The organism is Streptomyces sp. A 4/2, assembly GCF_940670765.1.
Taxonomy (GTDB): Bacteria; Actinomycetota; Actinomycetes; order Streptomycetales; family Streptomycetaceae; genus Streptomyces.
On sequence record NZ_CALNVW010000021.1, the window covers coordinates 1 to 57,671 of the forward strand.

Below are 57,671 nucleotides of genomic sequence, written 5' to 3' on the forward strand. Positions count from 1 at the left end.
CGTATGCGGCAATGCGGCTACCCCGGCGTCCTCTGAGTCAGCGCGGAGGGATCGTGCGAGAGCGGCCTTCGGTTCGGATGCCGAGGGCAAGACGGTAGAGCTCCGGGAGCTGGTAGCGGCCGTCGGGGGTTTTTGACAGGGCCCCCCAGTCCTGAAGCTCGCGGACAGCCCTGTGAGTAAGTCCCACGTCTCCGGCAAAGAAGGGGGACTGTTCGTCGACGGCATGGTTTGCCAGAGTGCGCAGGAGGTCCCAGACGTGGGGGAACCGGTACTGGAGTTCCTCGATCTTGAGCGCGCCGCAATCGGCCAGGGCCTGACGCATAGCCGACGGGATAAGTACCCGGTCACTCCACCGTCCGTCGTCGGCAGACGTGACTGCGGCCGCGTGCAGGAAGCGGATGACGTCGCGCGGCTGGACGCGTTCATGGGCATCAGCGAGGGCGGAGGCGAACCAGCGGTCGGTCCAAGCCTCGCGGGAGCCGTCCGAACCCATCCTCAAGCCCCAGAGCGGCAGGAGACAGCGGGTGGTTTCCTCCTCCCCCAGGTCGGCGATGGGCCACTCCGGGGCCTGTACGGCGTCGGAGCGAACCGAGAGCCACAGGGCGAGCTTCAGGGCGTCCTCGGTGGTCCAGTGCAATTCGAACGGGGGCCTGCGGCGCAACGTTCTGCCGTCCCGGTTGACTGGCCCCTTCAAGGCGCGTTCCATTGGTGCCCCCGGACGGGTGAAAATCACGAGCCCCAACGATTGCTTCCGAAGCCTGCGCAAGGACTGGGGAACAAGGCCCACCAGACTGCTGAAGGCAACGGACACCCAGGCTCCGTCATGTTGGTCCAGCCACTCCTCCAGGCCGTCGATGAGGAAAAGCGCCTCATGCCGGAGCAGGTACTCCATCGTTTCGGCTTCGTCAGGGGCACCGGCCGCCATCGCGAGGCACGTCAGCCAGCGCTCCTGCCAGAAGGCCATGCTCTCGGCGGATGGATGTCGGGAGGATGACTCGATGAATGTGAGGATCCGGTCGCGACGCTCCGGCCCGGCGGGCCTCTGCTCCCGAGGGCTTTCCTCCCACAAGCCCTCCGCCTCGACGGGGCCTGGATCCGCATACCAGATGGTGTCCGGAGCGTCCGGCGCGGCGAGTACCGGAACGATTCGTGCGGACTGTCGGACGGTTACCCCGGCTGTCCAGGCGAAGGCGTCCCAGGTTCGCGCCGCGCACATCCTGGCAAAGGTGAATGTCTTGCCCGTGCCGGCCTCGCCCGTTACCACGGTGATCGGCAGGTCGGTTCGGTGGGCGGCGATGAACCTGCGGGTGGGTTCAATGGTGAAGAAGTCGCTGTCGGGGCCCGCGTCGAACGGCTGCCGCTTGAGTAGGGCGCCGGTGAACTCAGCCAGGGCGGACCGCCGGCGCCCGAGGACCTCCGGGTTCTCGTCGGGGCGGTGTGGCACCAGCATCGCACTCGGCGCGAACTCCGCGACCAGGCGAGGCAGCCCGCAACGGCGCATCACGTCTACGACCGCGTCCCAGCTGTCGGGAAGCGCGAGCAGTTCCTCGCGAAACGGGCTTAGCACGGGCTCGGTCAGTACCTGCTCGTCCACCGCAAGGTGGTCTTCGTCATGTTCGGCCGTCCCGTCGTCCACGGGCAGGACGATGGCCAGGGAGAGGGCGTTGCTAAGAAGGGTTTTGGCCTCGTCCGCATGGCCGTCGTGCATGTCCAATCTGTACTGGGTCACGATCGCGCCGGGCGCGGGATCCATGCCGACCAGAGCGGGGGCGTGCGTTCCCACCCGGTGAATCATGGCCTCGGTACCGCGCAGCGACTGGCTGCTGATGGTGGAGACGAAGACCCGGGTGACCCTGGGGTCCAGCAGGAGGGGGCCCGACAGCTCGGACGCGCCCGCCCGCAGGTCCAAAACGATGACGTCGGCCTCCGCAGCGACGGCGAGCGCGGCGAGAGACTCGCTGAGGAAGTAGGGCGAACGGTCCTCGGTCAGCAGGTCCGAGGGGCCGATCCGAGGCGGGCCGAGCATGGTGCGCCGACTTGAGGGAAGGATCGTCACCCGGCCGTTTCCCGCGTGACGGGACACCTCCTGGTTGGGCAGGTAGGCAGCGGCGATCTGTACCGCGTCGGTTGGCTCGCCGTCCGTGGAGGAGTGGAGAAGCGCCAGTACGTCGTCGTATGCGATGTCGCAGCGGCCGCCCTGCGCCTGGTACATCCAGGTGATACCCGGCGCTTCTAGGTCCGCATCGATGAGGAGCACGTGCTGCCCGCGGGAAGCCAGCAGGTCGGCGAGCGCCACCGCGTGCAAGGTGCGGCCCACACCTCCCTTGAAGGAGTGGAAGGCGATGATCTGCCGGTCACCGGGATAGACGGAGGACGCGGGACGCGGCAGCGGTTCGCTCAGCTCCGAGGTGATACGGCGCTCGTTGAGCCTTGGACGGCGGGCGACCTGAGGCGCGTCCGCGGTTTCGGTCAGGCGTACCGGGAGGGAGCGAGGGGTGTGGGACTCGGGACGGTCCAGAAGGAGTTCCAGGCTCTCCTCGCCGTCCACAGCGGACTCAATGCCGAACTGGTCGTCCAGGAACTCCCGGACCTCGCCTACGGAGGTGCCGGGACGCACGGACAGTTCGAGAGCGTCCCACCAGGCGTCGGCCTCAAGTAGCCAGTACGGCCACTCGCCTCCGACGGCTGCCTCCGTCAGGCGGGAGTCGATGTCGACCCAAGTGAACAGCTTGTCGGCCACGCTGCTCAGCATCCTCTCCTGGCGTCCCGCACCAGTTGTCTCAGCGTTTCGAGCGCTGCTTTCTGATCACCGTCGTTCAGTTTCGCACCATAGCGCCATGCCTCATGGAGCTGATGGCTTTCAATCCAGCCGCCAATCTTGTGGCGGCGGCAGCGAAGCGGGTCTGGGCGGGTCACGGGGTCGCGCAGGTTGAGTTCCTTCGCCAACCTGCGGAGGTCGTGGCTCCGCAAGTCGGCGGGGAGCTGAGCGGTGGACATGTAGTGCGAACGCCTTCGCATGACCTCGGCCTTCAGCGCGCACTCGGCGGCATAGAAGTACAAAAGTCCGCAGACTGCCGGGTCCCCAACGCTCTCTGCGGCCTGTGCCTGCTTCAAGAGCCTGTCCCGGCTGGTGCTGAGCTCGCCGGCCCCCACATCGACCATCTCGCCAGGGTAATGGCGGTGGGCGCACGGAGAGGGCAAGTTGAAGGAGAACGGTTCGTGAGAACGGGGTCTGGAAAACCTGAAGGCGTGGTCCGTGCCCACGGGGCACTACGTTGGCCCGCGGCCGACCTCGCTGCAGGCCACCGCCGTCAGCGATCTGGCAGGTGGCGCGCAGGACCTCGTTCCGCCGCTCCTGCTGGGACATCCCGTCTGGCGCGCCCAGCACATCGCTCCCAGGACGGCTGTGCGGACGGGAAGGATAGCTGGACCGCATGTGCCATCTAGGGCGCGGCCGATGGTCCCAGACTCCCGTTCACTTGAATCCCCGAAGGTGGAACCGGAAGTCTCGTCAGAAGGTCGCCCTGCCACCGAGTGCCTTGCTGGGTCCGGCAGCCAGGACAAGAGCCTGACTCCATCACGGACCCCTGGGACGCCATTTATGGCATTCTGCCGGTCATGTTCGCTGTGCTGCGAGATCGAGTCGTTGCTCACCAACGGAGGAAGGCTGATGCAACGATCCGTCGACTCCGGGAAGATGCCGCGGCCCTTGGTATCGGCCCAGTCCCGAGTCCGCTGAGGTTGGCTCTGAGGGCTCGGTACCAATCGGGCCCACTCTTTTTCCTGATCATGGCGCCCGTTGCCGCGTTCACCTTTGTGGTCACTGGGCGGCTTGTGCACCATACTGCGGTGATCGTCTATCCGGCCTACGGTCAGCCGCGACCCACAAGTGATCCGGGCGCGCCCTTGACGGCAGCAGATGCCATCAGTGCTTTTTCTATCACTCTGACCGTGGTGCTGACCCTGGTTCTCGTGCGTCGCGTAGCAGCAACCCTCGGGTCGCTCTATGGCGTGAAGGCGGGAACGTACCTACGCCTTTCGGTATGGACGAAACTGATCCACAAGTGCGCTGATGTCGTCCGGGCGCCACGTCTTCGCGACGAGCACTACTGGCCGAGCGTTGGTCAAGCTGTGGCTCGCGTCTACGGTGCGCGGGCCATGAGAGGGACGGTCGGCTTCACGTACTGGCGTCGCCGTAAGGCGTTGCGGGAACACGCCTACCGGGTGGCTGATGTGCTGCGGTCAGCCGAGATCCAACTCGATGCTGACCCCAAACAGGGTGCGCGAGAGATAGCACGGTTGGCCTTGGTGATTAGTACCCGTTATGCAGAGGGGCGGGTTGGTGCCCTTCTCGACCCGAGTGACATGGGGACGCAGCCTGCATCTCGACGCTTTGAAGCGGTTCGGCTGGGCGTGGTCGTGCTTGGCGCGGCTGGAATCGTGCTGGCTACTTCCGCCTTGGGGCTGCCAGCGCAACTCGCTGTCCCGGCATCCGTGCTGGTAGTCGCAGCGGTCTACCGGAGTGCTGCGCTCCCGGTTCTGGGCGCACTGTCATTTCTCTACCCGCTTCTGATAGCCGGGAAGTGATGACCGATTTAATTCTCGGAGGAATTCGCCGTGCACATCCGGTAAATCGTTGGCTTTGCGACTTGTCCCTGACGGGGGCGGCGCGCCGAGACGATTTTTCACTCTTGGTCCGACGAGTCGCTCTGGCTGTCTTACCAGAGGCCGTCCTGTTCTGCCGGCGAAGACGTAGGGGGATCATCCCGAGGTGGGAGCACGAGAGTTTTTCCCGTGACGCGCGTAGTGTCCGTGGCTACAGCGTTGGCGTCCCGCAGCTGGCGGACAGACCTGATCACCTGAGCTGGGCGATAAACGGTTTCCAGGAGGGCGAATCGCTGGAGTTCCGCGATAGTCACACCCTCTGGTGAATCGATCACATGGTCGCGGAGGATTCGGCGCAGCGCGGCAGTGTCTGGATCCCAATCCAAGTCTAGCTGCTGCTGGTTGGGATCCTTCGGGTCGCGGTAGCGGACGCCATGGTTGGGATCGACGTTCCACATGGCGTCCTTCATTTTTTCCAAGCCCTTGTCGTTCTTGGTGCCGAAGATCAGATAAAGACGTCTTCCCCCTTCGTCCACCATCTCGAAATAGAGTGTGTGCGTGAAGCCAGCACGTTGAAGACAGCCACGGTACTGGTCGCGGAGAAAAGTGAATTTTTCCGTGGAGGGCTGTTTGAAGACGGCTTGCCAATCCTGTCCGCCAAAGGCAATATCACCCTGCTGGCGCCGCCCCTCATGCTTCGCGGCGAAGCGCATCAGGAAGCCAGGAACGAAGGTGACCATGACCTCCACCCTGTCGTGCGCGGCGAGGTCCTTCAGGAGTGAGTAGGGGATGTCGGGCCCGCCGTAGCTGTCCAGGAGGACAAAGAGGGGTTGGTCTAACGCGCCTGATGTACGCAGTCGCTCCAGAAGCGCGGGGTGGAATTCGCCTTCGTCAATGTGAATGTTGAGCCGCTGGTTGACGTGCTCGGTCTGTCGTGCCTGTGCTCGCGCCATCTGACGCCGTAGCTCCTGGACGCGACGCGCGTCCTTCTCCATGAGGAACATGCGGAGGTGTTTCGGGTGTCGGAGCAGGGCGTCGGCGAAGACGCCGTGTGCGATCACTGGTGAACCAGGCTCACCCGCTTTGTAGACACCTGGGCCGGCGAAGCCTTCGGCGTACGTGGCCATCTCGTGTCGAGACAGAAGGATCGGTGCCCACGCGTCCAGGTACTTTTTGAGCAGGTCGTGCTTGGCGGCAGTATGCGGATCGCGCAGCCACGTCACTTCCTTTGGCACAGCCATGCCAGCCCCCGCTTCCCCGACGAAACGTTGCGGGGAGAGGGTGACACACGGTTGCCGTGCGTCACTAGAGGGTGGAGTGAAGATGAAGGAACTTGGCCATTATTGGACGGCTGCCACTTGGCGGCGTGGCGGCATCTGATCCCACTTCGCCCCGTCGAGCTCACGGCCTCCGGCCTTCGGGGACCTGCCGCCCCATTGCTTGAAGAAGAACGGCACGCCGGCTCCCAGGCATGCGTCGCGAAGGGCCTCTACCCATTCCTGTTCGAGCGGCCTGTGGTTCGCGCCGGACTCGCCTCCAGCGATCACCCAGCCGATGCCTTCAAGATCTATACTTGGCAGGGGACCGAGTAGGGGTTCGCAGGACAGGAACCGCACGGCGGCGGGCACGCACCGAAGATCATCAATGCGATTGACGTGTGCCTCGCTTTCGACAGAAACCCCCATCCATAGATTGGCGGGCCACTCAAGGTCCTCCGCTACACGGCGAAGCCGTAGCGCTCGTTTGGTGAGTAACTGGTAGGTGTGCTGTGGAGTCTCTGCGATGACCTGGAAGACGTCGTGCACGAAGCTGATCGGCACCTTCGCGTGGAACAGGTCACTCATTGAGTTTACGAAAACCATCCGTGGTGCCTTCCACTGTCGAGGCACGTCGAGAGCTGAGCGGTGCACGGTGAGGCCGAAGCCGGGGCCAGAGGTTCTCGGATCGCCATCGGCCTGATACTTGGCCGCCCCCATGGCCTTCAGACGCCGTGAAAGCGTCAGCGCATAGCAGTTGTCGCAGCCTGATGAGACCTGATCGCAGCCCGTTGTTGGATTCCAGGTCGCTTCTGTCCACTCGATTGAGCTTCGGTCACCCATCGTCGCACCTCCTATGGCACGCGACGAGGCGCCTTGGCGCTCGTCGCGCGCTCTGACTTGGTTGCCTAACGACCGTAGTGCCGAGCTGGCACGCGACCATCGCCATCATTCATCTCGAACGTATGTTCCGTACAGGGGGTTCAGAGGTTCATCTGTCCCGGAGATCAGTCCAGTTGGACCCCTGACGGCTACGACGTCTAATACTCCAGCCGCATTTCTTCATTAGCGCTGGTCAGCGGCCTGGGTGTGGAGATTGTAGCGGGGTGGGTTGGGGTGCGGGGCGGTCTTGGTGGACCGTCCCGCGAACGTGCGACCTGGTTCCTGTCGAGTAGCCCTCGCGGCCGTTTTCGCTCTCGAGGGCCTCCAACGGCAGAAGCTCGCTTATGGCGGGGAGGCGCCGCCGCGACAGGCGAGGAGCTTCTGGACCAGTGCTGCAGCGTGCAACCCCGCATCTGCTGCGGCCTTGCGCAGTGCTACGACCACGATCCCGGCGGCCGTTCCGACACCGACGGCGCCCGGCGTACCGGCGGGCAGGCGGTCTCAACGTATGCGCCCCGCCATCTCACTTGAAGGCAAGCCCACGGAAGGCGTTGCGGATGTCCGTCAGGGGCTGTCGGTCGCGGGTGTAGTAGAGCTTGTTGGTCAGGAGCACTGCCCAACGTTGCTGACGAGGTGAGATCCACATACCGGTGCCCGTGAACCCGTAGTGGACCCAGACTGCTTGGGCGGGAGCAGTACCGGGCGCGGGGTGCCAGAACAGACCGCGTACGGGCTGCAGCTCGCCCGTCTGGATGGTCAGCGATTCCCCGGTCCAGGCGGAGCCGAAGCCTGCCCGGCTGGGCGTGTTGCTGGGGTCGAGCATGTAGCGCAGGAATGCGCCGAGATCGTCCATGACGGTGAAGGCGCCGGCGATCCCGCACACTCCGCCCAGGAGCCGTGCGGAGAAGTCGTGGGCGATGCCCTTGAGGTGGGTATCGGTCTCCGGGTCGAGTTCGGTCGGGGCGCATCGTGAGGCGGTCTCGGGGGGCAGCGGCCCGAAGCGGGTCGTATGCATGCCCAGTGGCTGCCACGTCCGCTGTGTCGCGAGCTCGTCGAGGCGCTGGCCGGCGAGATGCTCGGCGAGGTATCCGAGGATGAGGGCGGCTCGATCGGTGTATTCGACAGCCTCGCCGGGTGGACGGTGCAGGGCTTCGTGGAGGACTCCGTCGCGGACGTCTTGTGGGTCCGTGCCGTAGAGGTTCTTGAGCTGGGCTCGCAGCGGAACGCCGGCTGTATGGGTCAGCAGCTGGCGGGCGGTGACGCCCCCGAGCGGGTGGCCGTCGACTTCGGACCAGAAGGTGGTGAGTGGGATGTCGAGATCGAGTTTGCCTTCCTCCCAGAGGGCGCCGATCGAGGCCCACACCGCGAGGATTTTCGTCAGGCTGGCGGCGTCGAAAATGGTGTCGGGCCGCATCGGCGTACCGGGGTCCTCGGGGTCGAGCACTCCGGTCGAGCCGGAGGCGTGGATGCCGGCAGCGTCACCGACGGCCCATACGGCGCCTGGGTAGACCTTGTCGCGGGCGCCTTCGCTCAGGAGCTGTTCGATGCTGTCGGTGCGGTACGTCATGGTCTCCCTGTTCGCCGTGTGCATCCCGCCGGGTCAGCGTAGTGACGTGGGTGGGTCCGGTGGGCGATCGGCGTGGCGGCATCGTCTGGTGTGTGACGTTCATGTGAGCCGGCTGCCCAGCTCCGTCAGGGCTTGAGCGGTCGTCGAGAGTGGGTAGCGGGCGGCGTTCGCGTAGCCCGCCTGTCGGAGAGCGGGTAGTAGTCCCGGTGTGGTCCGCAGCCGGTTCAGGTCGCGGGCGAGTGCGGTGGACTGCGTGAAGTCGGTGGCCACTCCGGACCCTGCGAGGACCTCGGTGAGGCCGGGCACGGGCTGGTACAGAACAGGCAGGCCACAGGCTTGGGCCTCCAGCGCGACCAGGCCCATGGCCTCCAGGGTGGTGGATGGCAGGACAAGTACGTCGTGCTCGGTGAAGGCTTTCCACAGCTGTGGACGGTGGAGCCAGCCGAGATAGCGGGCCCGCACACCGGCCCGCTGGAGCAGCGGGGTCAAGGCGCGGAACTGGGCTCTGGGGGCGGCGACGCTCAGCTCGACGCCCGGAATGGGCGCCAGGCCGATGATGAGGCGCTCGACGCCCTTCTCGGATGTCAGCCGTCCTGCGTACAGGACTCGCAGATGGCTGGTTGACGTGCGGGCGGGCCGGACCGGTGGATCAGTGAGCAGATGGTCGGGGATGCCCCACGGGATGTGGACGACCTTGCGGCGGTCTGTTTGTGGGGCGAGCTTGAGCAGGTGATCGGCCATGGCGCCGGTGGAGACCACGATTGCGTCGGCGGCCCTCGCTGTCTCGCGCAGCACTTGGAGTTGGTCGCGGTGGGCTTCGGCAAACAGCAGGTCGGTGCCGTGGGCCATCGCGATCCTCGGGTGTGCCGGCAGGGCCCGGAGTAGCGCGGGGGTGGCGCCGAACGCCAGATGTTGCAGGTGCAGAACGCCGATCTGTGCCGGATCGATCGCGGTCACCAGGGCCTGGCGCAGGGCTGCGGCGTAGCGACTGAAGCCGGCACCTTCCAGACACTTCCCGGACACGGACAGCAGGTCGAGGCCCGATGGGAGGCGGGGCCTGGGGCCCGGGGGTGCCAGCATGAAGGCCCGTGCGGGAATGAGGGGCTCGTCGCCGGTATAGAGATCGAGGAAGAGTTCGACGCTGCCGCCGGGGCTACCCGCAGGAAGGTCGAGGCAGGTAGCAGCCAGCGGGCCCGCGGTCGAGCGAACGACGGACTTCACAAAGCTCCTTGAGGGATCTCTTCGTACAGGCGGGAGATGTCGATGCCGTTCGTCGCCGCGTACTTGGCTCGTTGTTGCTGGTAACTGGACGGGCTGCCGACGGTGGTGAGGAAGACGAGCTTCCCGAAGGTCATCCCCGGGTAGACGCGGGCGGGCTTGGCGACACGGATCTCCAAGGTCCAGCGGATCGCGTGGCCCTGGTGGCCGAGCGGAGCGGAGACGTGGACCCAGATGCCGAGGGCGCCGATGGTGCGGTCCCCGTTGAGTAGCTGTGCGTACGTTTCCGAGCCGGTCTTCTCCAAGGTGACGCCGAGGTAGAGCACTCCGGGCCGCAGGACCAAACCGGAGATGGGGATGGGGTGTTCGGTGAAGGCAGTGATGGCGGCGGCGTCCAGGTCGCCATCACAGATGCGGATCGTGTCGCCCAGCCGCCAGTCGTAGGCGTTGGGTGAGATCCGCTCGGGCTCATAGGGGGAGATGGTGATCTCTCCCGTGCTGACGGCAGCGGCGATGGCTGAGCCCGTAAGAATCACGAGGCGACCGCCTGGATGGGCGCGGTGTCCTGCCAGTAGCGGGAGGACTGGGGGCCGGCGGCACCCTGGTACTTGCCGCGGTACAGGTCGACGTCGCCGGTGGAGACGAAGAACATGATCTGCCCGATCTTCATGCCCGCGTACACCCGTAGCGGGCGGATGGGCGAGAGCATCAAGGTCCACTGTCCGTGGAAGCCGATGTCGCCGATCGGTGCGGTGATCTCGACGAACAGGCCGAGGCGTCCGACCGAGGAGCGGCCGAAGAGCAGTGGGACGAAGATGTCCGAGCCGACCTCCTCCACGGTGTGGCCGAGGTACAGCTCGCCGGGCTGCAGGACGTATCCGTCGTCGCCGATCAGGATCGAGCGCGTGGGATTGGTCTGGTGGGCGTCGATCACCTTGGCGGCATACGTCAGCAAGGTCGGACCGAGGCGGACGTTGTAGCTGTTGGGGTTCGTCTGGTCCGGGGTGAAGGGAGTGATCCGTAAGCGTCCGTTGGCCACGGCGGCCTTGATCTCAGGTCCGGTGAGGATCATTACTGGCCTCCTTCTTGGGAGTCGGCGGAGCTGGGGAGCGAGGTGGTCAGGACATGGCTTACGGCTTGGCGAAGGCGTATGCCTGCTTGATGAGTTCGCCCGCCGAGGTAGCTGTCGGCGAGGTAGTCGGTGGTCAGCACGGTTCGGATCGCCGGGGGAAGCGGGGCGGGGGCGACAATCAGGGGGCCGACGAGTTCGGTGAGGTGGTCGAGCAGCTTGCCGTGGCCCTGGACGTGCTGCTCGGGGAGGAAGGCATGCACGAGCTGATTACCGAAGGGCTCGATGGCCAGCAGGTCGCCGAGGGTCAGCGTGGCGCCGAGTGGCACCGTACGCAGGGCGGTCTCGTTGAGGATGACCGCGTCAGCGCCGAGGCCGGAGTGCAATCGGCCGGCGATCTCTTCGAGCAGTCTGCGGCGATCCAAGGGCCCATCGCGGAGGCGCTCGTCCACAGCGCCGATGGGGCTTCTCAGCCGCAGTCCGACGGCTGAGATCTTCTCCATCAGCGAGGTGAGTTCGTGAGGGACGGAACGAGCGTCGGGAAAGGACCCGATGCGGGCGCCCCAGCCGCTGCCGACGGGCTCGGCGGTGGCGTATCCGACACCGAGTTCGCGGCCCTTGACCACGAGGGTGTCGCCGACATGCGCGGGGCCGAAGCTGTCGCTGTGGCAGTGCCCGGCGAAGATGACATCGGCGCGCGGGCAGGCTGCGGCCAGCTTCAGGTCCTCATCGAAGCCGGAGTGGGACAGCACCATCCACGAGTCAGCACTGTGGTGGTTCTCCTGCATCACTTCGTGCAGCGCCTGTGCCGGGTTGCTGATGCGGTGGCCGGCGCGCTGGTCGGCAGAAATGGCGTTGAACGCCTGCGGGCCCATCACCGCAGTGACAGCGACCCGCCGTCCGCCGACCTGCTGGATGCGTACGCGGTCGAAGAGCGGCGTGCCGCTGTCATCGGTCGTGTTCGCGCACACCGTCATCCGGTGCAGCTGTGGCTCGAAGTAGTGCGGCCACCCGTGGTTTCCGGGCGCGAGCAGGTCGTACAGGGTGGTGAGGACTTCGCGCTCGATGCGTCCCTCGCCGAGGTGGTAGTAGCCGCTCCCCTCGAAGAAGTCTCCGCAGTCCACGATCAGGCTGTCGGGCCTCGCAGCGTGGAGGTGGGCGAGCATCGGAGCGGCCGAGTCGAAGGCGGAGTGGACGTCGGTCGTCGCGATGATCTGCCGCAGTTCCCGATTCACGGGATCACCTCGCAGATGTCGGCGCCGAGGGCGTGCAGCTTGACGGGCAGGTCGGCGTGGCCGCGCCGGAGCTGTTCGAGGCCGCCGAGGGTGGTCACTCCGAGAGCGGTGAGGCCGGCGATGAGCAGGGCGGAACCCGTGCGGATGTCGGTGGCCTCCACTCCGGCACCGGTCAGCTGCTGCGGCCCGGCGAAGCGGCACTGTGTGGGCGACAGCTCGTCGATCGTGGCTCCGAGGCGGACGAGCTGGGGCAGCAGGTTGCGGTGGCGACCGGGGTTGATGTCGTCGGCGAACAGGTGGGTGCCGGGCAGGGTGAGGGCCAGGGCCAGCAGCGGGGGCTCGAAGTCCGCGTCCAGGCCGCCGGGGGACAGGGAGGCAATGGCCCGTAGAGGTCGGCCGGTGGGCTGAGCGTCCCGGGCCTGCACGGTGAGGGTGCCGTCCTCGGCGTCGGCGGGAATACCGAGCCAGCGGAGCGCGGTGATCAGGGGGGTGATGTCGTCGCGGCGTACGCCGTGGATGTGTGCGTTGCCGCCTGTTACCGCGACTGCGCAGGCCAGAGTGCCCGCTTCGATCTTGTCGCCAGGCACCCGCCACGCGATCTCCTCGCCGGAGACGGATCGAGGCGGCTGAAGGGTGAGGACGGCCTCGCTGACCCGGCACTCCCACCCGGAAAGCCTCAACGCCTTTACGACACTGAGCACTTCGGGCGACAGATTCGGTTGGCCCAGTCGCAGCGGCCGTCCGGCGACGACCGTACGCAGGACAGCGGCGATGCTCGCTCCGCGGGACCGGAAGGGGAGCATGATCGACACCGTCCCGCGTCCGCCAGTGGCTGCTTCCACAAGGTAGCCGCGGTCATCGACGGTCGAGCGGTCACCGAACCGCTCGTACACCTTGAAGTGCTGCTCCATCCCACGATCTCCGATGGCGCAGCCGCCCGGCCACGGCAACCGGGCCCGCCCATAGGCGCCGAGAAGTGCCGGGACCAGGTAGTACGAAGCTCTGATCCGCGCAGCGACCTCGGGATCGGGATCCGGCCGCTGCTTGTCGCTCGGCAGGATCACCGTGGTGTGCGGATCGCTGACCGGGCGGGCCGCGTGCCAGCCGGACTGCTGGAGGAGGGTGAGCATCGTCCCGACATCCGTGTTGGCCGGGACGTTGCTCAGGTACACCGGGCGGTGCATGGCTGCGGCGGCGGCCAGCAGGGGCAAGGCCGCGTTCTTCGACCCGTCTACGGTCACTGCCCCGGCGAGTGGAACGCTCGGGCGCACGGCGACCACTTCTGCGGCGACTGGGGGAATGCGTACGGCTGGCAACAGTCAGCTCCTCATCTGGGGCACGTGTGTTGTGACGGTTGGAAGCGGGGTGCTGAGATCGAGTTCGGCCCAGCAGCGCTTACCGGAAGGCAGCGGGTCGAATCCGTGGCGGTCGGCGAGTGCGGCTACGAGGAACAGGCCGCGTCCGTCCTCCTCATCCGCATCCGGCAGGCCGACTTCCGGGATGTCGAAGCTGGTGTCGATCACGGCGATCCTCAGCGCCTCGTCGCTGAGGTAGGCGCCGGCTGTGATCGGTCCTTTGTGTGCGTGCCGTACCGCGTTGGTGATCAGCTCCGAGGCCACCAACACAGCCGCCTCCAGGAGTGCAGGTCCAAGAGCGGCGCCCCAATCCCGTATCTCCTCGGCGATCTGCCGACGCGCCGACGCAGCGCCGGCAGGTGTGCCGGGGACGGGAATCCGGATGTGGTGCGCTTCCATGAGCGGCCTCCTGATCAGTTCGGCCACTCCACGTAACCGCCGGACGGGCCTCTCGAACCAGGGCGTGTGCGGGTGCTGCATCGTCTATGCAGGAGCTGCATCACGGTGCACTGCCAGTCCCTTACGCTCGGTGGGGAAGGCAGGATCGGCGACGGCAGGAGGAGCCGTGGCACAGATGGCCGAAGAGCACAGCGAAGCGAGACGGATCGGTGAAGTGATCCGTCAGGCCCGCGTATTACAGCGGCGCTCGCAGAAGGACGTCGCCTCCGCCCTGGGCTATCACCAGTCCAAGGTGAGCCGCCTGGAAGGCGGCAGGGGCACGGACGACGTCCGCATCCTGCGCGAGGTCTCGCGCGTGCTGGCGATTCCGCCCCACCGCCTCGGCCTCGCCGCCGCCTCGGACATCAACCACCCCGAACCCGAGACAGAGGACATGCACCGCCGTACCGTTCTCGCCGCCGGCATCGCCGCGCTCGCGGCCCCGACCCTCCCCAGCACCGCCCATCAGGACCTGGTCCAGTCCCTGCTACCTGGAACAGCGCGTGTGACTGCCGAACTGGTGCCGGATCTCCAGAGCATGCGGGACCAAGTTGCAGGTGTACGACGTCTCTTCTGCACCTGCGATTACACAAAGCTGGAAGGCACACTGCCCGTCCTGATCGGGCAGTTACGGCAGGCCATCAGCGACAGTCCCGGATCGAGCGACATGTCCGGGCTCCTCGCCACGGCGTATCAGACCTCGGCGAGCCTGCTGCTCAAGCAGAGCGACCAGGGCAATGCCTGGCTCGCGGTCGGACGCGCCATGTCCGAGGCCGAACGCTCCGGCGATCCCGTCGTCCTCGCCTCCAGCGTCCGCGTTCACGCCCACGCCCTGGCACGCGACAGCCACACCTCTCAGGCCGTCGCCCTCGTCCGGCACGCCGCAGACCAGCTCACGGGCTCGTACGACCAGCGCTCCCCGAAGTACCTCGCGGCGCTTGGACTGCTGCTTCTGCGCGGGGTCACCGCCGCCAGCAGTGGCGGCGACCGCTCCGCCACCCGCGACTTCCTCACCGAGGCGAAGGAAGTCGCCCGCTACGTGACACTCGACAGTCCCGACGCCTGGGCCAACTTCAGCCCGACCAACGTCGCCCTGCACGGACTCAGCGCGGCGGTCGCCTTCGGCGACGCGGGCGTCGCCCTGGACACCGCCCGGCCTCTCATGCGCCGCCACATCCCCGTCCCCGAGCGTCGTGCTGCCCTGTGGATCGAGGCCGGCCGCGCCTACAGCCAGCAGGGCCGCCTGGCGGACGGGTACCAGGCGCTTCGCATCGCGGAGAGCTGCGCGGCCCAGGACATCCGTCGCCCGGCCGTCCGTGAGCTGGTGGCCGACATGGCCGCCCGCGACCGTCGCCGTACGCTGCCGGAACTGCACCGTTTCAGCCGTCAACTGGGAGTCCCCGCGTGAGTGATCAGCCGGACCGGCAGACCAAGAAGCCCTTCCTCTACGTCGTCGTATGCGCCTCCGGCATCGCCGGCGACGTCGGCATCCTGATCACCGCGGCCCAGGAGGCAAACTGGAATGTGGGTGTCGTCGCCACCCCTCAGGGCCTCGGTTTCATAGACGCCGAGGCGGTCGAGGCACAGACCGGCTACCCGATCCGCTCGGCCTGGCGCTCGCCCGGCGACCCACGGCCGCTGCCGCCCGCCGACGCCATCGCGGTGGCCCCGGCCACCTTCAACACGATCAACAAATGGGCTGCCGGGATCTCGGACACCCTGGCGCTGGGCATCCTGTGCGAGGCGTACGGCTTCGGCATCCCTACTGCCGTCCTGCCCTACCTGAACTCGGCTATGGCCGCCCATCCTGCATACAGCCAGAGCCTGGAGCGGCTGCGCGAGATGGGCGTCCTGATCGGTTCGTACGAACCTCACAAGCCGAAGGCCGGCGGTGGCGCGGACCAGTACCGCTGGGAAGAGGCGCTGGAGCTGCTTACTCCCAAGCTGTCCGCACCGGCCTGATTAGCGCCGCCGTGCGGGCGGTGCCTGCGGCGGCGGAGGCACCGTTGCCGAGTGGATCGGGGCAGCAGCGCGGTGCGTGGTGCTGCGCGCCCTGGCCGCCTGGGCGCGGGGACCAGGGGCGTGACGGTCACCAAGGCGGCGGATGCGCCAGGTCAGCGCGCGGGCGGGGCTGTGGGCGTCGTCCAGGGTGCGCTGGTCGAGGGCCTGACCGAGGACGGTCGTCGCGTTGTGCCCGGCAGCCTCTGCCTCGGCGAGCACGGCGGTGAGTGCGTCCCAGGCGGGGTCGTCGAGGATGCGCTCGGCGTGCTCCGGCACGGCCTGCCGGAGGTGGTGGGCGTAGCGGTGCTTCATCTGGGGGCTGGGGGCGCGTTGCGCGAGGCCGGCCAATACCGGCTCGGCGACCTGGGCGTACGCGACCTGAAGGTGTACGAGAGCCTGTTCGGCTGCCGCTTCCTGCTGAGCGTGCTGGTGGGTGCGGTGCCAGTGCATGGCGAGCGCCACGGCCGTGAGCACTGTGTCCAGCAGCATGGCGATTCCGGACCCGTCGCCGTCCGAGGGCCGGTCTCGCCAGATCGTTTGGATTCCGCGCCGCAGAGCGTGGGTGCTGGCGAGGTCGGCCGCGATGCGGGAGCGGGTGGCGCGCTCGAAGGCGATAGTGGCTCGTTCCAGTTCGGCCTTCACCTCGGTCGGTGCGTTGTTCGGCAGCAGATCCAGCGTCGCGCCGAGTAGCACCAGTTGGCCTTGGGCTGTCTGGTCGTCGCCATAGGCGAGGTGGTGGGAGATTCGTTCTGCGGCGGCGGTGGTTTGGTGCCATGGGTTGCCCGGCCGGACGGTGACCGGTTCGAGGCTGGTGGTGGCGAGGCTCTTGCGGATCTTGGGCAGAGACAGGTCGGGGGCGAGGGTAGAGCCCGCGTAGAAGACTGGCTCGCCCTTGTCGTTGGTGTCGTAGGGCAGGGCGAAGGTGCAGCCGAGCGCATCACCGGAGGGGCCGCGCTTGAAGCGCACAGCCACTCCTGTGCCCTCCAGGAGCGCGAAGAACTCGGTCTCGTCGGACGCGGCGGCAACCGCGCGGCGGACCCGCAGACGCAGGACGTCACGGGCGGCGGCGCCCTGGCCCAGGCGCTTGGCCTTGAAGTGCTCCTTGCTGGTGAGCCGCTTGGCGCCGGTGCCGTCGCCCGGCTTCAACCGCCGGAGCCCGTAGTCGGCCTCGATTGAGCGGGCCTCACGCTGGACTGCGCGCTGGTCGTAGCCGCGCTCGGGCCGACGGCCGTCATGGCGTACGAGCGTGGCGGCGATGTGGATGTGGTCGTCAGCGTGGCGGACGGCCACCCAGCGGCAGGCTTCCTCATCCCCCTCGGGGGCAATGCCGGCGGCAGCCACCATCCGGCGGGCGATGTCCGCCCACTGCCCGTCGCTGAGGATCGGGTCTTCGGGCGCGGCGCGGACAGGGCAGTGCCACACAGTGTCCCTGGGCGCCTTGTCGCCCAGCATCTTCACGGGCTGATCCAGTTGTGCAACGAGCTGGGCCTCCACCTCCTTCGGGTTGCGGTGGGGGCTGCGGCCAGGGTCGGGGGCGAAGCCGTTCCAGGACGCCACCAGGTGTGGGTCGGTGTGCTCGTTGGCCCGCCCCTTGCCGAAGAGGTACGCGATGGTGCGTCGCGTGGCTTTCGGGCCCGCGCCGAGGATGATCTTGGGAATCACCGGCTCACCGGGCCTCAGTGACCTGGGCGATAGCAGTGTCCAGTTCGTCGATGGACGCCTCGACGCGGGCCAGGAGCCTTTGGACGGTGGCGGGGTGGGGCCAGGTGCCGTCCTTGTTGAGGTGATGGGCGAGCTGATTGAGGTTGCTGCCGATCTTGCCGAGCTGTCCGTTGGCGGCCATGAGCGTCTTCACCATGGCGCGATAGTCGGCGACAGCTGCGGTGGGATCGCTGGCACGGGCAGCGGCAAGGGAGCACTCGGCCACGTAGCCACCGGTAGCCATGCCGCTCAGAGCGGCGGCGTTCTTGACGAGGGCGAATTCGTGGTCGTTGTAGCGGGGGTGGACGCGGCGCTCGCGCAACTGCTTGTCACGCAGACGGCGACGCGGCGCTGGCTGCTGCGGCACGCTCGACGATGGCTTGGTGCCTCCTGACCCGGCTGGCTCCCCCGGGCCGGCCGACTCCGGTGCCGCCTTGGCGCCGGATGCCTCCGCCTCCCCTGGGGCGGAGGTCGGGTAAGGACTCCTTACCCGACAACTTGCTCCGTCTGAAGCAGCCCGTCCGAATGCCTGCCGTACACGTTCCGTCAACACAGGCGACTTCGTCAGCGGTATCTGTTCCTTGGGGTGGTGTGGCTCGTGCGTCATGAACGGTTCTCCAGACGAGGGGGTGGGGCGGGCTCTCGGGAGGGCCCGTGAGCTGCGAGCGGTCACACGGACCCGTCCATGGGTGTGATGAGCCAGTAGTGACCGGCCTGGCCGGGTGACCGGAACGGGTTCCGGTCGCCCGGCAGGTTCCTGGTCAGCCGCTGGCTGGACCGCTTTCGGCGGAGGCTGTGAGTTCGTTCCGGAGGACGTTCGTCACCTCGGTCAGCCGCTCACTGGAAATCGGAAGACCCTTGTCCTCAACTGCCTTCCGGACAGTGGCCCGGGTGAGTTTTCCCTGCTCAGCACAGGCAGCCCTGCCGATCTCCACGAGATCCCCGAGCGGGGCGCCGGGTGGACGGCCACCGCGGGACTTGGTCTCCGCAACCTCCGCAGGAGGTTGCGGAGACCCATCGGACACGGCGACCGGTGGCTCGGTGAACCCGGCGAGCTCGCCGGGTTCGGCTGGCTCCGCTGGCATTCCGGCGGCCCGGAGAGGTGTGGTCACCGATGCCCTCAGCACTTGCCCAGAACCTGCGAGCGGGTGCTGGTCCACGAGCTGGTGGATCTGCCGCATCAGTACGGCGAAGGCCACCATCGCGGCTGCCGGTGGAACCGCGGCCACCACGTAGTCGAGGAACGGGACGTCACCGGTTTCGCGTGTGCCGCTGACCCCGGCAACGTTCAGGGCGATGGAGCCGACAGATCCGATGGCGGTCACCGCGATGGCCCATCGGTCGGTGACCCGGCGCAGCCCTGCGCGGAGCATGAGCAGCTCACCCGCGACGATGAAGGCGTCCAGGGTGGCGGGCCACGCCCAGCGGCGGACCGGTGAATCTCCCAGCCCGTGCTGCCCGGCGACGTCGGCCAGGTGCGCGTAGGAAAGACAGAACGCTCCGGCGGTCAGGGCGACGATGACGATGCCGGCCGCGATGAGCGCGTAGCGTTCGGCAGCGCCATGGGGCGCTGCGGGCTGTCCTTCGGTCGTTCGGTTGACCGGCTGGTGGTGCGGGGGTGAGAGGGGAGGGGTGGGCAAGCGGGTGCTCCTGGGGTGGTGGTGTGGGGCGTCTTTGGCGTCTTGGCCGTTGCAAGTGCAGGTCAGGGGCGGTACGGCAGCGGCTCCGGCTGTCCGTCTCGGTAGTGCCGCCAGCCGTCTTCAGCTCTGTCGCAGTACGCCGCAGGCGGTTCGCCGCGCCAGTGCCCGACCGGGGTGCCGCTGTCCCGAGTCGGGACAGCGGCATTGCGTCTTCCGTCTCACTGGCCAGGGCTGTGACCTGCACCGATACGGCAAGGACGCGGGAGACGGTGCAAGACGGATCCGGACAGCGTCTTGGGCGGCCACGCCGGTGGTCGTGATCGCGTTGCCGTCTTGGCCCCGGTCGCCGTCTCGCTCGCAGGCCGTATGACCTGCGAGATCACGGCAGGGACGGCAGGGACGGCAGGGACGGCAACCAGGGCGGCGGGCCTCAGCCCCTGTCGGGGGCGGGGCGGGTGCCGACGGGGTGGACGGTGGGGCAGTACCGCCGCCAGCTGTCGAGGAACTTGTTGCGCGTGTAGCCCTTGCGTTGCGTTCCGTCAGCCATCCGGACGTTGCCCGGCCCCACGCCAAAGCCCCGCAGCAGCCTGCCCAACTCACGGGCGTTCAGCCCGCCGCGCCCCCACTCCGCCCACGGGCTCTCGGGGTCCTGGCGCAGGTGGTGCAGGAGTTCCTCGGTGGACAGGCTGTCCACCTCCCGCTGGGCAGCGAAGATCCGACGGATGTCGGCGAGGATCCGTGCGCCGCCGGGGTTGTCCTCCTCGGCTGTCACTTCGGCGGCGACCATGCGTGCGCACGCCATTCGAGCCCGGCGCGGCCAAGACCCACCGACTAGCTCGGCGACGATCACCAAGGGTTCCCAGGTGTCGGCGGCGCGGTCCTCGACTGGCATGTCCGGCTCAAGGATTGCCGCCTCCTCCAGAAGCGGCCTGGCCCACGCGTTGACCCGGTCGCGCAGTTCGTGCAGGGCAGGAATGTCACGGCGGGAGCGGAAGGGCTTCACCTTCTCCCCTTCGGCCCGTCGACGCATCCGGATCACGACCGACCGGTCCATGATCGTGTCGGGCAGGTTGCCGATCCCCGCGATGGCCGCCATGGCGAAGGTGGCGAACTTGTGCGGGGTGTGGTCGTTACCGACGACCCGAGTCACGTAACGCCCTCGCTGATGACCGGCGTTGAGCAGGCCACGCGTCTCCTCGTTCCGCTCCGCCTGCTTCGGCGTACCGAAAATGGTGTCTGCCTCGTCCACCAGAAGCGTCGGCGGCTCCTCCTCGGTGATCGAGCGGAAGATCGCCGCCGGCGTGGTGTTGATCGTCAGCATCGGCTCGTGGACCGTCTCGGTCAGCACATCCAGGAGCCGCGACTTGCCGCACCGCTTCTCCGGCCCCACCACCGCCAGACGCGGCGCGTGCTGCCACGCGGTCTGCAGGTGCGTGGCCACCACCCACAAGGCGATCGCATCGAGCGCCTCCGCTGACGGCGGGATCACGAACTGGGCTATCCGCGCGTGCAGTTCATCCAGCAGCGCGGAGCCCTGCGTCGGATCCGCATCGGGGATGTCCTCCAGCCCGCTCGGCGCCTGCGCCTCAGCGGCGCTGTCGGCGGCCGAACCGCCGGTCAGGCCGGGATCGGCGTCTGCGGGCTGGGAGGCGCTCAGGTGGGCGCCTGGCTGGCCGGGGATGGCGGTCATGGGCCAGCTTGCCTTGGCAGGCTCGGAATAGTCCTTGGGGTTCTTGGGTTCCACTGGGCAGCTCCTCGTCTGGCGGTGGCGGGCTCGCCCGCCCTTTCCGCCGGGTCGGTTCTCATCGGATCGCTGGGGAGCTATGGGGCCTCCGGCGTTGCACCGCCGGAGGCTCTCCCCTTTCCCGCAGGCACTGGGGTACCGCGAGGGACCACGGACAGTACGGTCACGCCCGGCCACAGTCCAGCGATTCTGTGTCAGCTCAGCGCAGAACTGTTTGCTACGCTCCCGCCCTTTCACGCGGCCTGGCCCAACAGGATCAGCAGATCCGCGGTCACGACCCGATAGGCGTTGCCCAGCCGTAGGACCTTGCACGGGTACGCGCCGCGCTTCGCCAGCTCATACCCCTTGCTCCGCCCGAGCCCAAGGGCGCGGTTGCTGGTTTCGAGGTCAACGGCTACCGGCAGGGCCAGCAGGTCCTCACGACTCATCCCTTTCGGCGATCCCTCTGCGGTGTTTTCGCGCATGCGCCATGCCTTTCCGTACAGCCGTCGGCGAACGCGGGCATCACGTCCGGCTCCAGGCAGCCACCAATCAGGATCCACAAGTTAATGTGTCTACATGACACAATGCCGTGTGGATGATGAAGCGGACGACTTCCCGGAGTGGGTGGACCGGGTCCAGGCGAACGTGGCCGGCGAAGTCCGCCGCAGACGAAAGGAGATGGGGTGGAGCGCGCAGGAACTGGCCGACCGGTGCGAGCAGCTCGGGCACCCGATCCCGCGCAATGTGATCGCCAACATGGAGTCCGGCCGCAGGGCCGGCCTGCCGCTGGTGGACGTCTTGGTCCTGGCCGCCGCCCTGGAGACGTACCCCGCCTGCCTGATCTTCCCGGTCGGCTACGTCGAGGAGACCCAGGAGCTCCCCTTCCAGAGCCTCGTCCCCACTTGGGACGCCCTGCGTCGCTTCTCCGGCGAACAGGAAGTCTTCGGGCGCGACCTGGGTCTCGTGCCCGACTTCGAAGCCCACGCGAGCCTCGTACGCACCGCCCTAGCAGCGCTCGACGAAGAGGAGCAGGCACGGTTCGCGGCCAAGACGGCAACCAGCCGCGCCCAACAGGAAGAAGCCGAACGAAAACGGACCGAGTACGCCGACCAGGCCATCTCGGCCAAGTACAAGCTCCGTCACCTCCGTCGAGACCTCCTCGACGACGGAGCCGTCCCGCCCGACCTCCCACCCTCACTCCACGACGTCGACCCGCCCGAATGGGCCCCCGATACCACCACGGAGGAACGCCCTTGAAGGGATCCACCCACCGCCGCTGCTACTGCCGCGACGCCGAGACCGGCAAGCCGCTCGGCAAGAAGTGCCCCAAGCTCACCAGCCGCAAGCACGGCTCCTACTCCATACGCCAGGAGCTCCCACCCCGAGCCGACGGAATCCGCCGATCCTTCAGCCGTGCCGGCTACGAGAGCATCAAGGCTGCCCAAGTCGACCTCGACCACATACGGGCGCTTCTCGGCCTCGCCGACTCCGATGACTCCGAAGGTCTCGATCAGATCGCCGAGTTGCTGGAGAAGGTGGCAGACGAGAAGGCTCCGCTACCGGACATCGAGGCGACCCGTCGGCGCCTGAGCCACGGCCTGGACCTCACCAGCCGCCTCACGGTCGGCGAGTGGCTGGACATCTGGCTGGCGGGCAAGAAGGGGCGGCAGAGTGCAATCAGCCGCGACGAGAGCAATATTCGCGTCCACCTTCAGCCGCGCATCGGGCACGTACGGCTCGACCGCCTTCGGGTCACTCACCTCTCGGAGATGTTCGAGGCCATAGCCGAGGCCAACGTCGAGATCGCCGAGGGGAACGCCGCACGACGCAAGGCGTTCGAGGATCTCGCACAGATTGCCTGGAAGGGGCGCGAGCCCCGCGCCCGCCGTAAGGCGATGAAAGCGGCCATCGCCGAGATGGATCCCTACCGCCGCATTGTCGGTCCGGCGACGCGGCAACGTGTTCGCTCCACGCTGCGGGCAGCGCTGAACGCGGCGATCGCCCAGCAGCTGATCACCTTCAACCCGGCCGCCCACGTCGAGCTGGAGGCCGGCAGGCGCCCCAAGGCGCTTGTGTGGACTGAGGAGCGCATCCTCCATTGGAAGCGCACCGGAGAGAAGCCCTCGCCGGTGATGGTCTGGACGCCGGAACACACCGGGCTCTTCCTCGACCATGTAGCCGAGGACCGGCTGTACGCGCTGTTTCACCTGGTCGCTTTCCGCGGACTTCGGCGAGGCGAGGCGTGCGGTCAGAGGTGGACCGACACGAACCTGGACGCCGGGCTCCTCACGGTCGCCAAGCAACTCGTGGTGAACGGCTGGGAGGTGTACGAGGACGATCCGAAGACGGACGCCGGAGCGCGCACCATCGCCCTCGACTCCGACACGGTCCAGGCCCTGACACGGCACCGTGCCCAGCAGGACAAGGACCGCAAGGAGTGGGAGAGCGCCTGGGTGGAGACCGGAAGGGTCTTCACCCGTGAGAACGGAGAACTGCTCCACCCTGCCAACGTCACGCGGCGGTTCATCGAACTGCACGAGGAACTCGGTCTACCGCCGATCCGGCTCCACGACCTCCGTCACGGTGCCGCCACCCTGGCTCACGCGGCCGGTGCCGGCCTGAAGGACATCCAGGAGATGCTCGGCCACTCCTCGATCACCATCACGTCGGACACGTACACGAGCCTGCTCCCCGAAGCGGATCTGGCAATCGCAGAGGCTGCGGCCCGGCTCGTGCCGCGAGCGCGCACAACCCCCGAGAACATCGCTCCCGAGGCGGAGGCCGAGCTCGACGACGCAGAGTCTGCCGACGCGGAATCCGTGCCGGATGGTGCTGATCCGTTGGGGGAAATCCGGGAGATCAACTTCCCGTCCGCTCACGCACCGCTCACGCAAACGGCCCCGGACGAGAAGTCCGAGGCCGAGTAAGACCCCTCCCTGGGGGAGAAACCCCAGGTCAGAGCGGTAGTGCGTTGTGCCCCCGGCAGGATTCGAACCTGCGACACCCGCTTTAGGAGAGCGGTGCTCTATCCCCTGAGCTACGAAGGCGGGGATCTGCCGGAAACCGTGTCCGAAACCCGGCCCGGGTGGGCGAGGGATTCAGGCCGGCCAGCCGACAGGGTTGTGGTGACCGGGCCTGTGAGGGCTAGGTCACCGCGGACAGTGTAGCGGGTGGGGCGGTGTCGGTCCGAGCGGCCGGGGGGCTGAGGAGGGTCTCTGGGGTGGGAAGGCCGGGTGCGGTGGTGGGGGGCCTGTTTCTCAGACCGATCTGAACCTTCAGCCGTGCGGCGACGCTCTTCGCTCACTCCAGCCGATACGCGCCCCTGCGGCTTGCGCGGGAGCCCGTGCGTGGGGTCTTCTGCCGTAGCCCCTGCGTGAGCGGTGTCGTTGAAGGCGGGACGGGTTGGACTCTGTGACACGAGACGAGCTGATGAGGTCGCTGGCCGCGCTGCGGCAGGCACAGATCGGCAGCCGCCGGGCGCCGCACAAGCCGTTGCTGGTGCTCTGGCTGCTGGGGAGGTTCTCCGCGTCCGGCAGCACCGCAGTCACGTACGGCGAGGCGGAAGAACCCGTCAGCCGGCTGATCAACGACTTCGGTCCGGCCGTGACGAGCGTCGCCCGCGCGAGGCGCCGGGCCGCCATGCCGTTCGTGCACCTGGAGCGCGACCTGTGGGATCTGCGGGACCGGGACGGGGTACCCATCGGGCCGGACGTAGCCGAGCGGGGTGGCCTCCTGCGGGATCGGGGTGCTCATGGGCGGCTGCGGCCCGAGGTCGAGATGCTGCTGGCCGATCCGGGGACCCTCGCGGCGGCGGCTCGGCTCCTGATGGAACAGCACTTCACTCCGGCGTTGGACGTGCTCATCCGCGATGCAGTCGGGCTGGATCTGGCCGATGCCGATGCCGATGCCGATGCCGACGCCGACGCCGACGAGACGGAGCAGGCGCCGAGGGGGAGGAGACGGCGGAGGCGGCGGGCCGGGTTCGCCGAGGAGGTGCTCCTTGCCTATGGGTATGCCTGTGCTTTCTGCGGGTTCGACGGTGCGCTCGGGCGTCACCCCGTGGGTCTGGAGGCCGCGCACGTACGGTGGCACAGCCAGGACGGCCCCGACGAGGTGAACAACGGGCTGGCGCTGTGCTCCCTGCACCACACGCTCTTCGACCTCGGGGTTCTGGGGCTCCTGCCCGATCTGCGCATTCAGGTCTCCCAGCTGTACGTGGCGCGAAGTCGGGCCGGCCGGGCCGTCGACGACCTTCACGGACAGCCGGTCGCGACGGGCAGACCCGGGCGACCCGCTGTCGAGCCGGAGTTCGTCGTCTGGCACGGGAAGCAGGTCTTCAAGCGCCCGGGGGCGCAGGTGGGGCGATAGGAGGCGATAGGAGTGAGAGGGATCTTGAACTCGGCTGTAGTGAGCTGTAGTTGGGCTCTGGGGGGGGGCGGGACGTGCTCGCGCCCTGTGTCTATGCGCGAAGTTGATTGCAGGACCGCCTTTTCGGTCGTATCTGCGCACGACCTCTGGACCGTCACTTGGCCCGCCCCTATCGTCTGACATCCGATGTCAGAGATTCGTCGAGCCTCGGGACGGTACTGCTCATGAGACGTTTCATCCGGCATGTCCTGCCGGTCGTACTGCTCGTCGTCGGCGCCGCTCCCCTCGGAGTCGCGGGCGCCGCCTCCGCCTCCGCCTCGCCCGTCACTGCCGCTGCCGCCGCCGTCAATCCCGCTCCGGCTGTTCAGCCCGGGATCCGCGAATGGCGCGGCGGACACGGTGAGTTCCGTCTGACGCCCCGCTCCCGGATCGTCCTCGGTGGCGCCGATGCCGCCGAACTCCGGTCCATGGCACGTACGTTCGCGACCGATCTGGGGGCTCTCGCCGGGCGCATCCTGCCCGTCGTCACCGGTACTCCGAAGGCTGGTGACATCGCGTTGCGTTCCCGTAGTGCCGACGCCCAACTCGGGGCGCAGGGCTACGTGTTGAACATAGGCAACGTCCTGGAGGTGGACGCCACCGGGGACACCGGGGTCTTCTACGCCACCCAGACCATCGAGCAGGCCATCAAGCTCGACGACCGCCACACCTCGATACCGCGCGGCACCGCCCGCGACTGGCCGGACGTCGAGCAGCGTGCGCAGATGCTCGACGTGGGGCGCAAGTTCTTCTCCATCGGCTACCTCAAGACGCAGATCCGTGAGATGGCCTGGCAGAAGCTCACCACCTTCCATCTGCACCTCACCGACTGGGAAGGCTTCCGCATCCAGCTGCCGCAGTTCCCCGGTCTTGCCGCAGCTGACTCCTACAGCCCCGCTGACCTGCGGGAACTGCAGGACTATGCCCGTACGTACCATGTCGACGTCATCCCCGAGATCGACCTGCCCGGCCACGCCACCCCCCTCACCACCTACGATCCGAAGCTGCGCTTCGCCTGTACCTCGATGGACCAGGGGAAGTGGCCCGGTGGTGAACTCGGCGGCTGGACCCTGGACATCACCAAGCAGCACACCCGTGACTTCGTGCACGACCTCCTCGAAGCCGTCATCCCGTTGTTCGACAGCAAGTACGTGCATGTCGGCGGCGACGAGATCGGTCTGGACGACAAGAAGAACGCCTGCCCGGAGCTCGTCTCCTACAAGAACGCGCGTGGCTTCGGTTACACCGGGGACGTCTTCGTCGACTTCCTCAACACCCTGAACAAGCAGGTGCGTTCGCACGGCAGGACCACCGAGGCGTGGGAGTGGTGGGACCAGTACGGACAGCAGTCCTCGATCGCACCCGACAGGACGATCGTCCTCGACGACTACATCGACAGTGATCCGTCGCCGCTGGTCGCCAAGGGGTACACCGTGGTCGCCTCGCCCGAACCCGTGCTGTACGTGAGCCCCGGCTTCGGGCAGAAGATCGGCGACTACGGCTACGTCGATGTCGGTGACACTTACGAGAACTACGCGTTCCCGACACCGGCGGTGGGCGGCGGACGGGTTCTCGGCTACAAGGTCTCCCGGTGGTCCGACAGCGCCGAGACGCAGAGCACCGCGTTCTTCGACCACTTCGCGCGCCGGCCCCTGGAGGTGTTGGCCGAGCGCACCTGGGGCTCGCCGCGGGTTCCCTCCGCATGGACGTTCCTGAGTCAGGTGGATGCCATCGGTGGCCCGCCCGGCAGCACCGCGTTCAGCCTGCGTGCGCTGCCCAAGGCCGGGATGACGGTCAGCACCGACAGCGAGGAGACCACCGCGGAGGACGGGCGCGCGATCAATGTCCTCGACGACGATCCGTACTCGGCCTGGCACACGGCCTACAGTCCGGCCGCGGCACCGATGCCGCACCACATCACCCTCGACCTGGGCGCGAACCGGCAGCTCGCCGGGTTCCGCTACCTGCCCCGGCAGGACGCCGGGACCAATGGGCGCATCGGGGCCTGGACCTTCGACGTCAGCTCCGACGGCGTCCACTGGCGTACGGCGGCCCGGGGGACCTTCGCCGACGACCAGACGGAGAAGGAGATCACCTTCCCGACGACCTCGGCACGTCACGTCCGGCTCACGGCGACCTCCGCGGCGAACGGCCTGCCGTACGCGGGGGCGGCCGAACTCACCCTGCTGCGGCCCGATTCCGACAGCGGGCCGGACAAGTCCTAGTGGGACGGACCCGGCCGGCCCGGGATGTCACCCGGGATGTCAGAAGACGTCGGTGTGGTCCCCGGTGGCCGTGGCGGACGTCCGTGTCCCGTCCGGGGCGGTGCCGGACACCGTCAGGTTCGGCGTGAATCCCTGGTCGAGGTCGGCCTGGGTGATCATCCGCCGGCCGCTCGCCGCGCCCCGGCAGATGTAGTCGGCGCCGGGCGCGAGGGTGGCTTGTGCGCACGCCGCCAGGTTGCCCAGATCGCCGGTCAACTGCACGTCGGTGAGCGGGGTGTTGCCGGGGTTGGACACCCGGATCCAGTACGACATGACGTCGTCGAGCGCTCCGGTGGCACCTGCTGCCTGGATGTTGTCGAGGACCGGCAGCGCCGATATCCGGGGCGCCGCCGGGGCGTTCGCGGCGGGGGTCACGCTGACGGTGGCCGTGCCGTAGGCGTGTGCGTCACGTACGGAGTAGACGGCCTTGAGCTGCGTCCGGCCCGTCGCGGTGAGGGGTACGTCGACGGGCAGCGTCACGGTGGCGCCCCGGCCCGGCTTCAGCGCCGGGACCGTCACCGCGGACGCCTTCCATCCGGCGGGCAGCTCGATCTCCGTACGGCCGGTCGGCAGGGGCTGGTCGTTCTGGTTGACCACACGGATCGACAGGTCCGTCCGCTCCCCCGCCTTCACTTCCTTCGGCGCGGTGACCGTGACGGGGGCGCAGACCCCGCCGAGCCACTTGAGGTCGAAGGAGGAGTAGGTGATGTGCTGGTAGCCGGAGCGTTGCCGGGGCTTCAAGACGCCCCTGGTGAGCCGTCAAGGGGTCCGTGGGACGGGTGAGTTGAGATGCCGTGACGCGAGAACGGCGAGCGGGGCGCGGCGTCCCGGAGGCGCCGCGCCCCGCTCGCTGATGCCTGGGAGGCTCATGTCAGGGAGGCTGATGCCCGGGTGGTCGATGCCCGGGGGGTCGATGTTCGGGAGCACGGACCCGCGCCTCCCCGCGCACTCCGGGATCTCGCCGGAGCGTGACTGGCTGACAGCTTCCTGAAGCCGCGGACCGGCCGGTGTCCGGAAGCGAGCGACGGGGTCTTCCCCGAGCCGGCGTACTCACGTGGGCGGGCTCGGAGAAGACCCCGGTGCGGGATCGCCGGGGATCCGTCCGATCCCCGACAGCCGTGTCTGTCAGGAACGGAACGACAGCAGCTGGGCCGGGTCCGTGCTCTGCGGAGCCGTCACGGCCGAACCGTGCTTGTCCAGGCTCAGGGCGAGCCCGCTGTAGCGGTTGACCAGGCGGTACGTGCCGGTGGCCTTCGAGGCGCCCCCCTTGGCCGGGGACTTCACGATCTCCTGGAGGTACCACTGGGCGGTGGCCGGTGCCTCGGCGCCCGCCGTACCGGACGATACGGCGGCGCCCCAGGCGCGGCCCTTCGTCCCGTCGGCGACGCGCAGCGGGCGCCCGTCGCCTCCGGTGACCGTGTAGAAGCCGTCACCGGTGCCGGTGACCTGCCACTTCTGGGGCTTGCCACCGGCCAGGGCGTTCGGACCGGACAGTGCGTTCGGACCTGCCAGGGCGTTCGGACCGGACAGGGGGACCGGCTGGGACAGGGCGACCGGCTTCCCGCCGGAGAGCGCGAGCGACCTGCCGTTCGCGGCCTTGATCTGCCGGGCCTTGCCGCCGGTCGGGGAGGCGGGCAGCTCCGTCTTCGACGTGGGCTCGATGGTGATGTCGGCGTACTCACCCGTGTACGTGTCGCAGTAGAACGAGCAGTACGAGCGGAACGTCCGGCCCACCACGTTGGACGTGGTCTTCGTCTCCGAGTCGAGGAACCACCGGTACCACGAGGCGTTCTGGTTCTCCGCGACGCTGCCCATGTCCACCCACTTCTGGGTGGCCAGGTCGTCCGTCGCGTAGAAGTGCAGCGGGGACTTGGTGTCGGTGGCCTGGGCGATGTTGTTCTGCGGGGTGCCGATGTACTTGCCCAGGTAGGCGTTCCAGGTGATGTTCATGACGGTCAGCTGGGAGTTGTCCGGCATGGCGCCCTGCGTGACCTGGTCCGCGGCCTTCCCGGCGGTGGACGGCTGGTACTCGTCGGCGGGTGCGGTGTAGCCGGTGCCGTTGCCGTCCGACGGGATGATGTTGGATTCCGCGCCGCCGGTGCCCGGCGACTGCCAGGTGCCGTCGTGCCACTTCCTCCATGAGGACGGCGCCATCTTCTGCGCGATGGGCGCGCGCGCCACGTGCTGGTGCCAGACGCTGCCGCCGCCGGACTTGTTCAGCACGCGGTCCGCGTAGAAGACGTAGAAGTACCCCGAGGCGTTGTCCACGTACAGGCGCGGGTCGCCGTCGCCGTAGTCGTACGTGTCCTTCGGGAACTGGCCGGTGTCGTCGCGCTTCGTGCTGTACGGCGAGGTGATGACGTGGTCCTCGATCGACCAGGTCCTGCCCTGGTCCTTGGAGACGGCGTAGTCGATGCCGTCGTAGTGCATGCCGTCGCCGAAGGGCTTCGGCGTGAACTCGTTGTGCACCAGGCCGTACCAGTCACCACTGCCCGGATCGACCCACACGCCCGCCAGGTCGCAGTAGTTGGGCTGGGCGTAACCCGTGGAGCCCGGGGTCGGGGTGGCCTCCTTGCCGGTGGGGCTGTTGTTGCAGCGCCATGTCGTGTCGTCGTTGCGGTCCTGCGCGTTGGCGGGGTTCACCGCGCCGGATATCGGGTCGGGCTTCGCGGAGTCGAAGTCGGCGCCGCTGAAGAACGCCCAGGTGCGCGGGTCGTTCGCGCCGTACAGGGCGTCCGACTGCTGGTAGTAGAACCGGCCGTCCTTCGCGGTGAACACTCCGGCCGGGGTGTCGTCGGGGTTGTCGTACGCGACGGGGGCACCGCCCGAGAGCCGGTACGCCGGGCCGGGCGCCGACCCGGCGGTCCACTGCTGGGTGAGCTGCTTCGGGTCGCACGAGGCGAGGCCGACGCGCGAGTGGTTCACGACCTGTCCCTGTACGGCCACGCACTTGCCGGACTTGGCGCTGTAGATGGTGCCGTCGGGCAGGTACCGGAACTTCTGCTGGTTCACCCGCGCGCAGTCGTAGAGCTGGACGAGCGCGCCGGTGGCGTCCGAACCGCCGGTCACGTCCAGGCACTTGCCGAGCACCTTGAGGGTGCCGTCGTCCGCCCAGCTGAACTGCTGGGCGGTGCCTCCGTTGCAGTCGAACAGCTGGAGGGCGGTGCCGTTGGCCGAACTGCCGTCGGTGACGTCGAGACACTTGCCGCCGAGGGTCACCGTCCCGGAGGCCGCGGCTGTGCTTGCGGTGTTTGTGGTGCTTGCGGTGCTTGCGGTGTTTGTGGTGCCTGCGGCGGTTGCAGCGTTCGCGGCGGGCAGGCCCGCCACCCCCGCTGCCACTGCCATGGTGAGCGCGGACGTGGCCGCGAGTGCGGCCCGTCGTCCTGTTCCTGGCTTCACTGTTTCTCCCTCGGAATCACGTGATGAAGGTGGTACGGGGGGACTGCGCCGAACTGTCGGGAGCGTTCGCCGGGGCGCGCTCAGGTCCTGATGGTGGCCACGAGCCCGTCGATGAGCTCGGCCCACTCGGTGCGCGTGGCCGGTTTGCCGGGGACGCCCGGCCGGCTCTGCCAGGGCAGCGGGCCGTCCTCCCGCCGGTACTCGACGCCGAGCGCGTCGAGCCGGGCCAGGTGGGCGCGCAGCCGTACCCGGAAGTCGTCGAAGTCGCGCTCGCCCCCGCTCCACAGCGCCTCCGCGATGGCGCACAGGCGCGGGAAGACGTAGTAGTCGACGGTCCGGGGCGAATCCATGTGCTCGGTCCAGATGTTGGCCTGCCCGCCCAGGATCCGGGCCGTCTCCTGCTCGGTGAGCCCGTCGGGGACCGGGTCGAAGCGGTACGCGTCCGCGAGCGTCAGCGGCACCGCGAACGGGATCGGCTCGCTGTCCAGCTCCGACTGCCGGTAGTCCAGGTACACCTGGTCGTCGGGGCAGGAGATCACGTCGTACCCCCGGCGCGCCGCCGTACGGGCACCGGTCATGCCGCGCCAGGAGGCGACGGCCACTCCCTCGGGAACCTCCCCCTCCAGGATCTCGTCCCACCCGAACACCCGGCGCCCGCGCGCGGCGACATGCGCGCCGATCCGGCCGAGGAACCACGCCTGGAGCTCCTTCGAACCGCCGAGCCCCCGCTCACGCATCAGCTCCTGGGTGCGCGGGTCGGTGTCCCACTGGTCCTTGGGGCACTCGTCGCCGCCGATCCCGATGAACGGGGCCGGGAAGAGGTCCATCACCTCGTCGAACACCCCGAGGAAGAAGTCGACCGTCGACTCCTCGGCGTTCAGGATGTTCGTGTTGATGCCCCACCGCGGGCTCGTCTCCAACTGTTCGCCCCGTACGCCCAGTTCGGGGTAGGCGGCGATGGCGGCCTGCGAGTGGCCCGGTACGTCGATCTCCGGCACGACGGTGATGTGCCGCTGGGCGGCGTACGCGACGATCTCGCGCAGGTCGTCCTGGGTGTAGTAACCGCCGTGCGGGCGGCCGTTGTCGGGGGCGTCCGGTGCGGCGCCGAGCTGGGACTCGCGGCGCCAGGAGCCCACCTCGGTCAGCCGGGGGTGGCGCAGGATCTCCACCCGCCAGCCCTGGTCGTCGGTCAGGTGCAGATGGAGCGTGTTGAGGCGGTGCATCGCCAGCAGATCGAGGAAGCGCAGTACGTCGTGCTTGGGCATGAAGTGCCGGGCCACGTCCAGCATCGCGCCGCGCCAGCGGAACCGCGGGGCGTCCTCGACGGCCCCGTACGGCACCGCCCAGCGCACCCCGGCCACCGGGGCCGCGCGGTAGACCTGCGGGGGCAGCAGCTGGCGGAGCGCCTGGCAGCCGTAGAAGACGCCCGCCGCGTCGCCACCCGCGAGGGCGACTCCGTCCGGGCCGCAGGTCAGGCGGTATCCCTCGGAGGGGAGGCGGGGATCCAGGGTCAGTGCCAGGGCGGGGCTGCCGGGGGCGGGGCCGGCCACGCCGGTCACCGGCAGCGGCAGGCCGGTCGCCGGACGCAGGACCGACTGGAGCCAGTGGGCGGTCGGCGCCAGTTCGCCGGGCGCGGTGATCCGGGTGGACGGGTCCAGCGGGAACGAGCCGTCGCCGGACGAGGCCGAAGCGGGGCGGGGAAGGAGCATGGTGCGGGTCATCCCTTCACGGCGCCGGCGGACATGCCGGACACCAATTTGCGTTGGATGATCAGGAAGAAGACGACCACCGGCAGGGAGAAGATCACCGAACCGGCCATCTGGCCGCCGAAGTCGGTGCCGGTGACCGGGGTGCTGAACGACGCCAGCCAGACCGGCAGCGTGTAGTGGTCCTGGTCCTTCATGAACGTGTAGGCGACCAGGTAGTCGTTCCACGCCGTGATGAACGCGAAGATGCTGGACGCGATCACGCCCGGCGCGACCAGCGGGAAGAGGATCCGGGTCAGGGTCTGCCAGGTGGTGGCGCCGTCGAGCCGCGCGGCCTCCTCGACCTCGGCCGGGACGGTGAGGAAGAACCCGCGCATGACCCAGATCGAGAACGGCAGCACGGTGGCCACGTATGCGAAGACCAGCCCGATGTAGGTGCCCAGCAGCCCGAGTTCGTTGAAGATCAGGAAGGTCGGGATGAGCAGCGCCGTGATCGGCAGCATCTGCACGATCAGGATGGCCACCATGAGGGTGCGCCTGCCGCGGAAGCGGAACCGGGACAGCGCCGCCGCGGCGAACGTCCCCAGGACCACGGCCAGCAGCACCGCGCCGCCCACCACGATCAGGCTGTTGCGCAGGCTGGTCAGGAAGCTGGTCTGGTTGATCGCCACGTCGAAGTTGCGCAGCGTGGGGGAGTGCGGCCAGAAGTGCGGGGTCGGCGTCATCGCCTCGGAGCGGGGCTTGAACGCCGTGTTGACCATCCAGTAGACGGGGAAGATCCACACGAGGCAGAAGGCGACGGCGAGGGTGTTGTTCAGCCGGCCGCCCCGGGGGCTCCCCGCCCGGTAGCGGCGGTTCTTCACGCGGTTTCCCGTACGGCCGCTCACAGATCCTCCCCCGAGCGCAGCAGGTTGCGGATGTACACAGCGGTGATCCCCAGCAGGATTGCGGTGGTGATGACCGACAGGGCCGCGCCCTGACCGATCCGGAACGATACGAACGCCGTCTTGTACGCGAAGATCCCCAGCGTGCTCGTCGCCGAGTCGGGGCCGCCCGCGGAGACCAGCCAGATCTGGTTGAAGACGTTGAAGTCCCAGATCACCGACATGATCGTGACGAGCAGCAGGGTCGGGCGCAGGAACGGCAGCGTCACCGACCACCACACCCGCCACTCGCCCGCCCCGTCCAGCCGCGCGGCCTCGGGCAGCTCCACGGGCATCTGCGTGAGCCCCGCGTACAGGGTCAGCGCGATGAACGGCACCGCCTGCCACACCACCAGCAGCCAGATCGACACGTACGCGAGCGAGGCGTTCTGCCCCCAGTCGGTGTTGGTCATGTCGCCGAACACGTGCACCTGGGTGAGCAGCCAGTTGACGACCCCGTAGCCGGGCTGGAACAGCCACTTCCACACCAGGGAGGAGGCGACGTTCGGCATGGCCCAGGCGAAGATCAGGACGACCGTCACCGTCATCCGCATCGCGGTGCGCAGCCGGGTGAGGAGCTGGGCCACACCCATGCCGACCACGATGCTGCCCGCGACCATGGCCACGGTGAACAGCACGCTGCGCACCAGCGACTTCCAGAACTCCGGGTCGGAGAACATGTCGGCGTACTGCTGGGTGCCGACCATGTTGAACTCGCCGGTGAACAGGGTGCGTTGGTTGTAGTCCGTGAACGAGGTGAAGATCAGGAACAGCACGGGCGCCACGCTGAAGGCGGCCATCACCAGCCCGGCGGGCGTGAGCAGCCACACCACCGCCCACTGCCGCCGGGGCTTCACCGGCCGCTCTCCGGGCCGTCCGGTACGAGCCGTGGCGGACGCTTCCGCATCCGGCTCCCGGCCCGGCTCGTGGCGGGGCTTGCGTTTCGACGTACGTGCCGACTTGCGTTCCGACTTACGTTCTGCGGGGTCCCGGTCCTCGGTGAGCAGGTCGCGGGCGCCCGGCGTGCGGGGGCGGCCCGCTCCGTCAGCCGGTCGCATTGAGGGCCTTGTCCACCGCCGCGTCGAAGATCCCGGCCGCGTCCGCCGGGGACTTCTTGCCGGAAGCGACCGCCGAGAACAGCTGGTTGACGGACTTGTCCGCCTCCAGCGCCGCCCACTTCGGGCTGGCCGGGGTGGCCCGGGAGTTCAGCGCGGCCTCGAAGAAGCCCTTCTTGAGCGGGGCGGCCTTGCCCATGGCCTTCTCGTTCGCCTCGGCGCTGTTCGGGTTCCAGCCGTCGTGTCCGACGATCCACGTGTCCTGGACGGCCGGGCTCGCGGCGATCTTCATCCACTGGAGAGCCAGGTCCTGGTGCTTGCTCTTGGCCGCCACGCCCCACACGGCGCCGCCCAGCATCACCGGCTGTGCGTGGCCGGAGGCGCCCGGCAGCGGGAACGACCCCAGGTCGGCGTCCGTGAGCTTGGGGTTGGCCTTCTCGATCTGGGCGATCTGCCCGCTGGTCGCGGTGATAGCGCCCGCCTTGCCGTCGGCGAAGACCTGGAGCTGGTCGGGGTTCTGCGGGTCGGCGGTGCGGGAGGCGGGCGACGAGTACGCGTTCTGGAACTTCTTGAACGCGGCGAGACCGGCCTGCCCCTTGGCGGTACCGAAGCCGCCCGTCCACTTGTCGCCCTTCCGGGTGGCTATCTCGCCCCCCGCGTCCCAGACGAACTGCAGTCCGGTGGCCCAGTGCTGGCCGGGCAGGTAGAACGGCGAGAAGTCGGAGGCCTTGTTGGCCGTCCTGACCTTCGTCAGGGCCGCGGTCAGTTCCTCGTAGGTCTTCGGCGCCTGCTTGACGCCGGCCTTCGCCCACATCGTCTTGTTGTAGATCACGGCGCGCGCGGCGGCGAAGCCCGGCACGGCGTACAGCCTGCCGTCGACGGTGGAGGGGTCCTCCAGGCCGGGGAGCCATTTCTGGCCCTGCTTGAGGTCCTTGGCGTACGAGGTCAGGTCCATCAGGCCACCGCTGGAGGCGTAGCTCGCGACCTGGGTGTTGCCGAGGTCCAGCACGTCCGGCGGGGTGTCGGTGGCCAGCGCCGTGGTGAGTTTGGTGGCGATGCCGTCCCAACTCTGCGTCTGCATGCTGACCTTGGCGCCGGTCTTCTCGGTGAACGCCTTCTTCATCGCCGCGAGCGACTCGGGGGAGTAGTCGTCCTGCATGACCCAGACGGTGAGGGTCTTGCCCGTGCTCTTCGCGGCGGAGACCTTCTGATCCCCGCCGCCGGAGCCGCCCGTTCCGGAGCCGTGGCAGCCGGTCAGGGTGAGAACCGAAGCCAGTCCGAGGGCGCCGGCCGCGGCGAACCGTGAGTGTTTCATCGCAACTCCTGTGAGTAAGGGGAAGGATCAAGCAGGAAGAAGGGCGTGGGGAACGCGGAGAAGGTCGCAGGGCAGCGCGCGGGTAGGGCCGACCGGTACATGGGGGCCGACCGGTTCGTGGGGGCCGGCCGGTACAGGGGGGCCGACCGGAACCTGGGGGCCGACCGGTACAGGGGGGTGGGCCCGTGTCACAGCACCCCCAGCTCCGCGGCGAGCACCAGACACGCACCGCCGAGCAGGGTCAGATCGGTGTCCCCGGCGAGGGAACGGATGTCGAGAGCGACGTTGACCGGGCCGAGCGTGCGCGCCCGTACGACCTCCCGTGCGGCGTCCAGGAATTCGCCGTCGACCAGTTCGGGCGGGCCGGTCAGCACGATCTCGTTCAGGTTCAGGACGCTGATGATCGGGGCGAGTACGGCGCCGAGCGCCCGGCCCGCCTCCGACCGGAGCGCGGGCCACTCCTCCTCGGCCGCCAGCTCCAGGCGCCTGCTCAAGTGGCCCGCGTCGATGGCCAGATCGAGGCAGCCGCGCCGCCCGCACATGCACAGCTCGCCGTCCTCGTCGACGGTGACGTGCCCGATCTCGCCCGCCGCGAACTGCTCTCCCTCGACGCGTTCGCCGCCGACGATCAGCCCCGCGCCGACACCGTGCTCGATCGAGATCACCATGAGGTTCTGGGTCCGCGCGTCCCGGAAGTGCAGCACCCCCAGCGCCGCGAGGTTCACGTCGTTGCCGACGTACGCCGGGATGCCGAAGTGCTCGGTCAGCTCCGCCGCCAACGGCAGGTCCGTCCAGCCGAGATGGGCGGCGAGACGGATGACCCCGGAGTCGTCGATGATGCCCGGCGAGCCGACGCCGATCCCGAGGACCCGGCGCGGCGCCGCCTCGACCAGTTCGGCGGTGAGCCGGAGCACCAGTTCGTGGGCCGCCCGGCCGAGGGCGTTGCCGAGCGGTACGTCCCGGCGTTCGACGGCCTCGCCCCGCAGGTTGAGCACCGCGCCGCTGAACCGGTCGTTGTGCGACAGGTCGAGCACCACGAGGTTCACCGCGTCGTCCTCGATCCGGACGAGGCTCGCGGGCTTGCCGAGCCGGGTGCCGTCCTGGCGCGGGCCGATGTCGGCGACGAGCCCGTCCTCCTCCAGGTCCGCGACCAGCGCGGAGATGGTCGGCGCGGTCAGCCGGGTCGCCCGTGCGATCTCCGAACGGCTCCGGGGGCCCTCGTGGTACAGCGTCGCCAGCACCAGCGACCGGTTGTGCACCCGGCTGTCCAGCGTGCTCGCCTTGGTCCGCTCCGGAGGCCGCCGCTCCAGCGCAGGCACCTGGAGCAGACTGCGCTGCGGACGGCGGGACCTGGCAGGGGGGACGGCGGATTCGGCCATGGAGTGAGAACGCTTCCTAAAGAGGCTTTACTTAAGATGCTTTAGAGAGTCGGGGTGCACCCCGGCCGCCGTCAAGAGGAAGGACGAAATATTTCGGCCACGCCAGGCGGCCCGGCGTGCGACGGCCTAGGCTCGATGGAGGCCGCCCGCGGAACCCGGCAGGCCGGGCGGGCGCACGGTTACGTCGCGGAGGACGCCATGGCGGAGAACGTCGGCTATCACCGGATCTATGACGACACCACGCCGCAGGACGGCACCCGGGTGCTGGTGGACCGGATCTGGCCGCGTGGCATACGCAAAGAGGACGCCCATCTCGACGAGTGGATGCGCGAGGTCGCGCCGTCGACCGAGCTGCGCAAGTGGTACGGGCACGATCCGGAGCGGTATCAGGAGTTCCGGCGCCGCTACCTCGTCGAACTTCGCGACAGCGAACATCAGCAGGCGTTCGAGCGCCTCGGTGATCTCGCCGGGAAGGGGCCGGTGACCCTGCTGACCGCGAGCCGGGACCTGGAGCACAGTCAGGCCGCGGTCCTCGCCGAACGGCTCTCCCGCAAGGGCCGGGCCGGGGCCTGAGCCGGGGCCTGAACAGGACTCGGACGCAAGGGGCCGGGGGCCCGAAACGCGTTTCGGCCACTGCCGGGCGTGCTGCCCCGGCAGTGGCCGAACGGTGTACGGATGGAGCCGCTCTCAGCCCGCCGACGCCGTTGCTACTCCCGTCGGCGCCGTCGCTACTTCAGTGCCCTCAGCGCCTTCATTGCCCAGCGCCCCCGACGTGTCCAGCACCTGCCGGATCGCCCGGCCCGAGGCCAGCTCCTCCAGCGCGTCGTTGATGCCGGTCAGCGGGAGCGTCCCGGTGTGCATCTTCTCCACCGGCATCAGGCCCGCGCGCCACAGGTCGAGGAAGCGGGGGATGTCCCGGCGCGGCACCGCGTCGCCCATGTAGGAGCCGAGCAGGGACTTGCCCTCGCCCGCGAAGGCCAGGGCCGGCACCTCCAGTACGCGGTCGGGGGCCGGGAGACCCACCGAGACGACCCTGCCGCCCCGGGCCACCGCGGTCAGGCACTCGGCCATGACCTTGGGGCTGCCCACCGCCTCCACCGCCAACTCGGGGCCGCCGGAGGTCAGTTCACGGATCGCGGCGAGCGCGTCGGCGGGTGCGTACGCATGGGTCGCGCCCAGCTGGAGCGCCAGGGCGCGCTTCTCCTCGACCGGGTCGACCGCGATGATCGGGTAGGCGCCCGCCGCCCGCGCGCCGAGCACCGCGGACAGGCCCACACCGCCGAGGCCGTAGACGACCGCCGACTGGCCGGGGCGCAGGGCCGCCGTGTTGATGACCGCGCCCGCGCCCGTCAGGACCGCGCAGCCGAACATCGACGCGACCGTGAACGGGACGTCCTTGGGGATCGGGACCAGCGACTCCTGTGCCACCACGGTGAGTTCGGCGAACGCGGAGACCCCCAGCTGGTGGTGGACCGTCCGGCCGGCCGAGTCCCGGAGGAGCGACGGACCGTGCAGCAGGCCGCCCGAGCCGTTGGCCGCCGCCGCCTGCGCGCACAGCGCCGGGCGGCCCGCCGCGCAGTCGCCGCAGAAGCCGCAGCTGGGGACGAACACCAGCGCCACGTGGTCGCCGGGGGAGAACCGGCGCACGCCGGGGCCGGTCTCCTGGACCACGCCCACCGCCTCGTGGCCGAGGGCCATCGGGAGCGGGCGGACCCGGTCGCCGTTGACGACCGAGAGGTCGGAGTGGCAGAGGGAGGCGGCGGTCACCCGGACCAGGACCTCGCCCTCGCGCGGACCGCCCAGGGTCAGTTCCTCCACCTCGACGGGACGGGTCCCGGAGTAGGGGCGCGCCGTCGACACGTCACGCAGCACCACCGCGCGGGTCTTCACGCCGTCACCTCCGGACGCGGGGCGCAGCGCAGTACGTCGCGGCTCTCCAGGAGCGGCACGACCTGGCCGAGCACGATCTCCTGGAAGTGCGGGGTGGCGCAGTGGGCGGTGAAGTCGGCCTCGGTCGCGTACTCCTCGTACAGCACGACCGCCCGCGGGTCCTCGGTGCCCTGGTGGACGCGGTAGCCGAGGTTGCCGGGCTCCTGGCGGGAGGCGGCGGACATCGTGTCGAGGAGGGCGAGGACGGTCTGTTCCGCGCCGGGCCGGGTGCGGTAGCGGGCTATGACCACGTACGTCATGGGGGTTACTCCTGGGGTGTGGCGGGCCTCTTGAGGGCGGACGGCGGGACCGGCGGCAGCTGGTCGCGGCGCAGGTGCCAGAGGCGGGGATCGGACGTGGCGGCGGCCACCGACCCGAGGGCCAGCGCGAGTGCCACGTCCGCGGGGGTTTCCACGAAGCCCGCGGCGACCGACGGGGACATCGCGCGCTGGGCCTGCGCGCTCATCCGGCCGATGATCGGGGCGGGCATGATCTCGACCAGGTCGGGCGCCCCGCGGGAGATCGCGTCGGTGGAGCGGCGCAGATTGGACCGGTCGGTGACGAAGACCTTCATCATCGTCAGCAGGCCGAGCGGGCGGCCCTTCTCTATGAGGGAGAGCCGGGTGCTCACCACGCCGTGGGCGCCCATGTTCTTGATGAACTCCAGCGCGCCCCGGTCCTGTGCCAGACCGGGGCTGCTGTCGACGTTCACGAACACGGTCTTCCCCGCCCGGCCCAGCGCCGGTACGACCTGGGGCAGTTGCCCCACGGCGAACGACGCGAGGATGCACACCTTGACCGGTGCGGTCAGGAACTGCCGCAGCGGCTGGGCGCCGACGACCGACGCGATCACCGGCACCTCGGCGAAGGCCGGGGCGAGCCGGGGATCGAGTGCGGCGCTGGGCCGGGGGGAGGAGCTCATACGGATGCCTGCCTGGGACGGGCGGGTGGGTGCCCGCTGGGTCAGTTCAGCGGAGACGTACCGAATCGGCTGGGAAGCCCCAGTTTGCCAGGGTTGAGAATCCCGGTCGGGTCGAGGGCCGTCTTCACCGCGACGAACGTGGCGAAGCCCGCGCCGAGCGCCTCCTCCAGGTACGGACCGCGCAGCAGACCGCAGCCGTGGTGGTGGCTGAGCGCCGCGCGGTGCTTGATGAGCACGGCGTTGGCCGCGTCCCACACCGAGCGGTACCAGTCGCGGCGCGACTCGGGCGCCACCTCGCCGCGCAGCGAGAAGTAGACGCAGGCGCCGTCGGTGTACGCGTGGGACTGGTGGGCCGAGGCCGCCAGGGTGCCGGGCACCGACTGGATCGCGGCGACCACCTCGTCGTAGATCACCGGGAGGTCGGTCCAGGACGCGGCCATCTCCAGGGTGTCCGCGACGAAGCCGGGGCCCGGCGTGAAGCCGTCCGCGGACTTGCCGACCAGCATCCGCTCGTCCAGCCAGCGCTCGAAGACCGCCTTGCTGTCCAGCTCGGGTCCGAACGCCGCGCACACCTCGGACGCCACCTTGATCGAGGCGTCGACGATGGTGGGGTCGCCCTCGTCGGCGATCAGCAGGAGGTTGGTGTCCGGGTGCCCGAAGTGGGTGCCCGACTCCAGCTTGTCGTACAGGCGCAGTACGGCCGGGGTCGCGCCGCGCTGCATGATCTCGCGGCAGGCGTCCAGGCCTTCGGCGAAGGTCGCGAAGCCGTACGCGACGGCGTTGGCGTACTCCGGCAGCGGGTGCACGCGCAGCCGCGCCGAGACGATGACGCCGAGGGTGCCCTCGGAGCCGACGAACAGCTGGCGCAGGTCGGGGCCGATGGCCGCGCGGGCGTAGTCGCCGTACGTGGCACGGGTGCCGTCCGCGTGGATCACGTCCACGCCGATGACCATGTCCTCGATCTTGCCGTAGCGGGTGGAGAGCTGACCGGCGCCGCGGCAGGCGATCCAGCCGCCGACCGTGGAGACGGCGAACGCCGACGGCCAGTGGCCGGTCGTGACGCCGTACTCCTCCTGGAGCTGCTTCTCGAAGAGGTCGCCGAACATGCCCGCCTCGACGTCCACCACGTTCGACTCGGCGTCGAAGCCGGTGATCCGGTTCAGCGCGCAGACGTCCAGGACGACACCGCCGAAGACCGGCAGCGCCGCGCCCGTCACGTTGGAGCGGCCCGCGGACGGGGTGACCGGGATGCCGGCCGCGTGGCAGATCCGCAGCACGGCCGCGACCTGGTCGGCGTCGGCCGCCTCCACGATCACGGCGTCCGTGGTCGCCGGGCGCCCCTCGGTCTCGCCGATCATCGAGCCGGCCCACCAGTCGCGGGTCCGGGTGACGACCTCGTCGCGGGCGGTGTGCACCGCGTGCGCGGCCTCACGCAGCGCCTCGATCACGGTCTCGGGGACCTCGACCGGGTTCACCTGGAGCGCGGCCTCGCCGTCGCCGATGGGGGTGTTCTGCGCCCACTTGGCGAAGCTGGGGGCGCCGACCGTGTAGTTGCCGCGGTTGAACGGGTGGGTGATGGTCTGACGGCTGATCATGCTGCTGCTCCTTCGAGGAGTACGGACTTCTCATGACGGACTGCTTCGAGGTACTCGGCGACCGAACGGTCCACCGCCGCCTCGTCGAGGTTCAGTTCGCGGCCGAGGATCTCGCCGACGGCGGTGGCCGCGTCGGCGGAGGCGTCCCGGGCGAACAGGCGGGCGCGCATCCGGCGGGACAGGACGTCGTCGACCGAGCGGGCCAGCTCGGCGCGGGCCGCGTACACGACCTCCGCCTTCGTGTACGGGAGTCCCGCGACGATCGGTTCGGCCAGCGTCGGGTCGTCCTGGATGAGGTCGCCGACGAACCGGGCCTCGGTGCCGAACCGTTCGCCCAGGTGCGCGGCGATACCGCCGGACGCGGCGACGGCCTCGGCGTCGTAACCGGCGCCGCCGAGCAGCGGCAGGTTCGCCGTACGGCTCTTGCCCTTGCGGCCGAGGACCGTCATCACCTTGTCGATGACGAGCTCGCCCATGTGACGGCTGGTGGTGAGCTTTCCGCCGGTCACGGTGACCATGCCGGTGCGGCCGACCGAGATGTGGTGGTCGCGGCGCATGTCGAGCGTCGCGCCCTCCTTGCCACCGACCAGCGGACGCAGCCCGCCGATCGAGCCCACCACGTCGTCCGGGGTGAGCTTCCCCTCGAAGGCCGTGTTGGCGCCCTCCAGAAGGAAGTTCATCTCCTCGCGGGTGCAGTGCACATCGTCCGGGGAGCCCTGGTAGTCCTCGTCGGTGGTGCCCAGGACGACGCTGTTGCCCCAGCGGGTGCAGGTCGCGCGACGGGCCCGGCCGGGGATCGGCACGGTGACCGTGCAGTTGATCCGCACCTTGTCCCACGGCACCACGATGTGCACGCCCTTGGCGGGCCTGACCTGCGGCTGGTGGCGGTCGTCGGCCTTCGCGTCCAGCTCGTCGGTCCACACCCCGGTGGCGTTCACGACGGCCCGCGCCCGTATGTCGAGGGTGTCGCCGTCCACGGAGACCCGGGCGCCGGAGACCTTGCCCATCTGGGTCAGCAGACCCTCGGCCTTGGCGCCGTTGAGGACCGTCGCGCCGAGCGCGGCGGCGGTGCGGACGATGGTGAGGACCAGCCGGGCGTCGTCGGTGCGGGCGTCGAAGTACATCAGCCCGCCCTTGAGGTTCTCCGCGCGCAGCGTCGGCGCCTGCGCGAGGACCTCGGGGACCGACAGACGCTGGTGGAGCTTGCCGATCCGCCAGCCGCCGACCAGGTCGTACGTCCAGAGCAGCCCCTCGAAGCCCTTGGCCAGGCGGGCGTCGAAGATGCCCTCCTTCTCCAGGATCGGGAAGAGGAACGGCAACCGGTGTACCAGGTGCGGGGCGTTCTTGCGGAAGCGGTGACGCTCCAGGAGCGAGTGGCGCACCAGGTTGACGTTGCCCTGCTCGATGTAACGCAGGCCGCCGTGCACCATCTTCGAGGACTTCGAGGACGTGCCGGACGCGAAGTCGTCCTTCTCGATCAGGGCCGCGCGCAGCCCGCGCGAGGCCGCGTCGAGGACGGCGTACGCGCCGGTGATGCCGCCGCCGATGACGAGCACGTCGTACGTGTCGTCGGCCAGCCGGCGCTTCGTCGCCGCGCGGTCCAGCAGCAGCGGCTTCACACGGGTCGCCGCGGCGCCGCGCCCCGGTTTCCTGGCGGGCATGGTGATCACAACATCAACTCCTGGTGGTTCGGTGCGACGGCCGCGCGGTCAGGTACGGGCCGTCCAGGCGACGGTCGGGGCCGTCGGTGGGGGGCGTGAGGTCAGTGAGGTTCAAGAGGTTTCAGGGCCGGGTCGTCCAGGTGCGAGATCAGGACGTCGCGCCAGGCGGCCCGCTGTCCGGTGCGGTCGGCCGCGCTGATCGCGGGCTCGAAGGTCGTGCCGCGCGGCTGCGCCTCGACGACCTCGTCCAGCGAGGACCACAACCCCTGGGCGACACCGGCCAGATAGGCGGTGCCGCGCAGGCTGGCGGTGGCCGAGTCGGCGACCCGCTCCAGCGACAGGCCGGTCAGGTCGGCCTGGATCTGCAGGAGCGGGTCGCTGCCGGCCACCCCGCCGCCGACCCGGAGCCGGGTGAACGGCGCGCCCATGGTGTCCGCGACCCCGTCGATGAGGTCGCACACCGAGTGCGCGATCCCGTCGAGCACGGCGCGGGCCAGGTCGGCGCGGGTGGTGGCGAGGGTGAGCCCGGTGAGGGAGGCGGTGGCCTCCGGATGCCAGACCGGCGTACGGACCCCGGCGAGTGCCGGGACGAAACGCGGGGTGCGGCCCGGCCGGGTGGGGACCCGGCCCGCCTCCTCACCGAGTTCCTTCGGCGATGCGAACAACCCCAGGTCGTCGCAGAGCCAGCGCAGCGCCGAACCCGCTGTGGAGGTGTAGGCCTCCAGGCTGTAGTGGCTGATGTCGCCCTGCCGCCGGCCGGGCTGGGCGAGCACCCCGGAGATGTCCGGCCGGGGCAGGGCGGGCTCGGTGCCGGTCGCCGCGTCCACGAAGGCGCCGGTCCCGTACATGCACATGCCCTGCCCGGCGGCGAGCCCGCCGAGCGCGATCAGTGCGGCGTGCTGGTCGCCCATGGAGGCGGCCAGCGGGACGGCGATCCCGAGGATGTCCGGGTCGGTCGTACCGAACCCGGCGTCGTCGGACCGGAGTTCGGGCAGCAGGTCGAGGGGGAAGCCGAGCCGGTTGATCCACTCCTCGTCCCAGGCGTGCTGTTCGAGCAGATAACCGCCGGTGGACGCGGCGTTGGTGGGAGTGGTGGCGTGCACGGCGCCACCGGTGAGGCGCCAGATCAGCCAGGTGTCGACGGTGCCGAAGAGCAGCCGCCCCGCGCGGTGCGCGGCGGCCACCTCCGGGTGCGCGGCGATCTGCCGGGCCGCCCAGAGGAACGGCGCGCGGGCGCCGACCGGCCGGCCCTGCCGGGCCAGCAGCGCGGCGTCCCACTCCTTCTCGTAGGAGGTCAGCTCCTGCGCGTACCGCCGGTCCTGCCACACCACCGCGGGCAGCAGCGGCTGCCCGGTGACCCGGTCCCACAGCATCGCGGTGGCCCGCTGGGTGGAGAGCGCCACCGCGGTGATCCCGATGCCGTCCTCGCGGGCCCGGCCGACGGCGCGGCGCGCCACCTCGACGGTGGCGGACCAGATCTCCATCGGATCCTGCTCGACCGAGAGGTCGTCCGGATGGCTGACCTCGATCGACCGGTAGAACACCTCGTGGGCGGCGCCGGAGTCGAGGACGACTCCTGCTCTGGTGCCCGTGGTGCCTTCGTCGATGGCCAGCACACCGCGCCGTGGGGCGGCGCCGGGGAGCGTCTGCGTCATTGCAGCCCTTTCATTGCGAGCATCGCGAACGTGCTGAGGGGGAGGGGATCATCGTGTGGTGCGGCAGGCGCGGCGGACGGTCAGCGCGCGGTCGCGGGCTCCGGTGAACCTGCCGCACCCTCGGCCGCCGCCTCGTCGGGCGACTGCGCGCTCTTCGTCGGGTCCCACTTGATCGCCAGGCAGGTGATCATGCCGAGCAGCGGTACGACGGAGATCACCAGGAAGGTGTCGGCGAGCCCCAGCGAGTCCTTGATCTGCGGGAACACATACAGTCCGGCGACACTGCCGAAGCTGCCGACCATCCCGGTGACACCGGTGCCCAGGGCGCGCACATCACTGCTGTACGAGAGCGCCGCGATGGACTTGCCGTTGGCGCCGGGGCCCGCGGAGTGGCAGAGGATGAACAGCACGGGCAGCAGGAACGCCACGGCGGTCGGGACCTTCTCGAAGGTGAGGCCCATCGCGACCAGCGCGACGAACACCCCGCCGAACCCGAAGGCCGAGCTGAGCCGCAGGCCCAGGCGGCGGCCGAAGTACGCGGAGAGCAGGCCGCCCGCGATACCGAAGGCGTTGAACACCATCGAGCCGATGGTGGCCTTCTGGAAGCTCTCGCCGAAGATCGTCAGGCTGATCAGTGGGAGGTACCAGCCGACCGCGAAGTACTGCATGGACTGCCCCAGCGAGATCACCGAGGAGAGGATGGTCCGGGGCAGGTACTCGCCCTTGAAGAGCAGCCCGGCCTGGCGCATCCCGATCGCGGGGGCGGTGGTGGCGGCGCGGGTGGCGGCGTCGGGCTTCCCCGCGACGGCCTTGATCTTGTAGATCCGGTCCAGGCTGCGGACCGCGTCGTCCAGGCGGCCCTTGCCCGCGAGCCAGGTGGGGCTCTCGGAGAGCATCGTCCACTGGAGGATCAGCATCACAGCGGCCACGACCCCGGCGGAGCCGACCGACCAGCGCCAGATGTCCTGGCCCACGTCCAGGTTGAAGAAGACCAGGGCGAGCGCGAGGTTGCTGGTGGTGGCGACGTACCAGACGGCCTGCCACAGATTGAGCCGGCCGCTCATCTTCGCCGGGGTGTACTCGGCGAGCAGTGCCATGGCGACCGCGAAGTCGATCCCGTACGCGATGCCCACCAGGACCCGGCCCAGCCAGACGACGGTGAAGTCACCGGCGAAGCAGGCCAGCAGGGCGCCCGCGATGGCGAACACCTTGGCGATCAGCAGCGGGGGAACCCGGCCGAACCGGGTGGCGAGCCAGCCGCCGACCGGGTTGAAGATGATCGCCAGGGCCGGGGCGGTGGCCGTGAGGATCGAGACCTGGGTGCTGGACAGATGCATCTGGGCCGTCATGGGTCCCAGACCGGCGCTCAGCGCGGCGTTCGAGTAGGCGTCGAGGAACAGCCCGCCGAACACGAGGAACCAGATGACTTGCGCCCGGCCGGTGATCTTCCCCAGCCCATCGATGAGCGCAACGACGTCGGCGACGCCTTTGACGCTCGGACGTTGTGCCATGAATCCGCCTTCGAATGAAGACCCATCGGCGGCACGGGGAGCACAGAAAAAGCAGGCATGACGAAACCACCGACAGGTGGTCTATGTCTGTGCCTGCCAAAACACTGCGGAAAGCGCCGCAGCACGTGAACAACGAGAGTGCGTACTACTCAGTGAGGTTAGGAACCAGCCAGAGAAGCGTCAAGAGTTTCGGCCAGGTTACGCAAACGTGACGCGCGGCCCGCGTTGCGGGCCGCGCTCCGTACGCCTCGGTCCTGGCCGATCCCTGGGCCTGGCTGACCCCTGGCTCCGGCCGATCGCTGGCCCTGGCCCCCGCCTCAGTCCTCGACGAGCATTCCGCTGCGCAGCCGCTTCAGGATGCGCGCCAGCAGACGGGACACATGCATCTGCGAGATGCCGAGCTGCTCGCCGATCTGGGCCTGGGTCAGCTCCTCGCCGAAGCGCATCTCCACGATGCGGCGTTCGCGGGAGTCGAGCGTGTGCAGCAGGGGAGCCAGGGCGTGCAGGTCCTCGACCGTCTCCATCGCCGGGTCGGGCTCGCCCAGGACGTCGGCGAAGGTACGACCGCTCTTGGCCGCCTGGCTGTCGCTGCCCGAATCGTTGGGCATGTCCAGCGAGCCCGCGGTGTAGCCGTTGCTCGCGACGATGCCCTCGACGATCTCGTCCTCGGTGAGGTCGAGGTGCGCGGCCAGCTCGGCGACCGTCGGGTCGCGGTCCAGCAGAACCGCCAGGTGTTCCTTCCCCTTGGCGATCTCCACCCGCAGCTCCTGGAGCCTGCGCGGCACATGGACGGCCCAGCTGGTGTCGCGGAAGAAACGCTTGATCTCGCCGACGATATAAGGGACGGCGAACGTGGTGAATTCCACCTCGCGGGACAGGTCGAACCGGTCGATGGCCTTGATCAGACCGATCGTGCCGACCTGGGTGATGTCCTCCATCTCGCCGCTTCCGCGGTGCCGGAAACGGCTCGCGGCGAACCTGACGAGTGAAAGGTTCATCTCGATAAGGGTGTTGCGGGCGTACTGGTATTCATGGGTGCCCTCTTCGAGCACCTGGAGCTGATCGAAAAAGAGCTTGGAAAGTGCCCGCGCGTCCTTCGGTGCCACCTTCCCCGCATCCTCGATCCACGGAAGGCCGCCCACCTCCGGCGGAGCCGGAGCGGTCGGTACCGATCCTGCGGGCACAGCAGGTACCGGCTCGGTCGTGGCAGCATGCGCGGACTTCAGCGCCATGGTGTTCAGCCTCCCCAAGTAGCGGACCCCGTTCAATGTCCGCTCCTGCCCGGGGGTGATGTCTTCAATCCTCTCGCAGCGAAAAGCGGGCAGGATGGATGGGTTTGTTCTGTTATGGCCCATCCATCCTGCCCATCCCTGACGGGTGATGCGGTCTACCAGCGGTACCAACGTCCCCTGCGGCTGCTGCCTCCTGCCGGATGGATCAGGAATCCGAGCAGCCACACCACCAGTACCACGATCGCGATCCACCACAGTGCCTTCAGTGCGAAGCCCGCGCCGAAGAGAAGCAGGGCGAGAAGAAGAACAAGAAGTACGGGGCCCATCGATATCAGCCTCCACTGCATTCGTTTTATTCAGCGGTCTTTGTGTCGACGGTCTTCACGTCGACGGGTGCATTGATCCGCCGCTTCGTCGTTGCGCTGATCATTCGGCTGCCCGGCCTTTTCGATTTCATGCGTACGGGTGAACGGCAGGCTCTTTTCGCTGATTTCCCGCTGGATTTCGCTGGATCCGGCTGTCCGGGGTAGGCGCGCGGTGGCAAGAAGTGAGGCGAGTGCAAGGAATGCAGCAAACGTGCCGCGAGGGGCGTTTCTGTCGATGGGGTGAGTCATGTGCAGCGGGAAATGCGCCACGGATACGGCGATCGGTGCGGCGATCGGTGCGGCGGCGGACAAGGGCGGCCGGACCTCACCAACTGGACCTGTCGGCCGCAACTGGCGGCCGAGGCGCGGGAGGCGGTGTTCGGATTCCTGTCGGGACTGCATCCGGCGCCGCCCGCGCACACCAGTCAGAACCTGGTCCTGCTGGTCTCCGAGCTCGTCACCAACGCCCTGCGGCACGCGGGCGGTGTGACCGTGCTGCGGCTCACTGCCGACCGGCGGTGTCTTGAAGTCGCCGTCGCCGATCCCAGCCCCGCCCATCCGCAGGACCGCACGCCCGATCTGACCGGGTGCGGGGGCGGCTTCGGCTGGCCGATGGTGCGGCGGCTGGCCCGCACCGTCGAGGTGTCGCCCCGGCCGGACGGCGGCAAGGTCGTCGCCGCCACCCTCGTCCGTTGAGGTCGCTGAGGTCGCTGAGGTCGCCGAGGCCACCAACCGAGGTTGCTGAGGTCGGAGACCGGGGACCGTCCGGTCGCACCGTTCAGGAGCATCAGAAGCATCAGGAACGCGTGATGCGCACCTCGTAGCGGCCCGACTTGTCCTTCCCGGTGACGGCGACGATGACCCCGCGCGCCGCGTCCGTGAAGGTCTGGCCCACCATGAACGGCGCGTCCGACAGCTCCGCCTGCACATTGGGGCGCATGGTGCAGCCGCTGCTGTCCGGGGTGCTGTCCTTGACGGTGATGGGGCCCTGGCCGGTGTCGACGTCCCCGTCGACGCGGTAGACGAGGACACCGGCCCGGCAGACCGCGTCGTCGTTGCCCGAGCGGGTGCGGACCTCCAGTACGTAGGCGGCCGACTCCGACATCGGGATCACCGCCAGTTTGGTGCCGCCGCGGGTCTCCAGCGGGGAGAGCGTGGCCTGGTGGGTGCCCGGGGTCGACGCGCAGCTGACCTGACTGTCGTCCAGCCAGCCGAGCTTCCACTTGTGCCAGCCCAGCATGTCGTTGTCGGCGCCCCAGTCCTCGGACATGATGTCCCAGTGCCCGACCGAGCCGCCGCCGCTCGACGTGTAGAGGTCGGGGAGGCCGAAGTCGTGGCCGTTCTCGTGCGGCAGGACGCGGTAGCCGGTGTGGTCGTACGAGCCGGATCCGTCGTCCTGGCGGCTGTAGATGAACGACATGTTGGAGAGCCGGACGCCGTCGGTCACCGGGGCCTCGTCGTTCCCGGAGAAGGTCACGGAGAGCACGGTGTCCAGCGCCGAGGGGCCCGCGTTGGGGGTGGCGATGACGTTGACCAGGTCGTACTTGCGGAAGTCCACCTGGCTGCGGGCCGCTTTGACGATGTCCCGGGCGAGGTCGCGGTAGCCCGGTTCGTAGGGGGAGCCGCGCTGTATGCCGTACGCGGTGAACGGTTTCGGCATCCGCAGCCAGTGTTTGACGGGCGTATCCGGGCGGTAGTCGAGCCGCCCGTACGAGCTGGTGCGGTACCAGTCGGCGGTCTGCGGGAAGAACTCGTCGTACCGGCTCATCGCGTTGCCGCGGCCCTCCGCGTCCGGGAAGTCGATCATGAGGGTGAGCGCGTGGACCGTGCCGGTCGAGCGGGCGTAGCCGGGGGCGGTCGGCAGGCCCTCGGACATCTGGACGCCCATGGCGCCGCCGATCTTGCAGGGGCCGAGCGATACGGAGCCGCCGTGGTCGGCGGGGTGGGCGAGCCGCCCGGCGGACGCGGGGGCGGAGCCGCCCGACGGAGTCCTCGGTACGAGGGTGGTGCTGCCCGAGGTCAGTGCCGCCAGCGCGAGTGCGGCGAGGGTGACGACGGCCAGTGGGCGGCGCGGCGTACGTATCCGTGAGCGGCCAGTGCGGCTGCCGCTCGTCCTTGGGCGGGTCAGATGCATGCCTTCGCCTTCGGGCCGCGGCAGCCGACGGATCCGTACTGCGCTTGTTCGATCACCCTGTGTCGGGGGCGGCGGACGCGCGCGCTGAGTGGGCCGATCGTGGGTTCTTCGGCTCAAACGCACGTGACTCAGGTCACAAGCGTTGCGGGAAATAACCGGGGATGGTTTCCCCGTTTGAACCCTTGGTTGCAGCGAAGTGGGGAAACCCTCCCCGCTTGCGTGACGCCAGTGACACCAGCTCCATCAGTGACACCAGCGACTCGACCGATGACGTGAACCACATGACGTGAACCGAAGACCTCAGGAGAGGGAAGTGGACGCCGTGCACACCGCCACCGCCGCCCGGCCGCGCCCCAGGGCCGACGCCCTGCGCAACCGGGAGCGGATCGTCTGTGCCGCGCGTGAGGTCTTCGTGGAGCAGGGGCCCGACGTCCCGCTCGACGAGATCGCCCGCCGGGCCGGCGTCGGCAATGCCACGCTCTACCGCCACTTCCCCGACCGCACCGGCCTCTTCCGGCACGTGGTGCTCTTCGTCATGGCCCACTTGTCGGACCAGGTGGAGACGGCCATCGCCGAGGAATCCGACAGCTTCACCGCGTTGCGCCGCTTCGTGCACGCCGCGGCCGGGGAGAAGATCGGCGCGCTCTGTCCGATGCTCGCCGACGGCTTCGACCGTGCGGACGCGGAGATCACGGCCGCGCGTGACCGGCTCACGGACTCCGTGGAAGACCTGATGGAACGCGCACGCCACGAGGGGCAGCTGCGCGCCGACGTCGCCGTCGGAGACCTTTTCGTAGCCCTGTCCCAGCTCACCAGGCCGTTGCCGGGCACCGGCTGCCTGGACCTCGACCGCTTCGTCCACCGTCATCTGCAGCTGTTCCTCGACGGGCTCCAGGCCCCGGCGCGGACCGTCCTTCCGGGGTCACCGGCGACCCTCGAAGACCTGCGCCGTCAGTCGTGATCCAGCTGTAACGCCTCCGTATTCCACCTCCCGTCAACTCCTGTTCGGGACGCTGTCCTCAGACCTGTTCACCCTTCTCCGCACCCCTAGGTGGCCACCACCATGTCGAAATCCGCCATGCCGAAAACTGACGACATATCACTACCTGATCCCAACCGCTGGAAAGCGCTGGTCTTCATCGCGCTGGCCCAGTTGATGGTGGTGCTCGACGCGACGATCGTGAACATCGCGCTGCCGCACGCCCAGGTCGACCTCGGGATCTCCGACGCCAACAAGCAGTGGGTCATCACGGCCTACGCCCTCGCCTTCGGCGGGCTGCTGCTCTTCGGTGGCCGTATCGGCGACCTCTGGGGCCGCAAGCGCGCCTTCGTCATCGGGCTGCTCGGTTTCGCCGCGGCATCCGCGGTCGGCGGCGCCGCCGCCAACGAGGCGATGCTGCTCACCTCCCGTGCCGCGCAGGGTGTCTTCGGCGCGCTGCTCGCGCCGGCCGCGCTGTCGCTGCTCGCCGTGACCTTCACCGATGCCAAGGAGCGCGCCAAGGCGTTCGGCATCTTCGGAGCCATCGCCGGTGGCGGTGGCGCCGTGGGCCTGCTGCTCGGCGGATTCCTCACCGAGTACCTGGACTGGCGCTGGACGTTCTTCGTCAACATCCCGTTCGCGGCCGTCGCCGCGCTCGGCGCGTACTTCGTGATCCGTGAGCCCGCGGGCGGCCGTAACCGCTCGCCGCTGGACATCCCCGGTGTGCTGCTCTCCACGACCGGCCTGGTCTCGCTGGTGTACGGCTTCACGCGCGCCGCGTCCGACGGCTGGTCCGACCCGGTCACGATCGGCCTGTTCGTCGCCACCGTCGTGCTGCTCGGCGCGTTCGTCCTCGTCGAGTCGAAGGTCAAGGCCCCCCTGCTGCCGCTGCGCGTGGTCGCGGACCGCAACCGCGGTGGTATCTACGCCTCGCTGGGCCTGGCCATCATCGGGATGTTCGGTCTCTTCCTCTTCCTGACGTACTACCTCCAGGTCGTGCAGGGGTACTCCTCGGTCCGGACCGGCTTCGCCTTCCTGCCGATGGTCGCCGCCATGATCACGGGCTCCACGCAGATCGGTGCCCGGCTGATGACCCGGGTGCCCGCCCGGTTCCTGATGGGCCCCGGCTTCGCCGTCGCGGCCGTCGGCATGCTGCTGCTGACCCGCATCGAGGTCGGTTCCTCGTACGCCGGAGTGATCCTGCCGGGCATGATCCTGCTGGGCCTCGGGATGGGTACGGCGTTCATGCCTGCGATGTCCCTCGCCACGCACGGCATCGCGCCGCGTGACGCGGGTGTCGCCTCGGCGATGGTCAACACCTCGCAGCAGGTGGGTGGCGCGATCGGTACCGCGCTGCTGAACACGATCGCGGCCTCGGCCACCACCGCGTACCTCACGAGCCACGCGGCGGCCGGTGCCAACGCGAAGCTGGTCCAGGCCCAGGCGCTGGTGCACGGCTACACGAACGCCATCTGGGTGGCCGTCGGCATCCTGGCGATCTCCTCGGTGATCGCGCTGACGCTCATCAATGCCGGACGCCCCTCGGTCACTCCGGCGGCCTCTCGCTCCGGTTCCGGCTCTGGTTCCGGTTCCGGCTCCGGTGAGACCGACGCGGTCGAGGACGAGGTGCAGATCCCGGTGATCGCGCACTGACCGTTCCGAACGCAGCAGATCTGCCCTGGTCCCGCACCGGCACCGTGTTCCCTGCCGGTGTCAGCGGAGCCAGGGCAGATCCGCGTCCGTACCCGTCGGCTGGAGGCCCTCGGCCATCACGCGCATGATCTCGCCGAGCTGGCCGACCTGTTCGGGGGAGAGCCGGTCGAAGAGCGCCTGCCGTACGGCAGCGACATGGCCGGGCGCGGTCCGCTCCAGCACCTCCATGCCGTCCGGCGTCAGGACGGCGTACTGGCCGCGCTTGTCGGAGGGGCAGTTCTCGCGGCTTACCCAGCCGTTCTTCTCCAGCCGCGCTATCGCGTGCGAGAGCCGGGACCGGGTGATCTTCGCGTCCATGGCCAGCTCGGTCATCCGCATCCGCCGCCCGGGGGCCTGGGAGAGCTGCACGAGCAGCCCGTAATAGGTGTGCGGCATTCCGGCGTCGCGCTGCAACTGGCGGTCGAGGTGATCCTCCAGGAGCGTGGAGGCATGGAGATACGCACGCCAGGTGAGCTGCTCCTCGTCACTGAGCCAGCGCGATCCGGCAGCGGTTCCGGCGGCGGGGCCTTCGGCGGCTCCGGCGGCGGGGCCTTCGGTGGTTCCGGCGGCGGGGCCGTCGGAGCGGCTGTCAGGGGGCGGTTTCGTGGCCATGCGCTCCACTCTACGACTCTTTCTTGAAGATTAAACTAGATCTGGTCTAAGGTCTTGGGTGAAAGCTTGAGACTTCAAGTATGGGAGTTGCCGCCATGACCGCCACCGCCCCGGAGCGCATGCCCGCCCTCTATCTCTCCCACGGCGCGCCGCCGCTCGCCGACGACCCGGTCTGGCCCGGTCAGCTCGCGGCCTGGTCCGCCGGCCTGCCCCGCCCCAAGGCGATCCTGATGGTCTCCGCGCACTGGGAGGAGGCCCCGCTGGCGCTCGGCGCGACCGCGACGGTCCCCCTGGTCTACGACTTCTGGGGCTTCCCCGAGCACTACTACCAGGTGGAGTACGCGGCCCCGGGCGCACCCGTCCTCGCCGAGCGGGTCCGGAAACTGCTGCGCGGCGCGGGCTCCCCGGTCCAGGACATCGAGGACCGGGGGCTCGACCACGGCGCGTACGTCCCGCTGGTGGAGATGTTTCCGGCAGCCGACATCCCGGTACTCCAGATCTCCATGCCCACCCTCGACCCGCAGCAGCTGATGGACATCGGGCGCAAGCTAGCCCCGCTGCGGGACGAAGGGGTGCTGATCGTGGGCAGCGGCTTCTTCACCCACAACCTGGCCGCGCTGCGGCACGAAGGGATCCCCGGGTGGTCGGCGGAGTTCGACGCATGGGGGCGGGAGGCCCTGGAAGCACTGGACATCGACGCGCTGCTCGACTTCGAGAACAAGTCCCCGGCCGGACGGCTGGCCCACCCACGCACCGAGCACTTCGCGCCGCTGTTCGTGACGCTCGGGGCGGCGGGCGAGGAACTGGGCGATGCGCGTCAGGTGATCGACGGGTTCTGGATGGGGCTGGCGAAGCGGTCGGTGCAGTTCGGATAGACGGTCCGGGCCTGTCCGGCCGGGCCTGTCGGATCAGCTCGGGGTCGGCCGGGCCCGGTCCGTGCCGAGGGGCCGCTCGAACCAGGCGACGTCGTGGTACGTGCCGAACTTCCGGCCGACCTCGCGGTAGGTGCCCACAGGGGTGAAGCCGAACCGCTCGTGCAGCCGCACCGAGGCGGCGTTGGGCAGGGTCACGCCCGCGTACGCCCGGTGCACGTCCTCGTTCTCCAGGGCCTCGAACAGGGCGGTGTAGAGCAGCGTGCCGATACCCCGGCCGCCCGCGTCGGGGGCGCAGTAGACGCTGACTTCGACGGACGTGGCGTACGCGGCTTTCGGCCGGAACGCGCTGCTGGTCGCGTACCCCAGAATTCGGGCGGACGGAACATCCTGCGCAACCAGGAGGCGGTGGGCGCCGTCTTCAGGGTGGGAGAGCAGCCACGGACGGCGTTCCTCGACGGTGAGGACATTCGTGTCAAATGTGATCGCAGTCTCACGGATGTAGTGGTTGTAAAGATCGGTGAGAGCGCCGAGGTCCGCCTCGATGCCCGGCCTGACCTGCACTTCCGTGCCTTCCACGGACATCTGCTCCCCCTCGGTGGCCGGACAGGATACTGCATGATCACGAAAATCAGAGCGTGCCATGGGAATTCTGTCCGGATTCCAGTCGTTGTTTCCATCAGATGCAGGACACCGACCAGGGTGTTCCGCACCACACGAGCCACTGATTCGCGACCTCATCACGTTACTTACGTTAGGGAGCACGCATGGCAACCCGTGCCGTCGCCCGTCGTTCCGACAGGGCAAGCAGCGTTCGCGCCGTAGGCGGGGAGATCGCCGACCGCGACCTGGTCGGCATGTACCTCGACGAAATCGCACGTACGCCACTGCTCGACGCCGCAAAGGAGGTCGAGCTGTCTCAGACCATCGAGGCGGGGGTGTACGCCCAGCAGGTGCTCGACGGTTCCGTGCAGAGCGAGGCGGGCGGGGCCTCGCGTGAGGAACTGGAGGCGCTGGTCGCCGCGGGAGAGCGGGCCAAGGACGTCTTCATCCGCTCCAACCTGCGACTGGTCGTCGCTGTCGCCCGCCGCTATCCGCGAGCCGGGCTGCCGCTGCTCGACCTCATCCAGGAGGGGAACGCCGGCCTGGTGCGCGCGGTCGAGAAGTTCGACTACGCCAAGGGCTTCAAGTTCTCCACGTACGCGACGTGGTGGATCCGCCAGGCCATCACCCGGTCCATAGCCGACCAGTCCCGGACCATCCGGCTCCCTGTCCACCTGGTGGAGGAACTGGGCCGTATCCGCCGGGTCCAGCGGGAGTTCAACCGTGAGCACGGCCGGGACCCGGAGCACTCGGAGATCGCGGCCGAGCTGGACGCCAAGCCGGAGCGGATCAGCGATGTCCTCGACTGGGCCCGCGACCCGGTCAGCCTGAACATGCCGGTGGACGACCAGGGCGAGACACAGTTCGGTGACCTCCTGGAGGACACCTCGGCGGTGTCGCCCGAGCAGTCCGTGATGACGCTGCTGCGCAGCGAAGAGCTGGACGAACTGATCGGCAAGCTCGACCACCGCACGGCCTCGATCATCAAGATGCGGTTCGGCATCGACGACGGCCGGGAGCGGACGCTGACCGAGGTCGGCAAGGAGCACGGCCTGACGCGCGAGCGGATCCGGCAGATCGAGAAGCACGCCCTGCTCGAACTCAAGAAGATGGCCGACGACGTGGGCTTCGACGCTGCGGCGTGAGCGCCGCCCGCCCGCCTCGGCAGCGAAGCCGCATACCTCGACCGCCGTACGGACCGTTTATCGGTCCCGTACGGCGGTCGAGGTGCGTCCAGGGGCCGCCGGGGCAGGCGGCGCGTCCGGTACCGCGAGTGGTCCGGAGCGGTCCTGAGTGGCGCAGGCTCAGCCGGTGAGTACCGGCTCCTTCGCCTCGTCCGTCCCGGCCGGTCCGCCGACATCGCCGGCCTCGTCCGCCACCGACGCCGCTTCAGCACCGGCCGGGGCCCGCTTCGGCAGTGCGAACATCAGCAGGAAGATCGCGCCGAGCACCCCGGCCACCCACCACAGCGAGTTCATGAACGCGTGGGCGAACGCCGGACCCGTCGCGCTCGGGGCCAGTCGGTCGCTGATCGAACCGAAGAAGACCACGGACACCAGCCCGAGCCCCAGCGCGTTGCCCATCTGCTGCACGGTGTTGATCAGCCCGGACGCCGAACCCGAGTGCTCCTTCGGTACGTCCGCGAGCACCGCGTCCGTCAACGGCGCCACGATCAGACCCATGCCGAGTCCCATGACCACCAGCGGCAGCGCCATCTGCCAGGACGCGATCCCCATGCCGTACCGGTCGGCCTCCCAGATGTAGATCAGCAGGCCGGTCATCATCAGCAGCGCACCGGTCTGGAGCACCTTGCGGCCGAAACGCGGCACCAGCTTCTGTACGGACATGGCCGCAGCCACCGACACGGAGACCGAGAAGGGGATGCCCGTGGTCCCGGCCCGCAGCGCGCTCCAGCCGAGCCCGATCTGCATGTACATCGTCCAGACCAGGAAGAAGATCCCCAGCGCGATCCCGAACGTGGCCTGCACCGCGATGCCCGCGGCGAAGCTCTTCACCTTGAACAGTTCCAGCTCGATCAGCGGCGAACCGTCCCTGCGCGCCTTCTGCCGCTCGTACGCCACGAGCCCGGCGAAGACCAGGATGCTGCCCGCCATGCAGAGGAAACCCCAGACCGGCCAGCCCAGTTCACGGCCGCGGGTCAGCGGGTAGAGCAGCATCAGCAGCCCCACCACCACGAGCACCACGCCGACGACATCCAGGCGGAGTGCCCTCGGGGCCTTGGACTCGCTGATGAACTTCCGGCCGAGGAGCAGGCCGACCACACCCACCGGCAGGTTGATCAGGAAGATCGGCCGCCACTCCAGACCTGCGATGTTCCACTGGGTGAGCAGCGCGCCGAGCAGCGGGCCCGACACCGCGCCCAGGCCGACGATCGCGCCGAACAGGCCGAAGACCTTGCCGCGCTCCTCGGCGGGGAACGTGGCGTGCACGATCGAGAGCACCTGCGGGACCATCAGCGCGGCCATCGCGCCCTGCAGGATCCGCGAGGCGACCAGCATCTCCGGGTTGGCCGCGAAGCCGCACAGCGCGGACGCCAGGGTGAAGCCGGCTATGCCGATGAGGAAGAGCTTCTTGCGGCCGTGGATGTCTCCGAGCCGGCCGCCGGTGATCAGCCCCGCGGCGAAGGCGAGCGCGTAGCCCGCGGTGATCCACTGGATCTGGCTGAAGGTGGCGCCGGTGTCCTTCTGGATGGACGGAATCGCGATGTTGACGATCGTGACGTCGACGAGATCCATGAAGGCCGCGGT

50 protein-coding genes and 1 tRNA gene (1 of these 51 running past the window's edge) are annotated in these 57,671 nt (G+C 68.9%); 13 read left to right on the forward strand and 38 right to left on the reverse strand.

All coding sequences use genetic code 11. From position 1 onward, the window contains the following. Nucleotides 1-37: 37 nt before the first annotated feature. Both NBY69_RS16830 and NBY69_RS16835 read right to left on the reverse strand, forming a co-directional pair. The gene (locus NBY69_RS16830; protein ID WP_250301775.1) at nt 38-2,740 is read right to left on the reverse strand and encodes a KGGVGR-motif variant AAA ATPase; all 2,703 of its coding nucleotides are present in this window, start codon (nt 2,738-2,740) and stop codon (nt 38-40) included. Nucleotides 2,741-2,745: 5 nt separating this feature from the next. Continuing rightward, nucleotides 2,746-3,162: a hypothetical protein gene (locus NBY69_RS16835; RefSeq protein WP_250301776.1), complete on the reverse strand. Its 417-nt coding sequence runs from the start codon at nt 3,160-3,162 to the stop codon at nt 2,746-2,748. Nucleotides 3,163-3,849: 687 nt separating this feature from the next. On the opposite strand from NBY69_RS16835, the gene NBY69_RS16840 reads away from it, so the two are divergent. Beyond that, the gene (locus tag NBY69_RS16840; protein ID WP_250301777.1) at nt 3,850-4,587 is read left to right on the forward strand and encodes a hypothetical protein; all 738 of its coding nucleotides are present in this window, start codon (nt 3,850-3,852) and stop codon (nt 4,585-4,587) included. Nucleotides 4,588-4,718: 131 nt separating this feature from the next. On the opposite strand, the gene NBY69_RS16845 is transcribed toward NBY69_RS16840, so the two are convergent. From NBY69_RS16845 to NBY69_RS16885, 9 genes are all read right to left on the reverse strand, one after another. Further along, on the reverse strand, nt 4,719-5,846 hold the full coding sequence (locus tag NBY69_RS16845) for a three-Cys-motif partner protein TcmP (protein ID WP_250301778.1): 1,128 nt from the start codon (nt 5,844-5,846) through the stop codon (nt 4,719-4,721). 99 nt (nt 5,847-5,945) lie between these two features. Continuing rightward, a complete protein-coding gene (locus NBY69_RS16850) occupies nt 5,946-6,704 on the reverse strand; it encodes a DUF5131 family protein (protein ID WP_250301779.1) in 759 nt (252 codons plus the stop codon). 562 nt (nt 6,705-7,266) lie between these two features. Next, nucleotides 7,267-8,310: a serine hydrolase gene (locus NBY69_RS16855; protein ID WP_250301780.1), complete on the reverse strand. Its 1,044-nt coding sequence runs from the start codon at nt 8,308-8,310 to the stop codon at nt 7,267-7,269. 99 nt (nt 8,311-8,409) lie between these two features. Next, complete coding sequence (locus NBY69_RS16860) at nt 8,410-9,531, reverse strand: glycosyltransferase family 4 protein (protein WP_250301781.1); 1,122 nt, start codon at nt 9,529-9,531, stop codon at nt 8,410-8,412. Further along, nucleotides 9,528-10,064 (reverse strand): dCTP deaminase domain-containing protein, encoded by a 537-nt coding sequence (locus tag NBY69_RS16865; RefSeq protein WP_250301782.1) that lies wholly within the window; start codon nt 10,062-10,064, stop codon nt 9,528-9,530. The genes NBY69_RS16860 and NBY69_RS16865 overlap by 4 nt, the downstream gene beginning before the upstream one ends. Then, nucleotides 10,061-10,600 (reverse strand): dCTP deaminase, encoded by a 540-nt coding sequence (dcd, locus tag NBY69_RS16870; RefSeq protein WP_250301783.1) that lies wholly within the window; start codon nt 10,598-10,600, stop codon nt 10,061-10,063. The genes NBY69_RS16865 and dcd overlap by 4 nt, the downstream gene beginning before the upstream one ends. Further along, nucleotides 10,600-11,832, reverse strand: coding sequence for a metallophosphoesterase (locus tag NBY69_RS16875; protein WP_250301784.1), 1,233 nt, complete (start codon nt 11,830-11,832; stop codon nt 10,600-10,602). The genes dcd and NBY69_RS16875 overlap by 1 nt, the downstream gene beginning before the upstream one ends. Beyond that, the gene (locus tag NBY69_RS16880) at nt 11,829-13,112 is read right to left on the reverse strand and encodes a UDP-N-acetylglucosamine 1-carboxyvinyltransferase (RefSeq protein ID WP_250301937.1); all 1,284 of its coding nucleotides are present in this window, start codon (nt 13,110-13,112) and stop codon (nt 11,829-11,831) included. Before NBY69_RS16880 ends, NBY69_RS16875 begins: the two co-directional genes overlap by 4 nt. Before the next feature lie 39 nt (nt 13,113-13,151). Next, nucleotides 13,152-13,586 carry an ATP-binding protein gene (locus NBY69_RS16885; RefSeq protein WP_250301785.1) on the reverse strand — a complete coding sequence of 145 codons (435 nt, stop codon included), beginning with the start codon at nt 13,584-13,586 and terminating at the stop codon, nt 13,152-13,154. Between the two features lie 175 nt (nt 13,587-13,761). Here NBY69_RS16885 and NBY69_RS16890 point away from each other — a divergent pair, with 175 nt between their 5' ends. Continuing rightward, entirely contained in the window at nt 13,762-15,033 is a 1,272-nt protein-coding gene (locus tag NBY69_RS16890) for a helix-turn-helix domain-containing protein (protein WP_250301786.1), read from the forward strand. After that, nucleotides 15,030-15,587, forward strand: coding sequence for a flavoprotein (locus NBY69_RS16895; protein ID WP_250301787.1), 558 nt, complete (start codon nt 15,030-15,032; stop codon nt 15,585-15,587). The genes NBY69_RS16890 and NBY69_RS16895 overlap by 4 nt, the downstream gene beginning before the upstream one ends. Here the strand turns inward: NBY69_RS16895 and NBY69_RS16900 are convergent, their stop codons facing one another. The 5 genes from NBY69_RS16900 to NBY69_RS16920 all read right to left on the reverse strand — a co-directional run bounded on the left by NBY69_RS16900 (nt 15,588) and on the right by NBY69_RS16920 (nt 21,175). Next, nucleotides 15,588-17,288: a mobilization protein gene (locus tag NBY69_RS16900; protein ID WP_250301788.1), complete on the reverse strand. Its 1,701-nt coding sequence runs from the start codon at nt 17,286-17,288 to the stop codon at nt 15,588-15,590. It abuts the gene before it with no gap. A 4-nt stretch (nt 17,289-17,292) separates the two neighbouring features. Then, nucleotides 17,293-17,694, reverse strand: coding sequence for a plasmid mobilization protein (gene mobC, locus NBY69_RS16905; RefSeq protein ID WP_250301789.1), 402 nt, complete (start codon nt 17,692-17,694; stop codon nt 17,293-17,295). 394 nt (nt 17,695-18,088) lie between these two features. Then, complete coding sequence (locus NBY69_RS16910) at nt 18,089-18,967, reverse strand: DUF2637 domain-containing protein (RefSeq protein WP_250301790.1); 879 nt, start codon at nt 18,965-18,967, stop codon at nt 18,089-18,091. Nucleotides 18,968-19,397: 430 nt separating this feature from the next. Beyond that, complete coding sequence (locus NBY69_RS16915; protein WP_250301791.1) at nt 19,398-20,711, reverse strand: DUF3631 domain-containing protein; 1,314 nt, start codon at nt 20,709-20,711, stop codon at nt 19,398-19,400. A 233-nt stretch (nt 20,712-20,944) separates the two neighbouring features. Next, nucleotides 20,945-21,175, reverse strand: coding sequence for a hypothetical protein (locus tag NBY69_RS16920; RefSeq protein ID WP_250301792.1), 231 nt, complete (start codon nt 21,173-21,175; stop codon nt 20,945-20,947). 109 nt (nt 21,176-21,284) lie between these two features. Here NBY69_RS16920 and NBY69_RS16925 point away from each other — a divergent pair, with 109 nt between their 5' ends. Continuing rightward, the gene (locus NBY69_RS16925) at nt 21,285-21,950 is read left to right on the forward strand and encodes a helix-turn-helix domain-containing protein (protein WP_250301793.1); all 666 of its coding nucleotides are present in this window, start codon (nt 21,285-21,287) and stop codon (nt 21,948-21,950) included. Then, on the forward strand, nt 21,947-23,620 hold the full coding sequence (gene xerC, locus NBY69_RS16930) for a tyrosine recombinase XerC (protein ID WP_250301794.1): 1,674 nt from the start codon (nt 21,947-21,949) through the stop codon (nt 23,618-23,620). The genes NBY69_RS16925 and xerC overlap by 4 nt, the downstream gene beginning before the upstream one ends. A 47-nt stretch (nt 23,621-23,667) precedes the next feature. Here the strand turns inward: xerC and NBY69_RS16935 are convergent. Beyond that, nucleotides 23,668-23,740: transfer RNA gene (locus NBY69_RS16935), tRNA-Arg, on the reverse strand. A 364-nt stretch (nt 23,741-24,104) separates the two neighbouring features. Here NBY69_RS16935 and NBY69_RS16940 point away from each other — a divergent pair. Next, on the forward strand, nt 24,105-25,061 hold the full coding sequence (locus tag NBY69_RS16940) for a phosphorothioated DNA-binding restriction endonuclease (protein ID WP_250301795.1): 957 nt from the start codon (nt 24,105-24,107) through the stop codon (nt 25,059-25,061). A gap of 224 nt (nt 25,062-25,285) precedes the next feature. Continuing rightward, nucleotides 25,286-27,325 carry a family 20 glycosylhydrolase gene (locus tag NBY69_RS16945; RefSeq protein WP_250301796.1) on the forward strand — a complete coding sequence of 680 codons (2,040 nt, stop codon included), beginning with the start codon at nt 25,286-25,288 and terminating at the stop codon, nt 27,323-27,325. A 39-nt stretch (nt 27,326-27,364) separates the two neighbouring features. On the opposite strand, the gene NBY69_RS16950 is transcribed toward NBY69_RS16945, so the two are convergent. From NBY69_RS16950 to NBY69_RS16980, 7 genes are all read right to left on the reverse strand, one after another. Further along, the gene (locus tag NBY69_RS16950; RefSeq protein WP_250301797.1) at nt 27,365-28,105 is read right to left on the reverse strand and encodes an NEW3 domain-containing protein; all 741 of its coding nucleotides are present in this window, start codon (nt 28,103-28,105) and stop codon (nt 27,365-27,367) included. Between the two features lie 384 nt (nt 28,106-28,489). Beyond that, on the reverse strand, nt 28,490-30,763 hold the full coding sequence (locus NBY69_RS16955; RefSeq protein ID WP_250301798.1) for a ricin-type beta-trefoil lectin domain protein: 2,274 nt from the start codon (nt 30,761-30,763) through the stop codon (nt 28,490-28,492). Between the two features lie 80 nt (nt 30,764-30,843). Further along, a complete protein-coding gene (locus NBY69_RS16960) occupies nt 30,844-32,472 on the reverse strand; it encodes a beta-N-acetylhexosaminidase (protein ID WP_250301799.1) in 1,629 nt (542 codons plus the stop codon). An 8-nt stretch (nt 32,473-32,480) separates the two neighbouring features. Beyond that, complete coding sequence (locus NBY69_RS16965; protein ID WP_250301800.1) at nt 32,481-33,356, reverse strand: carbohydrate ABC transporter permease; 876 nt, start codon at nt 33,354-33,356, stop codon at nt 32,481-32,483. Further along, entirely contained in the window at nt 33,353-34,450 is a 1,098-nt protein-coding gene (locus NBY69_RS16970; protein WP_250301801.1) for a carbohydrate ABC transporter permease, read from the reverse strand. The genes NBY69_RS16965 and NBY69_RS16970 overlap by 4 nt, the downstream gene beginning before the upstream one ends. Then, nucleotides 34,437-35,762: an extracellular solute-binding protein gene (locus tag NBY69_RS16975; RefSeq protein WP_250301802.1), complete on the reverse strand. Its 1,326-nt coding sequence runs from the start codon at nt 35,760-35,762 to the stop codon at nt 34,437-34,439. Before NBY69_RS16975 ends, NBY69_RS16970 begins: the two co-directional genes overlap by 14 nt. Before the next feature lie 188 nt (nt 35,763-35,950). Beyond that, nucleotides 35,951-37,141 carry an ROK family transcriptional regulator gene (locus tag NBY69_RS16980; protein WP_250301803.1) on the reverse strand — a complete coding sequence of 397 codons (1,191 nt, stop codon included), beginning with the start codon at nt 37,139-37,141 and terminating at the stop codon, nt 35,951-35,953. Between the two features lie 198 nt (nt 37,142-37,339). Between NBY69_RS16980 and NBY69_RS16985 the strand changes: the two genes are divergently transcribed. Next, entirely contained in the window at nt 37,340-37,714 is a 375-nt protein-coding gene (locus NBY69_RS16985; protein WP_250301938.1) for a DUF488 domain-containing protein, read from the forward strand. Nucleotides 37,715-37,828: 114 nt separating this feature from the next. Here the strand turns inward: NBY69_RS16985 and NBY69_RS16990 are convergent, their stop codons facing one another. The 10 genes from NBY69_RS16990 to NBY69_RS17035 form a co-directional block, all read right to left on the reverse strand. Then, nucleotides 37,829-39,031 (reverse strand): zinc-binding dehydrogenase, encoded by a 1,203-nt coding sequence (locus NBY69_RS16990; RefSeq protein ID WP_250301804.1) that lies wholly within the window; start codon nt 39,029-39,031, stop codon nt 37,829-37,831. After that, complete coding sequence (locus NBY69_RS16995) at nt 39,028-39,330, reverse strand: putative quinol monooxygenase (RefSeq protein ID WP_250301805.1); 303 nt, start codon at nt 39,328-39,330, stop codon at nt 39,028-39,030. The genes NBY69_RS16990 and NBY69_RS16995 overlap by 4 nt, the downstream gene beginning before the upstream one ends. A 5-nt stretch (nt 39,331-39,335) precedes the next feature. Next, nucleotides 39,336-39,992, reverse strand: a complete 657-nt coding sequence (locus NBY69_RS17000) for a glycerol-3-phosphate responsive antiterminator (protein WP_250301806.1) — start codon at nt 39,990-39,992, stop codon at nt 39,336-39,338. Between the two features lie 41 nt (nt 39,993-40,033). Beyond that, nucleotides 40,034-41,587 carry an FAD-binding oxidoreductase gene (locus NBY69_RS17005; RefSeq protein WP_250301807.1) on the reverse strand — a complete coding sequence of 518 codons (1,554 nt, stop codon included), beginning with the start codon at nt 41,585-41,587 and terminating at the stop codon, nt 40,034-40,036. Next, nucleotides 41,584-43,257 (reverse strand): glycerol-3-phosphate dehydrogenase/oxidase, encoded by a 1,674-nt coding sequence (locus tag NBY69_RS17010; RefSeq protein WP_250301808.1) that lies wholly within the window; start codon nt 43,255-43,257, stop codon nt 41,584-41,586. Before NBY69_RS17010 ends, NBY69_RS17005 begins: the two co-directional genes overlap by 4 nt. Before the next feature lie 92 nt (nt 43,258-43,349). Further along, the gene (locus NBY69_RS17015) at nt 43,350-44,903 is read right to left on the reverse strand and encodes an FGGY family carbohydrate kinase (protein WP_250301809.1); all 1,554 of its coding nucleotides are present in this window, start codon (nt 44,901-44,903) and stop codon (nt 43,350-43,352) included. Between the two features lie 80 nt (nt 44,904-44,983). Then, nucleotides 44,984-46,414, reverse strand: coding sequence for an MFS transporter (locus NBY69_RS17020; protein ID WP_250301810.1), 1,431 nt, complete (start codon nt 46,412-46,414; stop codon nt 44,984-44,986). 317 nt (nt 46,415-46,731) lie between these two features. Continuing rightward, complete coding sequence (locus NBY69_RS17025) at nt 46,732-47,646, reverse strand: RNA polymerase sigma factor SigF (protein WP_250301811.1); 915 nt, start codon at nt 47,644-47,646, stop codon at nt 46,732-46,734. Nucleotides 47,647-47,801: 155 nt separating this feature from the next. Then, the gene (locus NBY69_RS17030; protein WP_250301939.1) at nt 47,802-47,972 is read right to left on the reverse strand and encodes a DUF5670 family protein; all 171 of its coding nucleotides are present in this window, start codon (nt 47,970-47,972) and stop codon (nt 47,802-47,804) included. Nucleotides 47,973-48,002: 30 nt separating this feature from the next. Continuing rightward, nucleotides 48,003-48,323, reverse strand: a complete 321-nt coding sequence (locus NBY69_RS17035; protein WP_250301949.1) for a hypothetical protein — start codon at nt 48,321-48,323, stop codon at nt 48,003-48,005. Between the two features lie 39 nt (nt 48,324-48,362). On the opposite strand from NBY69_RS17035, the gene NBY69_RS17040 reads away from it, so the two are divergent. Then, a complete protein-coding gene (locus NBY69_RS17040) occupies nt 48,363-48,707 on the forward strand; it encodes an ATP-binding protein (RefSeq protein WP_250301940.1) in 345 nt (114 codons plus the stop codon). Between the two features lie 100 nt (nt 48,708-48,807). On the opposite strand, the gene NBY69_RS17045 is transcribed toward NBY69_RS17040, so the two are convergent. Continuing rightward, a complete protein-coding gene (locus tag NBY69_RS17045) occupies nt 48,808-50,145 on the reverse strand; it encodes a M6 family metalloprotease domain-containing protein (RefSeq protein WP_250301812.1) in 1,338 nt (445 codons plus the stop codon). A gap of 313 nt (nt 50,146-50,458) precedes the next feature. Here NBY69_RS17045 and NBY69_RS17050 point away from each other — a divergent pair, with 313 nt between their 5' ends. Together NBY69_RS17050 and NBY69_RS17055 are read left to right on the forward strand one after the other, a co-directional pair. Further along, nucleotides 50,459-51,106, forward strand: a complete 648-nt coding sequence (locus tag NBY69_RS17050; protein ID WP_250301813.1) for a TetR/AcrR family transcriptional regulator — start codon at nt 50,459-50,461, stop codon at nt 51,104-51,106. A 117-nt stretch (nt 51,107-51,223) separates the two neighbouring features. Continuing rightward, on the forward strand, nt 51,224-52,777 hold the full coding sequence (locus NBY69_RS17055) for an MFS transporter (protein ID WP_374211289.1): 1,554 nt from the start codon (nt 51,224-51,226) through the stop codon (nt 52,775-52,777). A 60-nt stretch (nt 52,778-52,837) separates the two neighbouring features. On the opposite strand, the gene NBY69_RS17060 is transcribed toward NBY69_RS17055, so the two are convergent. Further along, on the reverse strand, nt 52,838-53,428 hold the full coding sequence (locus NBY69_RS17060; RefSeq protein WP_250301815.1) for a MarR family winged helix-turn-helix transcriptional regulator: 591 nt from the start codon (nt 53,426-53,428) through the stop codon (nt 52,838-52,840). Nucleotides 53,429-53,523: 95 nt separating this feature from the next. Here NBY69_RS17060 and NBY69_RS17065 point away from each other — a divergent pair, with 95 nt between their 5' ends. Further along, entirely contained in the window at nt 53,524-54,303 is a 780-nt protein-coding gene (locus NBY69_RS17065) for a dioxygenase (protein WP_250301816.1), read from the forward strand. Nucleotides 54,304-54,336: 33 nt separating this feature from the next. On the opposite strand, the gene NBY69_RS17070 is transcribed toward NBY69_RS17065, so the two are convergent. Next, nucleotides 54,337-54,885 (reverse strand): GNAT family N-acetyltransferase, encoded by a 549-nt coding sequence (locus NBY69_RS17070; RefSeq protein ID WP_250301817.1) that lies wholly within the window; start codon nt 54,883-54,885, stop codon nt 54,337-54,339. A 182-nt stretch (nt 54,886-55,067) separates the two neighbouring features. Between NBY69_RS17070 and NBY69_RS17075 the strand changes: the two genes are divergently transcribed. After that, nucleotides 55,068-56,048, forward strand: a complete 981-nt coding sequence (locus NBY69_RS17075) for an RNA polymerase sigma factor RpoD/SigA (protein ID WP_250301818.1) — start codon at nt 55,068-55,070, stop codon at nt 56,046-56,048. A gap of 159 nt (nt 56,049-56,207) precedes the next feature. On the opposite strand, the gene NBY69_RS17080 is transcribed toward NBY69_RS17075, so the two are convergent. After that, a protein-coding gene (locus NBY69_RS17080) for an MFS transporter (protein ID WP_250301819.1) crosses the window boundary here: on the reverse strand, nt 56,208-57,671 show its 3' portion. It continues 99 nt past the right edge of the window; only the last 1,464 of its 1,563 coding nucleotides appear in the window; the start codon falls outside the window, past its right edge; the stop codon is at nt 56,208-56,210.

Coding starts and splice junctions, on each gene's coding strand:
- NBY69_RS16835 (WP_250301776.1), bottom strand. CDS start 3,162: ATGGTCGATGTGGGGGCCGGCGAGCTCAGCACCAGCCGGGACAGGCTC.
- NBY69_RS16845 (WP_250301778.1), bottom strand. CDS start 5,846: ATGGCTGTGCCAAAGGAAGTGACGTGGCTGCGCGATCCGCATACTGCC.
- NBY69_RS16850 (WP_250301779.1), bottom strand. CDS start 6,704: ATGGGTGACCGAAGCTCAATCGAGTGGACAGAAGCGACCTGGAATCCA.
- NBY69_RS16855 (WP_250301780.1), bottom strand. CDS start 8,310: ATGACGTACCGCACCGACAGCATCGAACAGCTCCTGAGCGAAGGCGCC.
- dcd (WP_250301783.1), bottom strand. CDS start 10,600: ATGATCCTCACCGGACCTGAGATCAAGGCCGCCGTGGCCAACGGACGC.
- NBY69_RS16885 (WP_250301785.1), bottom strand. CDS start 13,586: ATGGAAGCGCACCACATCCGGATTCCCGTCCCCGGCACACCTGCCGGC.
- NBY69_RS16890 (WP_250301786.1), top strand. CDS start 13,762: ATGGCCGAAGAGCACAGCGAAGCGAGACGGATCGGTGAAGTGATCCGT.
- NBY69_RS16920 (WP_250301792.1), bottom strand. CDS start 21,175: ATGCGCGAAAACACCGCAGAGGGATCGCCGAAAGGGATGAGTCGTGAG.
- NBY69_RS16945 (WP_250301796.1), top strand. CDS start 25,286: ATGAGACGTTTCATCCGGCATGTCCTGCCGGTCGTACTGCTCGTCGTC.
- NBY69_RS16960 (WP_250301799.1), bottom strand. CDS start 32,472: ATGCTCCTTCCCCGCCCCGCTTCGGCCTCGTCCGGCGACGGCTCGTTC.
- NBY69_RS16970 (WP_250301801.1), bottom strand. CDS start 34,450: ATGCGACCGGCTGACGGAGCGGGCCGCCCCCGCACGCCGGGCGCCCGC.
- NBY69_RS16975 (WP_250301802.1), bottom strand. CDS start 35,762: ATGAAACACTCACGGTTCGCCGCGGCCGGCGCCCTCGGACTGGCTTCG.
- NBY69_RS16980 (WP_250301803.1), bottom strand. CDS start 37,141: ATGGCCGAATCCGCCGTCCCCCCTGCCAGGTCCCGCCGTCCGCAGCGC.
- NBY69_RS16985 (WP_250301938.1), top strand. CDS start 37,340: ATGGCGGAGAACGTCGGCTATCACCGGATCTATGACGACACCACGCCG.
- NBY69_RS16995 (WP_250301805.1), bottom strand. CDS start 39,330: ATGACGTACGTGGTCATAGCCCGCTACCGCACCCGGCCCGGCGCGGAA.
- NBY69_RS17000 (WP_250301806.1), bottom strand. CDS start 39,992: ATGAGCTCCTCCCCCCGGCCCAGCGCCGCACTCGATCCCCGGCTCGCC.
- NBY69_RS17005 (WP_250301807.1), bottom strand. CDS start 41,587: ATGATCAGCCGTCAGACCATCACCCACCCGTTCAACCGCGGCAACTAC.
- NBY69_RS17015 (WP_250301809.1), bottom strand. CDS start 44,903: ATGACGCAGACGCTCCCCGGCGCCGCCCCACGGCGCGGTGTGCTGGCC.
- NBY69_RS17020 (WP_250301810.1), bottom strand. CDS start 46,414: ATGGCACAACGTCCGAGCGTCAAAGGCGTCGCCGACGTCGTTGCGCTC.
- NBY69_RS17025 (WP_250301811.1), bottom strand. CDS start 47,646: ATGGCGCTGAAGTCCGCGCATGCTGCCACGACCGAGCCGGTACCTGCT.
- NBY69_RS17030 (WP_250301939.1), bottom strand. CDS start 47,972: ATGGGCCCCGTACTTCTTGTTCTTCTTCTCGCCCTGCTTCTCTTCGGC.
- NBY69_RS17045 (WP_250301812.1), bottom strand. CDS start 50,145: ATGCATCTGACCCGCCCAAGGACGAGCGGCAGCCGCACTGGCCGCTCA.
- NBY69_RS17055 (WP_374211289.1), top strand. CDS start 51,224: ATGCCGAAAACTGACGACATATCACTACCTGATCCCAACCGCTGGAAA.
- NBY69_RS17060 (WP_250301815.1), bottom strand. CDS start 53,428: ATGGCCACGAAACCGCCCCCTGACAGCCGCTCCGACGGCCCCGCCGCC.
- NBY69_RS17065 (WP_250301816.1), top strand. CDS start 53,524: ATGACCGCCACCGCCCCGGAGCGCATGCCCGCCCTCTATCTCTCCCAC.
- NBY69_RS17070 (WP_250301817.1), bottom strand. CDS start 54,885: ATGTCCGTGGAAGGCACGGAAGTGCAGGTCAGGCCGGGCATCGAGGCG.
- NBY69_RS17075 (WP_250301818.1), top strand. CDS start 55,068: ATGGCAACCCGTGCCGTCGCCCGTCGTTCCGACAGGGCAAGCAGCGTT.